Origin of the sequence: Pseudomonas sp. BF-R-30 (assembly GCF_019956175.1) — a bacterium.
Taxonomy (GTDB): Bacteria; Pseudomonadota; Gammaproteobacteria; order Pseudomonadales; family Pseudomonadaceae; genus Aquipseudomonas; species Aquipseudomonas jessenii.
This window is the reverse complement of the sequence record NZ_JAHBDE010000074.1, coordinates 170,345-226,975: the sequence shown is the minus strand read 5'-3', so window position 1 is coordinate 226,975 and position 56,631 is coordinate 170,345. Positions and strand designations below refer to the sequence as shown.

The following is a 56,631-nucleotide window of genomic DNA, read 5'->3' as shown; positions in this document are numbered from 1 at the left end:
CCATCGGCAATCTCTTTATTGGTCTTTCCTCGGGCCAACTGCTGCAGGACCATCATTTCCCGCCCCGACAATCGATCGACCATATCGGCCTCACTGGCATTCCCCAAACTGCAACGTACGGTATGCAAGGCTTGATTAGGAAAGTAACTGTAGCCTGACAAAACGGCCTTTATTGCACTGAGCAACTCCGTGAGGTCTTGTTGTTTGCAGACATAACCGGCTGCACCGGATTGCATGCAACGCATCGAAAAATGTCCCGGCGCCTGGGAAGTCAAAATCAGCACTTTCATCGGCATTGAAGTCGAAGACAAACGCGCGATGACTTCCAACCCGTCCAGCTTCGGAATCCCGATATCCAGAATGATAATGTCCGGCATAAGTTCACGGGCTAGTTGCAGTGCGTCCACACCATTATCGGTTTCTGCAATAACTTCGTAGCCATGACGCTCCATTAGCATACGTACCGCAAGACGAATGACGGGGTGATCATCCACGATCAGCACTTTATTCATGGGCAAGTCCAATTTTCGCTGTTCGAATTTTTAGAGCCCGCACAATAGCCTAGTCGTTTCACCCATGGCATGTCGCCCCTCCCGGACACCCACACCAAGAGACATCCCCTACAAACAACACGGATTCCTCCTACAAAAATCCCTCGAACAGAATGAATTTAAAACTGTATCAGCGTCAGTGTGTCGCACTTTCCAGCAGCCACCTGTGTCGATTTACGACCAAAATTTTTCGAGAGCCAGCTTGATCCGGTCGCGCCCTGAGAACTACTAGCCTCTACCTTTCCGCTAAAACGTAACTGATATTTACACACTCAATACTCATACCAGAAATATCACACACCTCGCATCCAATTACTCTTACAGCAAATAATATTTTTTGAGCAATCATTAAAATACGCCAAAAATTCAAGAAACCGACGAGCGATACAACAAACAAATAAAAACTTGTCAAAAATCAGCAGATAATCAAAAGCACTACAATAACCACCACAACAAGCCAACTTCATAAACCACTCGAGAACAGACAACCCGACATGAGTACAGAATATGATAAAAAAACGAATCACCAACCCAATGACAATTATCGCGATATTCGCAGCGCTCTCTGAAACTTCGGCAGCCGTCTCTCTACCCTTCCTTGATCAGGAGGAAAGAGAACTCTACGTCTGGTTCCTGATCAGTTTTCCGTTCTATTTACTTTTGCTTTTTTTCGCGACACTCAACTTCAACTATAAATCACTTTATGCACCCTCCGATTTTGAGAAGGGAAAGCACTTCATGAAGGTTATGGATGATGTTGGGCGCTCGGAAAAAAAAGCGTCCGCAAAACCGTCTGAAAACCCCACACTGGAAACGTCAGCGAATGACTGGCGGTCAGCCCGAACGCCCTGTGGCGCACAGGACCCGCCAACCGGGATTGGTCTGCAAACCGTTGTCTCTGTTCAGCATCACCTTCAGTTACCGGAGCCGGTAAAAGACCTGTACATCGTTGATGTACGCTGGATGAGCGAAGAGGTCGAGTTTGGAGCGCTGCTGGAAAAAATCCAGAGGCCACGGGAAAAGACGGCGTACGTGATTCTGTTTGTCACTTGTGCCGTTTCGGAGAAATTACTGAAAGCCAGTGCGCTTGGACATACAAAGCAGGCCAGCAAACGCGGTGCCGCCTTTTATGTGGCCTACAATCTGGACTCGCACAGGTTGTCGGTCATTGATCACGCCGGGCAACCGGCGAACAGCAACCTGTAGTACAGGTCAGGCCATCGAGAAGGGGAAAAACAGGAAATCATCAACGGAAACGAAAACACCCGACAACGCAGTAACTGGCATCACACCCCGTTTTCAGGTACCTGACCTCGTCGAGGACGAGGTCAGGCACCCATCACGATGTCAAAGGTCTCAGAACAGCTTCCGGCCTTTGTTCGCCGCAATGCGCATGCGCAGGGCGTTGAGCTTGATGAAGCCCGCGGCATCCGCCTGGTTGTACGCGCCGCCATCTTCTTCGAAGGTAGCGATGTTGGCGTCGAACAGCGAGTCGTCGGACTTGCGGCCAGTGACGATCACATTGCCCTTGTACAGTTTCAGGCGCACAACGCCGTTCACGTTGACCTGGGACGCATCGATCATCTGTTGCAGCATCAGACGCTCAGGGCTCCACCAGTAGCCGGTATAGATCAGGCTGGCGTACTTGGGCATCAGCTCGTCCTTGAGGTGAGCCACTTCGCGGTCCAGGGTGATCGATTCGATCGCACGGTGGGCGCGCAGCATGATGGTGCCGCCAGGGGTTTCGTAGCAGCCACGGGACTTCATGCCCACGTAGCGGTTCTCGACGATGTCGAGACGGCCGATACCGTGCTCACCACCGATACGGTTCAGGGTCGCCAGCACGGTGGCTGGAGTCATTTCGACGCCGTCCAGCGCGACGATATCGCCGTTGCGGTAGGTCAGTTCCAGGTACTGCGGCTTGTCTGGAGCGTTTTCCGGGGAAACGGTCCAGCGCCACATGTCTTCTTCGTGCTCGGTCCAGGTGTCTTCCAGCACGCCGCCTTCATAGGAGATGTGCAGCAGGTTGGCATCCATGGAGTACGGGGACTTCTTCTTGCCGTGGCGCTCGATCGGAATCGCGTGCTTCGCGGCGTAATCCATCAGCTTTTCACGGGACAGCAGGTCCCACTCGCGCCAAGGAGCGATCACTTTCACACCTGGCTTCAAGGCGTACGCACCGAGTTCGAAACGAACCTGGTCGTTACCCTTGCCGGTGGCACCATGGGAAATGGCGTCTGCACCGGTTTCGTTGGCAATTTCGATCAGGCGCTTGGCGATCAGCGGACGAGCGATGGAAGTACCCAGCAGGTACTCGCCTTCGTAAACGGTGTTGGCGCGGAACATCGGGAAAACGAAATCGCGCACGAACTCTTCGCGCAAGTCGTCGATGTAGATCTCTTTGACGCCCATGGCCTGAGCCTTGGCGCGTGCAGGTTCGACCTCTTCGCCCTGACCCAGGTCAGCGGTGAAGGTCACTACTTCACAGTTATAAGTATCCTGCAGCCACTTGAGGATCACCGAAGTGTCCAGGCCGCCGGAATACGCCAGAACGACCTTGTTTACGTCCGCCATGCCATCACTCCACGGGGTTCTACGGAAAGCCGGGAAGTCTACCGCTCATGCAGAATAATTTACAGTGGCGCGACAGCTTATGACGACGAAGCGACAGATTATGTCGAGGGCGCGACGATTACAGCCGGGTCAGGAAGTGGCCGAAGTGGCCGCCTTCGTCGCTTGCGGGGCGACTTGTTCCGCGGGTGCTCCGCGCTCCAGGCGCACTGCTACTCGACGGTTCTTCGCGCGGTTGGTGTTGTTGGTGTTAGGCGCCACCGGATAACGCTCGCCATGGAAACGCAGGGTGATTTGCGATTCCTGGATGCCGTTGGCCTTGAAGAACTCCATCACTGCCAGGGCTCGGCGCCGCGACAGGTCGCGGTTGGTCAGGCGGTTGCCGCTGTTGTCGGAGTGACCGTCGAGCTCGATGTGATTGACCGTCGGATCGGCCTTCATGTACTCCAGCATTACCTGCAGTTTGGCTTTTGCGGCGCTGTCGAGTTCGATTCCGCCGCCGGGGAAGCCGATTTCCGATTGCTTCACCTGTTCGAAATTCTGTGGCAACAGTTTCGCCACGCAACCCTGGTAGTCGGCAAACGCCTTGGTGAACCTGACCGGCAACAAGCGTACTTCCGACACCCGCCCATCCCCCGAGGAATGTCGAACGACCGGGCTGCGACCGTCCATCAGGCCACTGATCAGACGCCCGGCCTGAACCTGTGAGCTATTGAACAATACGTTGCCACTGCCGATTCTCACCGTGCCCAGGTTGATATCGTCACGGCCCGGTTGCCACGGCGCGGCAGCGGCCAGCAAGGTGGCCGAACCGCCGCCGATCATCGGGTTGTAGGCTTTCAGACGGAAAATCGCCTGCTCGCCGGCACGACGCACGAACTCGCCCGAACCGAAATCGGTAACCGGCTGAGTCAGGCGGCATTCGAACTTGTCGCCTTCGACCGTCCACTCAATGTTCTCCAGACGTGTCTGGAAAGTGAGCGCCATCGCCGGAAGGCTGGCAAACACACTGAGCAAGGCTAAATAACGCTGGCGCACGGGAGGCTCCACTGGCTTCTACAACAAAAAGACCGACACACACATGTTTACGGCATACCTGTTGGATATCGGAAGCTTCCTGCAAAACTTGATAGCGAGTGCCTGCAAGAGTCTTTTCCGGTAGCATTCCCTTGAGTTTGACCCGCCTGGAATCCCCTCATGTCCGACCGCCTGACCCTGCTGCGTCCCGACGACTGGCATATTCATCTTCGTGATGGTGCCGTGCTGACCAATACCGTCGCGGATGTCGCGCGCACCTTTGGCCGCGCCATCATCATGCCCAACCTGGTTCCACCGGTACGCAATGCGGCCGAAGCCGACGGCTATCGGCAGCGGATTCTCGCTGCCCGCCCGGCCGGCAGCCTGTTCGAACCACTGATGGTCCTGTACCTGACCGACCGCACCCAGCCTGAAGAAATTCGCGAGGCCAAGGCCAGCGGATTCATTCACGCCGCCAAGCTGTACCCGGCCGGCGCGACCACCAACTCGGATTCTGGCGTCACCAGCATCGACAAGATCTTCCCTGCACTAGAGGCCATGGCCGAAGTCGGGATGCCGTTGTTGGTCCACGGTGAAGTCACCCGGGGCGATGTCGACGTGTTCGACCGAGAAAAAATCTTCATCGACGAGCACATGCGTCGTGTGGTCGAGCGTTTCCCGACCCTCAAAGTGGTCTTCGAACACATCACCACCGCGGACGCCGTGCAGTTCGTCAACTCGGCTTCGGCCAACGTGGGCGCGACCATTACCGCGCATCACCTGTTGTACAACCGCAACCACATGCTGGTGGGCGGGATTCGGCCGCACTTCTATTGCCTGCCGATCCTCAAGCGCAATACCCACCAGGAAGCCCTGCTCGACGCGGCCACCAGCGGCAGCGACAAGTTCTTCCTCGGCACCGACTCGGCTCCCCACGCCCAGCATGCCAAGGAAGCGGCCTGCGGCTGCGCCGGTTGCTACACCGCCTATGCGGCCATCGAGATGTACGCCGAAGCTTTCGAACAGCGCAATGCGCTGGACAAGCTCGAGGCCTTCGCCAGCCTCAACGGCCCTCGGTTCTATGGTCTGCCGGCCAACACCGATCGCATCACCCTGGTCCGCGAAGAGTGGACCGCCCCGACCAGCCTGCCATTTGGCGAGCTGACCGTTATCCCGCTGCGCGCCGGTGAAAAACTGCGCTGGCGCCTGCTGGAGGAACACGCGTGAGTGAAGACCATTTCGACGACGAACTGGAAGGCAATGGCGGCGGAGGCGGCCCTCGTCATCCAATGGCGGCAAGGTTTCGTGGTTACCTGCCGGTTGTCGTCGACGTAGAGACCGGTGGCTTCAACTCGGCCACCGATGCCCTGCTGGAGATCGCCGCGACCACCATCGCCATGGATGAAAAGGGTTTTGTTTACCCGGATCACACCTACTTTTTCCGTGTCGAGCCGTTCGAAGGCGCGAACATCGAAGCGGCAGCCCTGGAATTCACCGGGATCAAGCTCGATCACCCGCTGCGCATGGCGGTGAGTGAAGAGTCTGCCCTGAACGATATCTTCCGCGGCGTGCGCAAGGCCCTCAAGGCCAACGGTTGCAAACGGGCGATCCTGGTCGGGCATAACAGCAGTTTCGACCTGGGCTTCCTGAATGCGGCGGTTGCGCGGCTGGACATGAAGCGCAATCCGTTCCATCCGTTCTCCAGCTTCGATACCGCAACGCTGGCCGGTCTCGCTTACGGCCAGACCGTGTTGGCCAAGGCGTGCCAGGCAGCGGACATCGACTTCGACGGTCGCGAGGCTCACTCGGCTCGCTACGACACCGAGAAGACGGCAGAGCTGTTCTGCGGCATCGTCAATCGCTGGAAACAGATGGGTGGTTGGGAAGACTTCGGCGACTGAGTGCACTCACGAATCAATGTGGGAGCGAGCTTGCTCGCGATGGTCGTGAACGATAACGCGGGAAGCCTGACACCCAGCGGCGCTCTCAAGTCCATCGCGAGCAGGCTCGCTCCTACAGACGACTGAGTGAATTCCGTCCATAAAAAAACCGGCCTCGAAGGCCGGTTTTTTTATACCTGGAACGCCTTACAGAGCGGCAGCGTGCTCGGTCAGGTAAGCAGCAACGCCTTCTGGCGAAGCGTTCATGCCTTTGTCGCCTTTTTTCCAGTTGGCAGGGCAGACTTCGCCGTGCTCTTCGTGGAATTGCAGAGCGTCGACCAGACGGATCAGCTCTTCCATGTTACGGCCCAGCGGCAGGTCGTTGACGATCTGCGAGCGGACAACGCCTTTGTCGTCGATCAGGAACGCGCCACGGAAAGCCACGCCATCAGCGGACTGAACGTCGTAGGCCTTCATGATGTCCTGCTTGATGTCGGCAGCCATGGTGTAGCGAACCTGGCCGATACCGCCATTGTTCACTGGAGTGTTGCGCCATGCGTTGTGGGTGAAGTGCGAGTCGATCGAAACAGCGATCACTTCAACGTTGCGAGCCTTGAAGTCAGACATGCGGTTGTCCAGAGCGATCAGCTCGGACGGGCAAACGAAGGTGAAGTCCAGTGGATAGAAGAACACCAGGCCGTATTTGCCTTTGATCGCCGAGGACAGGGTGAAGCTGTCAACGATCTCGCCATTGCCGAGTACGGCCGGTACGGTGAAGTCAGGGGCTTGTTTGCCTACGAGTACGCTCATTGGATATCTCCTGGTGTAATAGCGTGAGAAACAGGGCTCGCATCAGCCTGCCACCCTGAGGCGACAGCCCTGTGACACGATCCCCGGTCGCAAAAGACCGGCCATCATACACCGCGTGTTTGAGCTGGCTTAGCTGTTTTTTCCCCGTACGATGAAATCCCCACCGGTTTTGGATCACCGGTTTGCCAGGCAGACCGTTCGTCAGCCATACCCGTTTATGACGAAAAGTGCTCTGAAACCACTTTGACAATCATTCTCGTTAACATTAAGATCCATCGCAATTGAGTCACAATCAGCGACGGTCCTTCCCTATGTATGTTTGCCTCTGCACTGGCGTCACCGACGGTCAAATCCGCGATGCGATCTATGAAGGATGCTGCAGCTACAAGGAAGTCCGTGTAGCCACCGGCGTTGCGAGCCAGTGCGGCAAATGTGCCTGCCTCGCCAAGGAAGTGGTCCGCGAGACCCTGACCAAACTGCAAACGGCCCAGGCTGCAATTCCTTATCCAGCAGAATTTACCGCGGCTTAAACATCGAATTTCAAAGAACCGGACATATGTCCGGTTTTTTTATGCCTCAAAATCAACTAGTTATGCTCTAGACGCGGAACACAAACATTCTTATTCCGATTAATTTTCATTTAAGTTTCAATAACTTAGGTTTGACACTATTAAGTACGAGGCTCAAACTCTGCTCTATTGACAGCTAATACAGGGCAGGACCCCATCATGAAAGGCGACGTTACAGTCATCCAGCATCTCAACAAGATCCTCGCCAATGAGCTGGTCGCGATCAATCAATACTTCCTGCATGCGCGCATGTATGAAGATTGGGGCCTGAACAAGCTCGGCAAGCACGAGTACCACGAATCCATCGACGAGATGAAGCACGCGGACAAGCTGATCAAGCGCATCCTGTTCCTTGAAGGCCTGCCGAATGTCCAGGACCTGGGCAAGCTGCACATTGGCGAGCACACCAAGGAAATGCTTGAGTGTGACCTGCGTATCGAGAAAACCGGCCATGCCGATCTCAAAGTGGCTATCGCGCATTGCGAAAAAGTTGGCGACTTCGGTAGCCGTGAACTGCTTGAAGATATCCTCGAGTCCGAAGAAGAACATATCGACTGGCTGGAAACCCAACTGGGCCTGATCGATAAAGTAGGCCTTGAGAACTATCTGCAATCACAGATGGGCGAAGACGAGTAACTTCTACGCCATTAATCTCGATGCAATAAAAAGCCCCGCCCTCTTTCGAGTGGCGGGGCTTTTTATTGCCTGCTCTTGTAGGAGCGAGCTTGCTCCGGGCGGCGTTCCGACGATGGTCGTTAACGATAACGCTGGGAGCCTGACACCCAGCGGCGTTCTTTAGTCCATCGCGAGCGAGCTCGCCCCTACAGGAAGCGAATCAGGCTTCGGACTTTGGAGCAGCAGCCTTGGCGGCGGCGTCCTTGATCAGGCTCTGCAGCGAACCGTCAGCAGCCATTTCAGTCATGATGTCGCTACCGCCGACCAGTTCACCGGCAACCCACAGCTGTGGGAAGGTTGGCCAGTTGGCGTATTTTGGCAGGTTGGCGCGGATTTCCGGGTTCTGCAGGATGTCCACGTACGCAAACTTTTCGCCACACGCCATCACGGCCTGCGCGGCTTTCGCGGAGAAGCCGCACTGCGGGGCATTCGGCGAGCCTTTCATGTAAAGCAGAATGGTGTTGTTGGCAATCTGCTCTTTAATCGTTTCGATGATATCCATGGAGCACCTCGGCTGAACTTTCCGACTCATGGGTCGGCACGGTGGCGCATTGTAACGGAAAGCCGAGCGCCCTGCTCGGTCTCTCCGTCTGACTGATTCAAGCCGCCACCACGATCACCGGCACACCATTGAGCGCGGCATTTCCCGACAGTTCGTCAATCTGGCGTTCGTCGGTCAGGTCGTTGGCGCTGGAGCCCGGCTGGCTGCTGGCAATCGACATTTGCACGCCCGGCCGCGCATGCCCCCAGCCGTGAGGCAGGCTGACCACGCCTTTCATCATGTCCAGACTGCCAAGCACTTCGACTTCGATCACACCCACCCGTGAACTGACCCGAACGCGCTGTCCGTCGCTGAGCCCGCGACCGGCCAGGTCGTCCGGATGCATCAGCAACTGGTGACGTGGCTTGCCCTTTACCAACCGATGATAGTTATGCATCCATGAATTGTTGCTGCGTACATGCCGGCGGCCAATCATCAACAACTCGTCGGCGGCCGGCGCCTTCAAGGCTGCAAAGCGCGCCAGGTCAGCGAGAATCGCCGCAGGCGCGGCCTGGATGCGTTGATTGGCAGTCTTCAGGCGTGGGGTCAGGTTAGGCTTGAGCGCGCCCAGATCGACGCCATGGGGATGATCGAACAAAGTCGCCAGCGACAGCTTGTGCTCTGAATTGTCGCCGTACATTCCCATGCGCAAGCCGCGATCGATCATTTGCGCAGGGGCGATGGTGGGCTTCAGCTCTTTGCCGGTCCTGACGGCAAATGCCTTGGCCAGGCCGACGAAAATCTCCCAGTCGTGCAATGCACCTTGGGGTTTGGCGAGGATGGCGCGGTTGAAACGGCTGACGTTGCGCACCGCGAACAGGTTGAACGTGGTGTCGTAATGGTCGTTTTCCAGCGCCGATGTGGACGGCAGGATCAGGTCGGCGTAACGCGTGGTTTCATTGATGTACAGGTCGATACTGACCATGAACTCCAGACCGTCCAGCGCCTGTTCGAGTTGTCGGCCATTGGGTGTGGACAACACCGGATTGCCCGCCACGGTGATCAGCGCGCGGACTTGCCCTTCCCCTTCAGTGAGCATCTCTTCGGCCAGCGCCGAGACAGGTAGTTCTCCGGCGTACTCCGGGCGCCCGGAAACCCGGCTCTGCCACAGATTGAAATGCCCGCCCGAGGTCGACGCCACCAGGTCCACTGCTGGCTCGGTGCACAAGGCACCACCCACGCGATCGAGATTGCCGGTGACCAGATTGATCAACTGCACCACCCAATGGCACAGAGTACCGAAGGCCTGGGTCGAGACGCCCATGCGGCCATAGCAGACTGCACTCGGTGCCGCGGCGAAGTCCCGCGCCAACTGGCGGATCTGTTCGGCCGGTACGGCGCACAACGGACTCATGGCCTCGGCAGTGAACGGTGCGACAGCCTCCCGTACGTCCTCCAGGCCGTCCACCGGCAGATGGCTGTCGCGGGTCAGACCTTCAGCGAACAAGGTATTGAGCAGGCCGAACAACAGCGCTGCATCACCGCCCGGGCGTACGAACAGATGCTGGTCGGCAATCGCCGCCGTTTCACTACGGCGCGGATCGACCACCACCACCTTGCCACCCCGGGCCTGTATCGCCTTCAAGCGTTTCTCCACATCCGGCACGGTCATGATGCTGCCGTTCGAAGCCAGTGGATTGCCGCCCAGGATCAGCATGAAATCGGTGTGGTCGATGTCCGGGATCGGCAGCAGCAGACCGTGGCCGTACATCAAATGACTGGTCAGGTGATGGGGCAATTGATCGACCGACGTTGCGGAAAACCGGTTGCGGGTTTTCAACAGGCCGAGGAAGTAATTGCTGTGGGTCATCAACCCGTAATTGTGCACGCTCGGGTTGCCCTGATAGACCGCCACGGCGTTTTGCCCGTGACGTTCCTGAATGGCGGCGAGGCGTTCGGCGACCAGATTGAATGCCGCTTGCCACTCGATGGGCTGCCATTCATTGCCCACCCGCTGCATCGGCTGATGCAGGCGATCCGGATCGTTCTGAATGTCTTGCAACGCCACGGCCTTGGGGCAGATGTGCCCACGACTGAACGTATCCTGGGGGTCGCCCTTGATCGAAGTGATCTGGACGTTACCGCCTTCGCCCCTGGTGGTTTCGATGGTCAGGCCACAGATGGCTTCGCACAAATGGCACGCACGGTGATGGAGAGTCTTGGTCATGGCCAGTCTCTGTCTTGTTATGGGCGGGCAACGTAGGCCGCGGAAACAAAACTATGGCGCCAGAGCCGACGACACGCCAGCGACGTTCGTCTTGTGAATCGAGGGTTATCAGGCCAGCCGATGGCCGTCCGAGTTCAGTTCGAAGGCAGCCTGGGCGGCACCTGCAACTGAATTTCCTGAAGGGTTTCAATCGGTCCGTGGGGGCCATGCGCGCCGGTCTGCTCGCCGATCGGGCGCCAGTGCCCATCAAGCCCGGCGCTGATGAATGACAAGTCAAAAACCGACTGTCAGCGCACCATTGCCGCCGCGCCTGATTGCCAAGCCCCGAGGGGCCGGTGTACAAATGAACCGCCGCTATCAGGAAACAGGCTTCAAAAGCGCTACCTCGGTAAACCCGTAGCACCTCTGAAACTCCCTAAAAACTGTAGCCCTATTGGTAAGACGCGACATTTAATTATAAGATCGCGCCTTCCCCTATTTCGTCGCCCCGTGCGGCTTACGCCGCAGGTCTCGCCCGTTGTTCCGTTAAACAAGGCTTTGAGCATCTGCGGTTTGTAGCAAAAGGTAGTCAATGATGAGCGCAAGGCACTTTCTCTCCCTGATGGATTGCACGCCCGAAGAGCTGGTCAGCGTGATCCGTCGAGGCGTTGAGCTCAAGGACCTGCGTAACCGCGGCGTACTGTTCGAGCCTCTGAAAAACCGCGTCCTGGGAATGATTTTCGAGAAATCCTCGACCCGTACCCGGATCTCCTTCGAGGCCGGCATGATCCAGCTCGGCGGGCAGGCGATCTTCCTGTCGCCACGTGACACCCAACTGGGTCGTGGCGAGCCGATCGGCGACTGCGCCATCGTCATGTCGAGCATGCTCGATGCAGTGATGATCCGTACCTTTGCCCACAGCAACCTGACCGAATTCGCCGCCAACTCCCGCGTACCGGTGATCAATGGCCTGTCCGATGACCTGCACCCGTGCCAGTTGCTGGCCGACATGCAGACCTTCCTCGAACATCGCGGCTCCATCCAGGGCAAGACCGTGGCCTGGATTGGCGACGGCAACAACATGTGCAACAGCTATATAGAAGCGGCGATCCAGTTCGACTTCCAGTTGCGCGTAGCCTGCCCGGAAGGCTATGAACCCAACCCGGTGTTCCTGGCCAAGGCCGGCGATCGGGTCACCATCGTTCGCGATCCGAAGGAAGCCGTGCGTGGTGCACATCTGGTGAGCACCGACGTCTGGACCTCCATGGGCCAGGAAGAGGAAACCGCCAAGCGTCTGCAACTGTTCGCGCCGTATCAGGTCAACCGCGCCCTGCTCGACCTGGCCGCTGAAGACGTGCTGTTCATGCACTGCCTGCCAGCGCACCGCGGCGAGGAAATCAGCATCGACCTGCTCGATGACAAGCGCTCGGTGGCCTGGGATCAAGCCGAAAACCGTCTGCACGCGCAAAAAGCCCTGCTCGAGTTCCTCGTCGAACCGGCGTATCACCACGCATGAGCCAGCCATTACTGCTTAACCTGCGCAACCTCGCCTGCGGCTATCAAGACCAGCGCGTGGTGCAGAACCTCAACCTGCACCTGAACGCAGGCGACATCGGTTGCCTGCTGGGCTCGTCGGGCTGCGGCAAGACCACCACCCTGCGGGCGATCGCCGGTTTCGAACCGGTGCACGAAGGCGAAATCCAGCTGGCTGGCGAGACCATCTCCAGCGCCGGCTTCACCCTTGCGCCGGAGAAACGTCGCATCGGCATGGTGTTCCAGGACTACGCGCTGTTTCCGCATTTGAGCGTGGCCGACAACATCGCCTTCGGCATTCGCAAGCATCCGCAAAAGGATCGCGTGACCGAAGAGCTGCTGGAACTGGTCAACCTGAAGAATCTCGGCAAGCGTTTCCCCCACGAGCTTTCAGGAGGTCAGCAGCAACGTGTCGCACTGGCCCGTGCCCTGGCGCCGGAACCGCAACTGCTGTTGCTCGACGAACCCTTCTCCAACCTTGATGGCGAATTGCGCCGCAAGCTCAGCCATGAAGTACGCGACATCCTCAAGGCCCGTGGCACCAGCGCGATTCTGGTGACTCACGACCAGGAAGAAGCCTTCGCGGTGAGCGACCACGTTGGTGTGTTCAAGGAAGGTCGCCTGGAACAGTGGGATACGCCCTACAACCTGTATCACGAACCCCTGACACCTTTTGTCGCGAGTTTCATCGGCCAGGGCTATTTCATTCGCGGTCAGTTGAGCAGCCCAGAATCGGTGCAAACCGAACTGGGTGAGTTGCGCGGCAATCGGGCCTACACCTGGCCGGTAGGCGGCGCCGTGGACGTGTTGCTGCGCCCGGACGATATCGTCTATGCCCCGGACAGCGCACTGAGGGCGCGAATTGCCGGCAAGACATTCCTGGGTGCATCGACCCTGTATCGCTTGCAACTGCCGACAGGCGCACAGCTGGAGTCGATTTTCCCGAGCCATGTCGATCGTCAGGTTGGGGCGGATGTGGGTATTCGTGTCGCGGCTGAACACCTGGTGCTGTTCCAGGCGTCCGGCAGCACGGCGGCGCAGATTCCTGCGGCTGAATCAGGTGTCCGGCGCTACAGCACGGCCAACTGATAAACATGGACTAAATGTGGGAGCGGGCTTGCTCGCGAAGGCGGAGTGTCAGTCGATGATGATGTTAACTGACTGTCCGCCTTCGCGAGCAAGCCCGCTCCCACAATGGGTTTGCGTTATCCCAGCATCAGCGTGCCACTGGCAACCAGGGTCGCATTGCCGCCGATCCTCACCCGATCGCCTTCCAGTTGGCAGAACAATTCCCCGCCCCGCGCCGAACACTGAAAAGCCGTCAAGCTCGACTTGGCCAAACGCTTTGACCAGTACGGAATCAGCAGGCAATGGGTCGATCCGGTCACCGGGTCTTCATTGATGCCGATTGCCGGGGCGAAGTAGCGGGAAACGAAATCGTGCTGCTCGCCCCGCGCCGTCACGATGGCACCCAGCCATGGCAGTTTCGCCAGGGCCACCATGTCCGGTTTGCAGTCGAGCACGGCTTGCTCCGACTCCAGCACCACGAACAGCTCATTTGAAGCCAGTACCTCAACAGCCTTCACGCCCAGTGCACGCTCGATGTCCGAGATCACGTTCACCGGCGATGCAGTAATCGCCGGGAAATCCAGCCACAGCCGCCCACCTTCACGGGTCACGCCCAACGGGCCGGATTTGCAGGTGAAGTCCAGTCGCTCGACGGGCTCCTTATAAATCTCGAACAGCACATGAGCGCTAGCCAGCGTCGCGTGACCGCACAATGGCACCTCAGTGGTCGGCGTAAACCAACGGATGTGCCAGCCCTGCCCTTCACGCACGACAAACGCCGTTTCGGCGAGGTTGTGTTCGGCGGCAATCTTTTGCATCAACTCATCGGCGAGCCAGGTGTCGAGCCGATAGACCATCGCCGGATTGCCGCTAAATGGCTGATTGCTGAACGCGTCGACCTGATGAAACTCCAGTTGCATAACCTTCTCCCTTTGTCAGACCACAAAGCATGCCGCGCTGGCTCAGCCGGCACCAGTGACAGAGCAGGCTGATTTTCACCATACAGCGCTGCGCGGACTCCGATGATGTTCACGCACGGCCGATATCGGCAAATCTGGCCTGGGTGTGCTCGGCCAGCACCGCCGGTGCCAGTTCGACTTCCAGTCCACGCCGCCCCGCACTGACAAAAATGCTGGCGAAGGGCTGGGCCGAATTATCAATGAAGGTACGCAAGCGCTTTTTCTGCCCCAGCGGACTGATCCCGCCCAACAGATAGCCGGTAGAGCGCTGCGCTGCCGCCGGGTCGGCCATTTCGACCTTCTTCACGCCCGCGGCGTGGGCCAGCCCTTTCAAGTCCAGGCTGCCGACAACCGGCACCACGGCCACCAGCAACTCGCCCTTTTCACTGGCCGCCAGCAAGGTCTTGAACACCTGCGCCGGATCGAGCCCGAGTTTTTCCGCCGCTTCCAACCCGTAGGAGGCGGCCTTGGGGTCATGTTCGTAACTGTGTACGCGATGTTCGGCCCGAACCTTTTTCAACAAATCCAATGCGGGGGTCATGACAGCTCCAGACTGGGCGGCAGAAGAAAAATACTGCGCCCGATTCTAGGACATTGATCATTAAAAGGCTCTACAGCGGCGCATTCATGACGCCATTGCCTGGCAACCCCATTCCTCAACAACCCGGTCATTCATACAGCGAATAGTTTCTTTGTGACCAATGGTTCACTTTCGACCTTTGACAGCAGCGTTTCTTGTCTATATTTTTTCGTTTATGAAACTGTACGAAACGTCCTACCGCTGCACCCAGCAGTAAACCGCGACCAGGACGGGGATCCTGCCTCGGCGAAAACCGCGCTCCGACCATGATGGAAAAAGCGCCAGACAACAAAAAAAATGAGGTTTCAATGACAACTGCTTTACAACAACCGTCGCTCTCGAGCCAATGCATGGCCGAGTTTCTGGGTACGGCGCTGCTGATCTTTTTTGGTACAGGTTGCGTTGCCGCGCTCAAGGTCGCGGGTGCCAGTTTTGGCTTGTGGGAAATCAGCATTATCTGGGGCGTCGGCGTCAGCATGGCGATCTACCTTACCGCTGGGGTTTCCGGGGCTCATCTGAACCCTGCCGTCAGCATTGCCCTGAGCATTTTCGCGGACTTCGAAAAACGTAAATTGCCTTTCTACATACTCGCCCAGGTGGCGGGAGCCTTCTGTGGAGCGCTGTTGGTTTACACGCTCTACAGCAATCTATTCTTCGAATTCGAACAAACGCACCATATGGTTCGCGGCACTCAAGCCAGCCTCGAATTGGCCTCCGTGTTCTCCACCTTCCCGAACCCGGTGCTGACCACCGCCCAGGCATTTCTGGTCGAGGTGATCATCACGGCCATCCTGATGGGCGTGATCATGTCCCTGACCGATGACAACAATGGCCTGCCCAAAGGCCCGCTGGCACCGCTGCTGATCGGCCTGTTGATTGCGGTGATCGGTAGCTCGATGGGACCACTGACCGGTTTTGCCATGAACCCGGCGCGGGACTTCGGCCCTAAACTGATGACTTTCTTCGCTGGCTGGGGTGAAATTTCCTTCACTGGCGGACGCGATATCCCGTATTTCCTGATTCCTGTTTTTGCACCGATTGTCGGTGCCTGCCTCGGTGCTGCCGCCTATCGCGGGCTGATTGCCCGCCATCTGCCCAGCGCCGTACCTGCTACAAAGGATGCAACAGCTGCCATTGACGGCAAACCCAGAACTTCTTGATACCGTTGGCGCGTGCCCCTGCCCCTTGATCGCGCGCCAGACCTCACTCCCTTATTTCGTCCAAGGCAATCGACATGACCGACACACAGAATAAGAACTACATCATTGCCCTCGATCAGGGTACGACCAGCTCCCGCGCGATCATTTTCGACCGCGACGCGAACGTGGTCTGCACCGCCCAACGGGAGTTCGCACAGCATTACCCGCAAGCCGGCTGGGTCGAACACGATCCGATGGAAATCTTCGCTACCCAAAGCGCCGTGATGGTCGAGGCCCTGGCACAAGCCGGCCTGCACCACGACCAGGTGGCGGCCATCGGCATCACCAACCAGCGCGAAACCACCGTGGTCTGGGACAAGAACACCGGCCGCCCGATCTACAACGCCATCGTCTGGCAGTGCCGACGCAGCACCGAGATCTGCCAGCAGCTCAAGCGCGATGGCCACGAGCAATACATCAGCGACACCACCGGCCTGGTCACCGACCCGTACTTCTCCGGCACCAAGCTCAAGTGGATCCTCGACAACGTCGAAGGCAGCCGCGAGCGCGCGCGCAACGGTGAGCTGTTGTTCGGCACCGTCGACAGCTGGCTGATCTGGAAATTCACCGGTGGCAAGGTGCATGTCACCGACTACACCAACGCTTCGCGCACCATGCTCTTCAACATCCACACGCTGGAGTGGGACGCGAAGATGCTGGAGGTCCTCGACATCCCTTGTGAGATGCTCCCGGAAGTCAAATCGTCGTCCGAAATCTACGGTCACACCAAAAGCGGCATCGCCATCGGCGGCATCGCTGGCGACCAGCAAGCCGCCCTGTTCGGCCAGATGTGCGTCGAGCCAGGCCAGGCGAAAAACACCTACGGCACTGGCTGCTTCCTGTTGATGAACACCGGCGACAAAGCCGTCAAGTCCCAACACGGCATGCTCACCACCATCGCCTGCGGCCCACGTGGCGAAGTGGCCTACGCGCTGGAAGGCGCAGTGTTCAACGGCGGCTCCACCGTGCAATGGCTGCGTGACGAACTGAAGATCATCAACGACGCCCACGACACCGAATACTTCGCCAACAAGGTCAAAGACAGCAACGGTGTGTACCTGGTGCCGGCCTTCACCGGTCTTGGTGCTCCCTACTGGGACCCGTACGCCCGTGGCGCCTTGTTCGGCCTGACCCGCGGCGTACGCGTAGATCACATCATTCGCGCAGCGCTGGAATCGATTGCCTACCAGACTCGCGACGTGCTCGACGCCATGCAACAGGACTCCGGCGAACGCCTCAAGGCCCTGCGCGTGGACGGCGGCGCGGTGGCGAACAATTTCCTGATGCAGTTCCAGGCCGACATCCTCGGCACGCAGGTCGAGCGTCCGCAAATGCGCGAAACCACGGCTCTGGGTGCGGCTTACCTGGCAGGCCTGGCCTGCGGCTTCTGGGGCAGCCTGGAAGAGTTGCGTGGCAAGGCAGTGATCGAACGCAAGTTCGAGCCGACGCTAGATGAAACGGCGAAGGAAAAACTCTACGCGGGGTGGAAAAAAGCGGTCAGCCGTACCCGCGATTGGGCGGCTGAAGACGAGACTGAATAAGCCAAGACGCAGGCTCGTATCTGTATGTAACTGGTCGGGAGCAGATTCCTGCGGCATCATGGGCAAATTTTGCACGGCAGCCCAAAGGACGCCCCATGAATCTGCCTCCCCGCCAGCAGCAAATCCTCGAACTGGTCCGCGAACGCGGCTATGTCAGCATCGAGGAAATGGCCACGCTGTTCGTAGTTACCCCGCAGACCATTCGCCGCGACATCAATCAGCTCGCGGAAGCCAATTTGTTGCGTCGCTACCACGGCGGCGCGGCTTACGACTCCAGCGTTGAAAACACCGCCTACGCCATGCGCGCCGATCAGATGCGCGATGAAAAACAGCGTATCGGCGAAGCCATTGCCGCGCAGATTCCCGACCATGCCTCGTTGTTCATCAACATCGGCACGACCACCGAATCCATTGCCCGGGCACTGCTCAACCACAGTCACCTGAAGATCATCACCAACAACCTGCACGTCGCCTCCATGCTCAGCGCCAAGGACGATTTCGATGTCCTGCTCACTGGCGGCAACGTGCGGCGCGATGGTGGCGTGGTGGGTCAGGCCAGTGTCGACTTCATCAATCAGTTCAAGGTCGATTTCGCCCTGGTCGGCATCAGCGGCATCGATGAAGACGGCAGCCTGTTGGACTTCGACTATCAGGAAGTGCGGGTATCCCAGGCGATCATCGCCAATGCCCGGCAGGTGATCCTCGCGGCCGACTCCAGCAAGTTCGGGCGCAACGCCATGATTCGCCTGGGGCCGATCAGCCTGGTCGATTGCCTGGTCACCGATCAGCAACCCTCCCCGGCGCTGGCGCAGTTGTTGAACCAGCACAAGGTTCGCCTGGAAGTGGTTTAACCCCCCTCCTTCCCCTGTGGCGAGGGGGCTTGCCCCCGTTGGGCTGCGAAGCGGCCCTAAAACCATTCAGCCGAGTTCAGACAGGCACATTCATAGCCCCAACCTGCGACGGCTTCGCCGTCGAACGGGGGCAAGCCCCCTCGCCACAAAAGCAGCCTGCAACCTTTCAATGTTCGTAAATTTTCCTTTAATGGCCCTTCGATGAGTATTTTCAATCGAAGCTGACTGGCTGTGGGCGTCTTTATGGGCTAGTATTTTCGCAAATGAACATTAATGTTCGAATTCAAATACAAAACATCAAAGAATTCCGAGGCCGAGCCGATGCCCACTTCCACCTTGCCTACGCCCCCTCTCGCCGAGGTCTACGATATCGCCGTCATCGGTGGCGGGATCAATGGCGTGGGGATCGCAGCGGACGCCGCCGGACGCGGTCTCTCGGTGTTCCTTTGTGAAAAGGATGACCTGGCCAGCCATACCTCGTCGGCCAGCAGCAAGCTGATTCACGGTGGCCTGCGCTACCTCGAACATTACGAGTTCCGCCTGGTGCGTGAGGCCCTGGCTGAACGCGAAGTGTTGTTGGCCAAGGCGCCGCACATCGTCAAGCAAATGCGATTCGTGTTGCCGCACCGCCCACACCTGCGCCCGGCATGGATGATTCGCGCCGGTCTGTTCCTCTATGACAACCTGGGCAAGCGCGAGCAACTGCAAGGTTCGAAAAGCCTGAAGTTCGGCCCCGACAGCGCGCTCAAAAGCGAAATCACCAAGGGCTTCGAATACTCCGACTGCTGGGTCGACGACGCCCGCCTGGTGGTGTTGAACGCCATGGCCGCCCGGGAAAAAGGCGCCCACGTTCACACCCAGACCCGCTGCGTCAGCGCACGTCGCACCAAGGGCCTGTGGCACCTGCACCTGGAGCGCGCCGATGGCAGCCTGTTTTCGATCCGCGCCAAGGCATTGGTCAATGCGGCCGGGCCCTGGGTCGCCAGGTTCATTCGCGATGACCTGAAGATGGAATCGCCTTACGGCATCCGCCTGATCCAGGGCAGCCACCTGATCGTGCCGAAACTGTACGAAGGCGAACACGCGCACATCCTGCAAAACGAAGATCAGCGTATCGTGTTCACCATTCCGTACCTGAATCACTTCACCCTGATCGGCACCACCGACCGCGAGTACACCGGCGATCCGGCGAAGGTGGCAATTACCGACGGCGAAACCGATTACCTGTTGAACGTGGTCAACGCCCATTTCAAAAAGCAAATCAGCCGCGAGGACATCCTGCACAGCTATTCCGGTGTGCGCCCGCTGTGCAACGACGAATCCGACAACCCGTCGGCCGTGACCCGCGATTACACCCTGGCGCTGTCTGGCACTGGCGAAGAGGCTCCGTTGCTGTCGGTGTTCGGCGGCAAGCTCACCACCTATCGCAAACTGGCCGAGTCGGCGCTGGCGCAACTGGCACCCTACTTCAAGCACATCCAGCCAAGCTGGACCGCAAGCGCCACACTGCCGGGCGGTGAAGACATGACCACCCCGCAGGCCTTGAGCTCACGTATCCGCGACAAATTCGACTGGCTACCAAGCGAGATCGCTCGTCGCTGGGCCACCTCCTACGGCAGCCGTACCTGGCGCATGCTCGAAGGCGTACAGGACATCAGCGATATGGGCGAGCACATCGGCGGCGGTCTCTACACCCGCGAGGTCGATTACCTGTGCAGTGAAGAATGGGCCACTACCGCACACGATATTCTTTGGCGGCGCAGCAAGCTCGGCTTGTTCACCACAGCCGCGGAGCAGGAAAAACTCAAGGAATACCTGAACAAGGTCGAGCAAAACCGCAACAAGATCGAAGCGGCCTGACCACGATCCGGATAAACGAAAGCCCCTGAACCTCACGATTCAGGGGCTTTTTCGTATCGATGGATTTCAGTCGCGCAAATCCGATTCATGAATGGGCTGCTCACGGTGAGTCGCCCGCTGATATTGCGCCGGCCACACGGCCTTGTGCCCGCCCAGGTCGTCGTCCGCGTGCAGCGCCCAGTACGGATCGCGCAACAACTCACGGGCTAGGAAAATGATGTCCGCCTGACAGGTGCGCAGGATGTGCTCGGCCTGGGCCGGCTCGGTGATCATGCCGACTGTGCCGGTGGCCATGCCCGACTCCTTGCGCACCCGCTCGGCGAAGCGGGTCTGGTAACCGGGCCCTGTGGGAATTTCAGCATTGACTGCCGTCCCGCCCGACGAGACGTCGATCAGGTCGACCCCCAAGGCTTTGAGGCGGCGGGCCAGCTCCACGGTTTCATCGGGGTTCCAGCCGTCTTCCACCCAGTCGGTGGCCGAGACCCGGACAAACACCGGCAACTCTTCAGGCCACACCGCACGCACCGCTTCGGTGACCTGCAGCACCAGCCGAATACGATTTTCGAACGAACCGCCATATTGATCGCGACGCTGATTGCTCAACGGCGACAGAAATTGATGCAGCAGGTAACCATGGGCCGCGTGCACTTCGACCACTTTGAAACCGGCCGTCAGTGAGCGCTTTGCCGCATCGACAAAGGCCTGGATCACCTTGGCGATCTCGTCGTCATCCAGTTGTTTGGGTTGGGTGTGCTGCGGGTCGAACGCAATCGGCGAAGGTCCGACCGGCACCCAACCGCCCTCGTCGGGTTTGACGCTGCCATGCTTGCCGAGCCACGGCCGGTGGGTGCTGGCCTTGCGCCCGGCATGGGCCAGCTGAATACCGGCAACGGCGCCCTGGGCGTTGATGAAGCGGGTGATGCGTTGCAGGGGTTCGATCTGTTCATCATTCCACAGACCGAGATCCTCGGCCGTGATGCGCCCGTCGGCGGTGACCGCCGTGGCTTCGGTAAACACCAGCCCGGCCCCGCCGATAGCACGGCTGCCGAGGTGGACCAGATGCCAGTCATTGGCCAGGCCATCGGCACTGGAATACTGGCACATCGGCGATACCGCGATGCGGTTGGGCAGGGTTAATTGGCGAAGGGTAAAGGGTTCAAGCAGCAGACTCATGGGGCACCTCTCGAATCAGTGGGCAGGCTCCAGGTTCTGTTTGAATAGTCGACGAGTGACAGGAAAAAGGTACAACACCCGCCCCCGCGGGCAAAAAATTCGACAAGACGTCACAAGGCCAAAATCAAGCAGTGCTTAGAGCCTAGTCGACATCGAGGGATGTTGCCCCCTTGTAGGAGCGAGCTCGCTCGCGATGGGCGTGAACGATAGCGTTGGGGACCTGATACCCCGCGGTGTCCTGTCGTCCATCGCGAGCGAGCTCGCTCCTACAGGGGGTCAACGCGGTTCGATGTGGGCAATCATCAATTGAACCGTCTCGTTCCCGCGAAACTCGTTGAGGTCGAGCTTGTAGGCCAGCTCCACCCATTTGATGGTCGGATTCGGCCAGATATCGCGATCGATCCCAAAGGCAATGCCGTCGAGTTTCACCGAACCACATTCACTTTTGAGCACGACTTTAAGATGCCGCTCGCCAACGACGCGCTGCTCGACCAACTGGAACACCCCATGAAACAACGGTTCCGGGAAGTGTTGCCCCCAAGGACCGGCATGCCGCAAGGCACGAGCCAGCTCCAGGTGGAACTCTTCCACCGCCAGGGTGCCGTCCGACAACAGGCGGCCAGTCAGATCTTCTTCGCGCAGCTGCCGGCGCACTTCAGCGTCAAAGGCTTCGGCGAACAAGGGGAAATTTGCTTCCGGCAGCGTCAGGCCGGCCGCCATCGCGTGACCACCGTATTTGGTGATCAGATTCGGATGCTGCGCCGCCACCACACTCAAGGCGTCGCGGATGTGAAAGCCCTGGACCGAACGCCCCGAGCCCTTGAGCAAACCATCCCCGGCATCGGCAAAGGCGATGGTCGGGCGGAAATAGCGCTCTTTCATCCGTGACGCGAGGATACCGATAACGCCTTGGTGCCACTCGGGATCGAACAGGCACAAGCCGAACGGCATCGACTCCACCGGCAGATCCTTGAGCTGCGCCAGCGCTTCACGCTGCATCCCTTGCTCGATGGATTTGCGATCCTGGTTCATGCCGTCCAGTTGCGCCGCCATCTCACGGGCCAGACCTGCGTCTTCGGTCAGCAGGCATTCGATACCCAGGCTCATGTCGTCCAGGCGCCCCGCTGCGTTCAGGCGCGGGCCGACAATGAAGCCCAGATCGGTGGAGGTGATACGCGCATGATCGCGCTTGGCCACTTCGAGGATCGCCTTGATTCCCGGCCGGGCACGTCCAGCGCGAATCCGCTCCAGGCCCTGATGCACCAGAATCCGGTTGTTGGCATCCAGCGGCACCACGTCGGCCACGCTGCCAAGAGCCACCAGATCGAGCAGTTCGCCGATATTCGGCTGCGGCTTGCTTGTGTACCAGCCCAGCTCGCGCAACCGCGCACGCAGGGCCATCAATACATAGAAAATCACCCCGACGCCGGCCAGCGCCTTGCTCGGAAACTCGCAACCGGGCTGGTTCGGATTGACGATGGCATCGGCCAACGGCAGCTCGTCACCGGGCAAGTGGTGGTCGGTGACGAGCACCTTGAGCCCGGCCTTTTTCGCCGCTGCCACGCCTTCGACGCTGGAGATGCCGTTGTCGACGGTGATCAGCAAATGCGGCTGACGCTCAAGCGCCACCGCGACGATTTCCGGTGTCAGGCCATAGCCGTAGTCGAATCGGTTGGGCACCAGATAGTCGACATGTGCCGCCCCCAACAGACGCAAACCCAAGGTGCCCACGGTGCTCGCCGTCGCGCCGTCGGCATCAAAGTCGCCGACGATCAGAATGCGCTGACGCTGTTCGAGCGCAGTCACCAGCAGATCCACCGCGGCATCGATGCCCTTGAGTTGCTGGAACGGAATCAACCGCGCCAGGCTCTTGTCCAGTTCCGCCTCGGACAGCACACCCCGAGCCGCATACAGGCGGGTCAACAGCGGCGGAATATCACCGAGGAATGGCAGGGTGTCGGGCAGCAGGCGAGGTTCGATGCGCATGGGGTGAAAGATGCTTCTCTTCAATACGTAGGATAAAACCGGGTGACGCGGGGCAGTTGCGAAAAATCAGCCGCGCTCACCGGCCAGCCACTGCAACTGGACTTCGTGCTGACCACGGTCGTCGGTGACGAAGATCGTCCCTTCGCTGATCATCACGTCCCACTTGATGACGCGGGGCATGTCTTTGGCCAGGGTTTCCAGGACTTCCTGAGGCACGGCAGCGATGTTGACGTTCTTCAGGTTTTTCACCGCCGGCACCACTTTGCCCTCCCACACGCGCAGGCTGCCGTAGGCCAACAGGCTGGTACGTTCAGTGCGGCGCGAGCACCAGGTCAGGCGCTCGGCATCCGGCTGGCCGACTTCGATCCAGTGCAGGACGCGGTCATCCAGGCTTTTTTCCCACAAGGCCGGCTCATCCACTTCTGACAGACCACGGCCAAAAGACAGCTGCTCGTTGTACCAGAGGGCGTAGGCCAGCAGGCGCACGGTCATGCGCTCTTCGGTTTCCGAAGGGTGACGGGCGATGGTCTGCTTCACGCTCTCATAGACGCTGCGGTCGAGGTCGGTGAGGTTCAGTTCAAACTTGTAGGTCGTGGACGGCTGGGCCATGTACGGGCTTCTTGATACGAGGAAAGTCGGCAAGTCTAACCGATGCGACGGGCAATCCACGAATTGAACACAATCAAGCTGGAGCGTCTGACAGTCGGCTATGTTAAAACGCTCTATCCGCTCAACCTTTGCCCCACAGGATCCAGCATGCCGTTCACCGCCAAACCGCTTTCCGGTCTGAAAGTCATCGAATTGGGCACCTTGATTGCCGGCCCGTTTGCCTCGCGTATTTGCGCGGAATTCGGAGCCGACGTAATCAAGATCGAATCCCCGGACGGCGGTGATCCATTGCGCAAATGGCGCAAATTGTATGAAGGCACTTCGTTGTGGTGGTTCGTCCAGGCCCGCAACAAAAAGTCCCTGACCCTCAACCTCAAGCACCCCGACGGTCAGGCCATCCTGAAACAGCTGCTGGGTGAGGCAGACATACTGATCGAAAACTTTCGTCCCGGCGTCCTGGAAAAACTCGGCCTGGGCTGGGACGTCCTGCACGCCTTGAACCCGAAACTGGTCATGGTGCGGCTGTCGGGTTTCGGCCAGACCGGCCCGATGAAGGATCAGCCCGGCTTTGGCGCGGTCGGTGAGTCGATGGGGGGCCTGCGCTACATCACCGGCTTCGAAGACCGCCCACCGGTGCGCACCGGCATTTCCATCGGCGACTCGATTGCCGCGCTCTGGGGCGTGATTGGCGCGTTGATGGCCCTGCGTCATCGCGAAGTCAACGGCGGTCTGGGGCAAGTGGTGGACGTGGCGCTGTACGAAGCCATCTTCGCGATGATGGAAAGCATGGTTCCGGAGTTCGACGTGTTCGGTTTCATCCGCGAACGCACGGGCAATATCATGCCTGGCATCACCCCGTCCTCGATCCACACCAGTGCCGATGGCAAGCACGTGCAGATCGGCGCCAATGGCGACGCGATTTTCAAACGCTTCATGCTGATCATTGGCCGGGAAGACTTGGCCAACGACCCCCAGCTTGCCAGCAACGATGGCCGCGATGCCCGACGCGACGAGATTTATGGCGTCATCGATCGCTGGGTCAACTCGTTGCCGCTGGACAGGGTGCTGGCGCAGCTCAATCAGGCCGAGGTGCCGGCCAGCCGGATCTTCAGCGCCGAAGACATGTTCAATGACCCCCAGTACCTGGCGCGGGAAATGTTCCTGCAAGCCAAGCTGCCGGACGGCAAAGACTTCAAGATGCCGGGCATTGTGCCGAAACTCTCAGAGACACCCGGGGAATGTGAATGGGTCGGGCCACAACTGGGTGAGCACAACGCACAGGTACTCCAGGAACTTGGCTATGACGCGACGCAAATTGCACAGTTGCGCAAAGACGGAGCCATCTAGGCTGAGGCACCTGCCCGCATGGCCCATTCGACACTGCCCGCCACGCGGCGGGCGGCTGCTGTGCATGCTGGCGATCTTGTTCCTGCTCCCTGGACCGATCCCGTCAGCCCTGGCGCAAACCGGGGAACCCCTGATCTGGCTCAAGCGCGACCTGCCGCCGCTGACGATTTTCGACGGGCCGAAAAAGGGTCTGGGCGTTATCGATCAATTGCTTCCACTGTTGATTGCCGGCATGCCGCAATACCAGCACAGCGTGATGAGGGTCAATCGCGCGCGTGGACTGCAAATGCTCCACGAACCCGCCCTCGTCTGCGACGCGGCGCTGAACTGGAGCAAGGAACGGGAAAAGTGGATCGCCTTTTCCATTCCGGTCTTCCGCGCCATGAGCAATGGCCTGGCCGTACGGCGCGTCGACCAGAAAGTGCTGACACCCTTTATCAAGGACGACGAAGTGGACCTGGCAGCGCTGCTCGCCAGCGGTAGCGAAAAACTGGGAATTATTGCCGAGCGCAATTACGGCGAATACCTCGACGGACTGCTCAAGCAAGCGCCAGCCGACGCGCTGGCCCCTCATTACGGTAACGACGCCTTGGGCAGCCTGCTGCAGATGCAGCGCCTGGGACGCTTGCACCTGCTGTTGGGTTATCGCCCGGAAATACGCTACCAGGCCTCGCTGCAAGGCATTGCCGAGGATGAATTGCAGTTCTATCCGATCCGTGGCACGGGCAAATACCTGTCCGGTTACATCGGTTGCACCGACACGCCAAAAGGCCGACAGGCCATTGTCGAGATCAACCAGGTGTTGCGCACCCTTCCCCGTGAACGCCTAGATGAGGCCTACGCCGCCTGGCTGGATCCCCAAAGCCGCAGCGATTACCTGAAAGACACCAAGGCGTTTTTCGACAATCTGGCGCCCCCCTGACAAATCCCGGGCAAAAGAAACCCCGAGAAGTGGGGAGACGACTCGGGGTCAAACGTGGCCTGCTTGGAGACCAGTAGCAGCAAGCTACAAGCACCGGAGCACAATGCTTGATCCTGCTGTTACAAAGTCTGACTGACCAGGGTATGGGAAGGTTCCTACAAAAAACCGTTCAATTGCGGCTGGCCAGCAGCTTGTCCTGCGCCGCATTACGTAATGCCGCGATCACACAAGGCTCAAGGCGTCCTTCAGCGATCAGCACGTCGCGATGCAAACCGTCGACCACATCCGTCAGCAAGCGCTTGTCATTCAACTGGGCCTGATTGAACTCGCGCTCGACCACGGTCGCGCCGATAGCATTCGTCAGGGTCACCCGGCATTCGCCACGAATGCCTGACGGGGTCAACGTAACCTGATACGGGCTTAGCGCCTCACCGAGCAACAGACTGATACTTTCCATCCCGATCACCACTCAATAGTCCGAAAACAACGTGCCTGGGGCATGCCTACTACAAATGACCGCTGGCCCGAGAAGAAGGTTCTGGGTACTGACCGCAGTCGAACCTGCAGCCCAGTCAAGAGAGCATGCACGGCGAACATGACAGGGAAAAAACCCAACCATCACGTCTGTCGGGTGCGCCGGGCGATGTCGGCCCACCCCCCCAACAATCCCCGTAGCTGGCCATCCGCCGTGTAAAACGGCACTGTCCACTGGTAGATATCCCTGACACCGTCCTTGAACATCAATTGACGCTCGAAAAAGCGCGTCCTGCGCGTACTCAATTGCGCCATGAACTCGGCATGCAGCAATTCCGCGGTTTGTCTGGGCATGGCATCGACCTCGATCAACTGCCGCCCCTGCATCCGGTCAAAACGCGTCGACAAGGCGTCCTCATAACTTTTGTTGCACATGATCAAGCGCCCTTGCAGATCACGGACAAACATCGGGTCAGGCATGGCATCCATCAGGGCATGCTGGAAGGCGAGCTGATCGCGCAGAGTGCTTTGGGCCTCGATCCGTTGCCTGACCACCACCGCCAACCGCCGATTCCAGAGCAGGGACAACAGGCCGAACAGGCTGACCACCAACACGCCCCAGCAAACCCACTGGTCAATCCGCTGCCAGAGGCCAGACGCCTGTGGCGCGGTAGCGCCGCCGAACCACTTCAGGCGAAGGCCGCGCAACTCCTGTTCAGGAAACGCCTCAAGCGCCTTGTTGAGGATACTCAGCAACTGCGGCTGGCCTTCACGCACCGCCAGATAATCCGCATCCCATTTTCCCGGCACCACGGCGTCGATCTTAAGCCGGCCCGACGGAATGAGCTGGGCGCCGATTTCGCTTTCGATGGTGGCGTAGGCTTCGCCGCTTTCCACCCAGGCACGGGCTTCGGCGTAGGTTTTAACCGAACGCAACTCGATGGACGGATAATTACGACGGATCATCGCCTCCAGTGCATGCCGGGTCGGCAGCACCAGTACCCGCTTCGCCAGATCCTCCAGCGACTGCACCGGTGGTGCTCCGGCCTGCCCGAGAAAGACCCATCCTGCACCGCCGAACGCATGACTGAAATCGAGAAACGCCTTGCGTTCGTCATTCATCGCCAGGGTCGTACTCAAATCCGCAGCGCCGCTTTCCAGATGGGCCAGCATCTGATCGGTGGAAAAAGACTCTTGGTAAACGAACTGCAACCCCGTCATGTCACTGATGCGTTTGAGCAGGTCACTGTTCAAGCCCGTCCATTGGCCATGTTCATCCTTGAACAGGTACAACGGGTATTCCAGCGCCGAGACCACAACCCGAGGATGCTTGGCCATCCACTGCAACTCCTGGTCATCCAGCACGACCATTGACCGTGCGGCAGACTTCCCACGCTCCTGAATCGATGCAGGGCTTGCCCCTCCCCATTCGGCGATTCCCAGCATGCCGAATAAAAACAGCCAGCGCGCGACTGGCTTGAACACACTTGTAAACAGCATTCCCACGTCCTTGGTGATCCATTCGCCTGTCCCTTCGCGGCGATAACACGACAAGTGTGCATGCATAAATGAAAAAGCCCGTCAGGAGACGGGCTTCAAAATGTAACAGCGCTGACCGGTTACAGCGGCTTGCCGCGGTTGCCATGCTGGCTGACAAAGGCCTGCACGGCCTTCAGGTCATTTGGCAATACGGTGCAACGTTCGTCTCGCTCAAACAAATCAGAAAGATGTACCGGCAGTTCGAGCGCTTTTCCTACACCGGCTTTTTCCACGGCGTCCGGGAATTTGACCGGGTGGGCGGTGCCCAGGATCACCATTGGAATATCCAGACTGCGACGGCATTCCCGGGCAGCTTTCACGCCGATGGCTGTGTGTGGATCCAGCACTTCGCCAGTCTGCTCGTAGACTTCGGCAATGGTTTCGCAGGTTTGCGCGTCATCCACGGCCAGCGAGTCGAACAACTTGCGGGCTTCGGTCCAGCGCTCTTGCTCGACGCTGAAACCGCCACCCTGCTTGAACGAATCCATCAGCCCGGCGATGGCCGCACCGTTGCGACCGTGCAGGTCGAACAGCAGGCGTTCGAAGTTCGACGAGACCATGATGTCCATCGACGGCGACAGCGTGGCGTGCAGGGTGTCCTTGACGTACTGATTGCCGCTCATGAAGCGGTGCAGGATGTCGTTGCGGTTGGTGGCGACGATCAACTGATTGATCGGCAGGCCCATGTTGCGCGCCAGATAACCGGCGAAGATGTCGCCGAAGTTGCCGGTCGGCACCGAGAACGACACCGAACGCGCCGGGCCGCCCAGCTGCAGGGATGCGTGGAAGTAGTAAACGATCTGGGCCATGATCCGCGCCCAGTTGATCGAGTTCACCGCGACCAGGCGAGTGCCTTTGAGGAAGCCCTGGTCGGCGAAGCTCGCCTTGACCATTTCCTGGCAGTCATCGAAGTTGCCTTCGATGGCGATGTTGTGGATGTTCTCGCCGAAAATCGTGGTCATCTGCCGACGCTGCACCTCGGACACACGGTTGTGCGGGTGCAGGATGAAGATGTCGACGTTTTCGCAGTGCTTGCAGCCTTCGATGGCGGCCGAGCCGGTATCACCGGAGGTGGCGCCGACGATCACCACGCGCTCGCCGCGCTTTTCCAGCACGTAGTCGAGCAGACGACCGAGCAGTTGCAGGGCGAAATCCTTGAACGCCAGGGTCGGGCCGTGGAACAGCTCCAGCACCCATTCGTTGCCGTTCAGCTGACGCAGCGGCGCAACGGCACTGTGGGCGAACACGCCGTAGGTTTCTTCAAGAATCTTTTTGAAATCGGCGTCCGGAATGCTGCCGGTGACGAACGGGCGCATGACGCGGAAGGCCAGTTCGTGATACGGCAGGCCGGCCCAGGAAGCGATTTCTTCCTGGGTGAAACGTGGCAGGTTTTCCGGGACGTACAGACCGCCGTCGGTGGCAAGACCAGCCAGCAGGACGTCTTCGAAATTCAGGGCCGGTGCCTGGCCGCGGGTACTGATGTAACGCATGACTGACTCCAATGGACAGTGTTCGTAGTGCCGGGCCCGCAAGCGAGCCCGGTCAACGATATCGGCTTAGTTCAGGTGCTCGACACGGATCCGTACAACTGGACCGACCACACCCGCCAAGGCTTCCAAAGCAGCGATGGCGTCGTTGATGCGCTGTTCCACCACACGGTGGGTCAGCAGGATCATCGGCACCAGGCCGTCGTGCTCCTCGGCTTCCTTCTGCATGATCGACTCGATGTTGATGCCGCGCTCCGAAAGGATGCTCGCGACCTGAGCCAATACGCCCGGATGGTCCTTGGCCTGGATGCGCAGGTAGTAGGCGCTTTCGCAGGCTTCGATCGGCAGGATCGGGTGAGCCGACAGCGAATCCGGCTGGAACGCCAGGTGCGGTACTCGGTTTTCCGGGTCGGAAGTCATGGCGCGGACCACGTCCACCAGGTCGGCGATCACCGACGAAGCGGTCGGCTCCATGCCGGCGCCAGCGCCGTAGAACAGGGTCGAACCGGCAGCATCGCCGTTGACCATCACCGCGTTCATCACGCCGTTGACGTTGGCGATCAGGCGATCGGCCGGGATCAGCGTCGGGTGCACGCGCAATTCGATACCGGCCGCGGTGCTGCGCGCCACGCCCAGGTGCTTGATGCGGTAGCCCAGCGCTTCGGCGTAGTTCACGTCGGCGGTGGTCAGCTTGGTGATGCCTTCGGTGTAAGCCTTGTCGAACTGCAACGGAATACCGAACGCGATGGATGCCAGGATCGTCAGCTTGTGAGCGGCGTCGATACCCTCGACGTCGAAGGTCGGATCGGCTTCGGCGTAACCCAGGGCCTGGGCTTCGGCCAATACGTCTTCGAAGGTGCGACCCTTCTCGCGCATTTCCGTCAGGATGAAGTTGCCGGTGCCGTTGATGATGCCGGCTACCCAGTTGATGCGGTTGGCGGACAGGCCTTCGCGGATCGCCTTGATCACCGGGATGCCACCGGCCACCGCCGCTTCGAACGCAACGATCACGCCCTTCTCGCGGGCCTTGGCGAAAATTTCATTACCGTGAACGGCGATAAGCGCCTTGTTCGCGGTGACCACATGCTTGCCATTCTCGATGGCCTTGAGTACCAGCTCGCGGGCAACGGTGTAGCCGCCCATCAGCTCTATGACGATGTCGATCTCAGGGTTCGTGGCCACTTCGAAGACATCGTTGGTAATCGCAATACCGGTCGTTTGGAACTGAGGCTTTGGCGTGCGCATGGCAATTTGTGCCACTTCGATTCCACGCCCGGCACGACGAGCAATTTCCTCGGCGTTGCGCTGAAGTACGTTGAAGGTACCGCCACCGACGGTTCCTAACCCACAGATGCCTACTTTGACCGGTTTCACTGTGAACTCCCCATAAAACGGCCGACTCGAGGCCGGCCGTGAAAACAACCGCAGACTCGCGGCTCTCTATTGATGGCCCGGCGAATGTCGCTACCGGACCATGATCGTCAAGGCTTGCCGTGACGATGCGAATTTACTTCGCGCCCAGCGCCAGTTTGGCGACTTGTGGCGCAGGCTGGTAGCCCGGAATGACCTGACCGTCGGCCAAAACGATGGCCGGTGTGCCATTCACGCCGATCGACTGGCCGAGGGCGAACTGTTTGGAGACCGGGTTATCGCACTTGGCGGCCTTGATTTCCTTGCCGTCGACCATTTTGTCCATGGCCGCTTTCTTGTCTTTCGAGCACCACACCGCTTGCAGTTGCTCGTCACCCGGCGAGCCCAGGCCCTGACGCGGGAACGCAACGTAACGCACTTCGATGCCGCGCTTGTTCAGCTCAGGCACTTCGGCGTGCAGCTTGTGGCAGTACGGGCAGGTGGTGTCGGTGAATACGGTGATGTGCGACTTGGTTTCGCCAATGGCCGGGTAGACAACGGTTTCGGCAACCGGAATGGCGTTGATCAGTTTGGAGATGCCCTGGCGCTCGGTCTTCTCGGTCAGGTTGACCGGCTTGCCGTCCTTGAGATCGAACAGGTAGCCCTGAACCACGTACTGGCCGTCGGCGCTGGCATACAGCACACGGCTGCCCTTGAGCTTGACTTCGTACAGGCCTGGCAACGGGCTGGCGGTGATGGTCTCTACCGGCACTTCGAGCTGGAGGTTTTCCAGGCTTTTACGAATGGCTTTGTCGGCCGCGTCATCGGCGACGGCAAAGGTGCTGACCAACGCAATGGCTGCGGCGGCGAAAATCTGGGTCAGACGCATGAGAACTCCTGAAGACGGACAAATGGGACGATCAGAACGCCCGTGCCGAAACACCGAGTCATAAACGCCCATCGTGCAAACCGGCCCAGCCTATCACATAAGGCCCACATGGCCGAATGCACCTGATGCAAGACATTTGTGGCGACACAATCTCCTGTGGGAGCGGGCTTGCTCGCGAAAGCGTCGTATCAGGCGACATCAATGTTGTATGTGCCGGCCTCTTCGCGGGCAAGCCCGCTCCCACAGAAAAGCGGATCTCGGGAAGTTCACCCGCGTGGATGATGCCTGGCGTGCAAATCCTGCAAGCGCGCCCGGGCAACATGGGTGTAGATCTGCGTCGTAGACAAATCGCTGTGCCCCAGCAGCATCTGCACCACCCGCAGGTCTGCACCGTGATTGAGCAGATGCGTGGCGAAGGCATGGCGCAAGGTGTGCGGCGACAGCGACTTGCCGATCCCGGCCACCTTGGCCTGGTGCTTGATCCGGTGCCAGAAGGTTTGACGCGTCATCTGCTCGCCACGCTGACTCGGGAACAACACATCGCTGGGACGCCCGCCGAGCAGTTCGCCACGGCCATCGCGCATGTAGCGCTCGACCCAGACAATTGCCTCTTCACCCATCGGCACCAGACGCTCCTTGCTACCCTTGCCCATCACGCGCAGCACGCCCTGACGTAGATTGACCTGCTCCAGCGTCAGGCTGATCAGCTCCGTCACTCGCAGGCCGCAGGCGTACAGGACTTCAAGCATGGCCCGGTCACGCTGGCCAATGGCTTCACTCAGGTCCGGCGCTTTCAACAGCGCCTCCACGTCGGCTTCCGACAAGGATTTCGGCAGCGGCCTACCCAGCTGCGGCATGTCGATGCGAAGGGTCGGATCGACGGCGATGAGTTTTTCCCGCAGCAAGTAGCGATAGAACCCACGCACACCGGAGAGAAATCGCGCAGTGGAACGAGGCTTGTAGTTTTGTTCCAGACGCCAAGCCAGGTGATCAAGGATCAGTTCGCGGCCAGCGTTGATCAGCTCCAGCCCTTTTTCCTGCAACCAGCCGTTGAACAGCGCCAGGTCACTGCGATAGGCATCGCGGGTGTTGTCGGAAAGACCTTTCTCCAACCACAGGGCATCGAGGAATTGGTCTATCAGCGGGTGATCGATGGCAGGCATGGGTACTCGAATCATGCAGCCTTGAGGCTGCACGCAAAATTAAGATTGGACATGAAAACGGCCGCTAGTCTTTCATAGGCCGCCATTTCAAGGAACAGGGAGCAGCAATGAGCGAGCAGCAGATTTTATTGGCATTTGGCGGGATAGGCGCGGCGGCGCTGCTTTGCCAATGGCTGGCCTGGCGCTTGAAATTGCCGGCGATTCTTTTTCTGCTGCTGACCGGCATCCTGGCTGGCCCCGTGCTGCACTTGCTCGACCCGCAAGAAATGTTCGGGCCATTGCTGATGCCGCTGGTGTCCTTGGCGGTGGCGCTGATCCTGTTCGAAGGCAGCCTGACCCTGCATCTGTCCGAGTGGCGCGAAATCGGCAGCGTCGTCCATCGCCTGGTCACGATTGGTGCCCTCTCCACCTGGGTGGTCATTGCTGTCGCCACTCACTGGCTGCTGGGGTTCGACTGGTTGCTGGCCATCCTGTTCGGCAGCCTGACCCTGGTGACAGGGCCGACCGTGATCGTACCGATGCTACGCGTCGTGCGCCCGAAAGCGTCGATTGCCAATATCCTGCGCTGGGAAGGCATTGTCATCGACCCCATCGGCGCCCTGCTGGCGGTAGTCGTCTATAGCTTCATCATTGCCAGTGCCGAAGGTAACGGCCTCAAGGAAAGCCTGCTGACCTTCGGCGGCGTGATTTTGTGCGGGAGCCTGTTCGGTATTTTTGGTGGCTGGTTGCTCGGCACCCTGATTCGCCGCCAGTGGCTGCCGGAATACCTGCACAACCTGGCGGCGCTCGCGGCAGTCCTGGGTATTTTCATTGCCTCCAACGAGGTCACCCATGAATCCGGGTTGCTGGCCGTGACACTGATGGGCATGTGGCTGGCCAACATGAAAGGCGTGGATGTACGGCACATCCTGCATTTCAAGGAAAACCTCAGCGTGTTGCTGATCTCCGGCCTGTTCATTCTGCTGGCGGCACGGCTGGACCTGAACGCCATGATCGGCCTCGGGCCTCTGGTGCTGATTTTGCTGCTGGTCATTCAGTTCATCGCCCGCCCTTTGAATGTGCTGCTGAGCACGGCGGGCTCCAGCCTGGGTTGGCGCGAACGGGCGCTGCTGGCGTGGATTGCCCCACGGGGCATCGTGGCAGCGGCGGTGTCGGCAATCTTCGCCATTCGCCTGCATGAGGCCGGTCACCAGGGAGCGTTGCTGCTGGTGCCGCTCACCTTTGCGGTGATCATCGGCACGGTGGTGTTGCAAAGCGCGACGGCACGACCGCTGGCGCGCCTGCTGAAGGTGGCGGAACCGGCACCGAGCGGCTTTCTGATCATCGGCGCCAACGGACCTGCGCGCACGCTGGGCAAGGCCCTGCAGCAACTGGGCAGTCGCGTACTGTTGACGGATTCGAGCTGGGAAAACATTCGCGCAGCCCGGATGGAAGGCTTGCCGACCTATTTTGGCAACCCGGCCTCGCAACATGCCGATGCGCATCTGGATCTGGTCGGCCTCGGGCATTTGCTGGCGTTGTCACCGTCCGGGGAGTTGAACACCCTCGCCGCAATGCGTTTTCGCCATGATTTCGGCCATCAACGGCTGTTCGGACTGGCCAGCGGCCAGGAGAGCCGACGCACCGACAAACATCGCGCCAGCCATGAACATCGCGGGCGTTTGCTAGGCAATGAGGAGTTAACCTACATCAAGCTGGCCAATCAGCTGCATCAGGGGGCTGAGTTGTACAGCACGAACCTGACCGAGGGCTTTGGCTGGGAGGACTATCAGGCGTTGCATGGCGAGCGTGCGACTCTGCTGTTTGCTCGTGATGACAGTGGCTGGGTGCATGTGGTGACGCCGGACAGTGCGGTCAAGCCTTCAGCAGGGTGGACGTTGTTGGCGTTGATTCAGCCTGAAACCAGCGACGCTACGTAAATCGCATCGCGAGCAAGCTCGCTCCCACAGGGGATCTATGGCGTTCACAGGCATTGCGGTCGCAGAAGATCTACTGCGGGAGCGAGCTTGCTCGCGATGGCCGCAACCCGGTCTCGCGTCAGGCCGCGATCCGGAGAATTCGTTAAACCGCAGGCAACAAAAAAGCAGCCCGCAGGCTGCTTTTTTGCATCGGAAGCTGGACTTAAGCCAGTTTTTCCTTGATGCGAGCTGCTTTGCCCGACAGGTCGCGCAGGTAGTACAGCTTGGCTTTACGTACGTCACCGCGACGCTTGACAGCCATGCTGTCGATTTGCGGGGAGTAGGTCTGGAAAGTACGCTCTACGCCAACACCGTTGGAGATTTTACGAACGGTGAATGCACTGTTTACGCCGCGGTTACGCTTGGCGATAACAACACCTTCGAACGCTTGCAGACGCGAACGGTCGCCTTCCTTCACTTTCACCTGAACGACAATGGTGTCGCCCGGGGCAAAGGTAGGGATCTCTTTGGTCATCTGCTCTGCTTCGAGTGCAAGGATGATTTTGTTAGTCATGCTGTGCTCCTAAGGTAAATCGTCGGATCTACCATCGATACGTTGTTAACTATCGTCCCGCTCGCGGATGTATTCCTCGAGCAGCTTCTTCTCTTCTCCAGAAAGCGAGCGGCTTTCCAGAAGATCGGCGCGTCGTTCAAAGGTCCGACCAAGGGACTGCTGTAAACGCCAACGCCGGATGTGCGCGTGATTGCCACTTAGCAATACGTCGGGAACACGCTGATCCGCATACACCTCCGGTCGGGTGTAGTGCGGGCAATCCAGCAAACCATCCGTAAAGGAATCTTCCTCTGCGGAGTCCGCATGCCCTAAAGCTCCAGGCAGCAGTCGTGTAACCGCATCGATCAGGACCATCGCCGGCAGCTCGCCGCCAGACAGTACATAGTCGCCAATCGACCACTCTTCATCGACATGAGCATCAATAAAACGCTCGTCAATGCCTTCATAGCGGCCGGCAATCAGGATCAATGCATCCAGATTCGCCAACTCGCGTACCGCCGACTGAGTCAGTTGACGGCCTTGGGGGGACAGGTAAATCACCTTCGCCGCCTCCCCGGCTGCTGCCTTGGCCTGAACCAGAGCATCTTCCAGGGGCTTGATCTTCATCACCATGCCCGGACCACCGCCAAACGGGCGATCGTCCACAGTGTGATGTCGATCCGTCGTGTAGTCTCGCGGATTCCAACAGGTGAGCTGCAAGAGCCCCTGTTTCACCGCCCGACTGGTGATGCCGTACTCGCTGATGGCGGAAAACATCTCGGGAAACAGACTGATCACTTCTACGCGCAAGTTAGCCACGCTTAGAAATCCGCGTCCCAATCCACCTTCATCTCGCCCGCGGCCAGGTCGACGGCCAACACGCATTGCTCCGTATAGGGCAACAGGCGTTCGCGATCATCCAGGCTGCCAGCGCAAGGCTTGACCACCATGACATCGTTCGAGCCGGTCTCCAGCAGGTGATCGATTTTTCCGAACAGTTGTCCGTGCGTATCGATGACCTTGAGACCTTCCAGCTGGTACCAGTAGTACTCGCCGTCGGTCAGTTCAGGGAACAGGTTGCGCGGCACGCAGATCTCATAACCGGCCAGAAGACGAGCTTCTTCGCGATCATCGAGACCCTTGAGCTTTGCGACCAGGAACTTGTCATTCCCGCGTCCGCTGACCAGCTCTACCTGCTTTACATTACCGTCACGCTTGAGCGTCCAGGTTTTGTAGTCCAGCAGGTTTTTAATCGGATCAGTAAAGGAGTACACCTTCACTTCGCCGCGAACGCCGTGAACAGAATAAATCTTGCCGATAACGATCAAATCATCAGCAATGGCTGGCGTCGCGTTCATATTGCTCAGGCCGCAGCCTTAGCAGATTCCTTCAACAACTGAGCAACGCGCTCAGAAGGTTGTGCACCAACGCTCAGCCAGTAGGCTACGCGCTCTTGGTTCACGGACAGACGAACTTCCTGACCACGGGCAACAGGGTTGAAGTAGCCAACCTGTTCCTTGTGCGAACCGTCGCGCGGGTTGCGGCTGTCGGTTACGGTCAAGTGGTAAAACGGGCGCTTTTTGGAGCCGCCAAGGGCAAGACGGATTGTTAGCATGTGAACATCGTTCCTGTAGTCGGTGCTGCAAATCTAAAGGCACAGCGGGCATGGGTGCCCGAAAGGCCGCATATTCTAAGGAATATCCGGACTTTTGCAAATGACTTTTTCCGGCGGTCTATCGGCCGCCATGCAGATTTGCTATAGAGCCGTCGTTGAAAACGGCCGGTCAGCTCCCGCCAAGTGCGGGTTTGCTGGAGATCCCGCTTCCTTGCGGGTCTGCGCCGGTGCGATGACCGGCGCGGATTCTTCTGTCCAGTCTCGCCAATAATGCTCATATTTTGGCGAGTGACTGTGGACCTCAGGCAATGCGCCGCGACGAGTCATAGCTGGCTATGGCGAGGAGCGGCAACGCAGCATGAGGTCCACAGGCGCCGCCAAAATTGAGCAGTATTGGCGTGACTGGACACTAAATCTTTGGCATGCCGCCGCCGGGCAACATTCCGCCCATGCCGCGCATCATCTTGGCCATTCCGCCTTTTGCAGAGAACTTCTTCATCATCTTCTGCATCTGCTTGTGCTGCTTGATCAAGCGGCCGATGTCCTGCACCTGGGTGCCGGAACCCATGGCGATCCGGCGCTTGCGCGAACCACTGATCATCTCAGGGTCGCGGCGCTCGGCCGGGGTCATGGAGTTGATGATGGCTTCCATCTGCTTGAATTGCTTCTCTGCCGCACCCTGGGCGTTGCCCATTTGCGCCAGGTTCACGCCACCCATGTTCGGCAGCTTGTCCATGAGCCCGCCGAGGCCGCCCATGTTCTTCATCTGTTGCAGCTGATCGCGGAAGTCTTCGAGGTCGAAGCCCTTGCCCTTCTTCAGTTTCTTGGCCAGCTTGTCGGCCTTGTCCTTGTCGAGGGTCGCTTCCGCCTGCTCGATCAGGCTGAGCACGTCGCCCATGCCGAGGATGCGCGAGGCGATACGCTCAGGATGGAACGGATCGAGCGCTTCGCTCTTCTCGCCCATACCGATGAACTTGATCGGCTTGCCGGTGATGGCGCGCACCGACAGTGCGGCACCGCCACGGGCGTCGCCGTCGACCTTGGTCAGGATCACACCGGTCAGCGGCAATGCATCGCCGAAGGCCTTGGCCGTGTTGGCGGCGTCCTGGCCGGTCATGGCGTCGACCACGAACAGGGTTTCGACCGGGTTGATCGCGGCGTGCAGGGCCTTGATCTCGCCCATCATCTCTTCATCGATGTGCAGGCGACCGGCGGTATCGACGATGACCACGTCGATGAATTTGAGTTTGGCTTCCTTAATAGCCGCTTGCGCGATCTCGACCGGCTTCTGGCTCAGGTCGGACGGGAAGAAGGTAACGCCGACTTCACCGGCGAGCATTTCCAGCTGCTTGATCGCCGCTGGACGATAAACGTCGGCGGACACGACCATGACCGACTTCTTCTTGCGCTCTTTAAGGAAGCGCGCGAGCTTGCCGGCGGTGGTGGTTTTACCAGCGCCCTGCAAACCTGCCATGAGGATGACCGCTGGCGGCACTGCGCTCAGGTTCAAATCTTCGTTGGCCGCGCCCATCAGGCTTTCGAGTTCGGCCTGGACGATCTTCACGAAGGCCTGGCCCGGCGTCAGGCTGCGTGACACCTCGGTGCCGACGGCGCGCTCCTTGACCGAATTGACGAAGTCCTTGACCACCGGCAGGGCGACGTCGGCTTCGAGCAACGCCATGCGCACTTCGCGCAGGGTGTCTTTGATGTTGTCTTCAGTCAGCTTGGCCTTGCCGGTGACATGGCGCAGCGTCTGCGAGAGACGGTCGGTTAAGTTTTCAAACATTGCGCGATCCTTTCAGGCCCTGTGTAGACCGGGATAATGGCGGCCCGGACCGGACTAAACGTGTGCTCGGCGAGCCTGCGGCGTGGGCAGGTCGCGGATTATAGCGAAGACTGCGGCCGGCGGACACCTCGCCGTCGGGTTGCGCGGTCTTTCGTGTGGCGGGGGTTCTATGCCAAACTCAGCGACTTTCGGGCTTGCCTAACAGGATTTATGCTCCCCTTGTCACCCAGCTTGCTAACTACTCTCGCCGCCGCCTGCTTGTACGCCGCTGCGACCATTTACCAGGGCACTCGCCTGGCGTCCGGCGCCAAGGTCAACAAACGCCTGCTGGTCATGCTCGGCGTGCTCGCCGTATTGGCCCACAGCGCCAGCCTGCTCACCCACCTGCTGACCCCGACCGGTCTGGCCCTGGACTTCTTCAGTGCCGCCAGCCTGATAGCCGTGGCGGTCATCGCACTGACCCTGCTGGCCTGCTCGCGGATTCCGGTGGAGAACCTGCTGGTCCTGCTGCTCCCGCTTGGGGCCTTGACCGTGTTGCTGGCGCATTTTGCTCCCGCCGGCACGGTACAGGTCATCGTTGAGGAGCCGGGCATCCTCGCCCACATCCTGCTTTCGATCCTGGCCTACGGCATGTTCACCATCGCGGTGTTCCAGTCTTTGTTGCTGCTGATTCAAGACCATCAGCTCAAGCACAAGCACCCATCCGGGCTGATCAAGAACTTCCCGCCACTGCAAACCATGGAAAGCCTGCTGTTCGGTTTCCTCTGGGCCGGCTGGACGCTGTTGTCGCTATCGCTGATTTCCGGCTGGCTGTTCGTAGAGAACCTGTTCGCCCAGCATCTGGTGCACAAAACACTGCTGGCCTGCCTGGCCTGGGTCGTTTTCAGCGTGCTGCTGTGGGGACGCAATCGCCTTGGCTGGCGCGGGCACAAAGCCATTCGCTGGACCCTGGCCGGTTTTTGCCTGTTGATGCTGGCGTATTTCGGCAGCAAGCTGGTTCGTGAATACATCCTGCATATCTGACGGGCGGCATTAATGGACGACTTGCCCATAGGGCCGATGCTCGCGGTAGTGACCCTGCTGGTTTTATGGTCAGGGCTGTTTACCGCCATCGAAGCGGCGCACCAGCATTTGCTGGCCCAGCGCACCGCAACGCGTTCCAGCGACAAACCGGTAGCGAAACTCAGCTTCCCACTGGCCAGCCTGATTTTTTGCAACACTCTGTGCCGTGCACTCGTGGTGGTCATCAGCACCTTGCTGGCCATGTTCACCTGGGCCGAGAACGGCCCGTGGGTCGCCTGCCTCGGAGCGGGCGCCATGTTGCTGGTGTTTTCCGACTATTTGCCACGCGCCCTCGCCACCCGCTATCCGGATGCGATCCTGGCCCAGGGCAACAACCTGCTGCGGTTACCGCTGAAAATCATCTATCCCGCGGCATGGCTGCTCAACAGCATCAGTCAGTTGCTGACGCGCCCATTCGCCCGTAAAGCCAAAGTGGTGCAACAAAGCGAGGACGAAGCGCTGACGGAGCGGCATGCGCCCTCCGAAACCGCAAGCCGCCCTCACCCGCTGCCAGGCATCCACGCGCTGGACAACATTACCGTCAATGACATCCTGGTACCGCGCAGCGACGTGGACGGCATCAATCTCGATGACTCCATCGAAGAAATCATCGAACAATTGCGCCACAACAAACGCACGCGCCTGCCGGTGTTCCACAGCGATATCAACCAGGTCGAAGCCGTCCTCAACACCCGACACATCCTTCATTTGCTGCCCGATGCGAGCCTGACCAGGGAAGCGTTGCTGGCGGCCAGCCACGAGCCGTACTTCGTGCCGGAAAGTACCCCGTTGCAACTGCAACTGCTCAACTTTCACAAGCAGCAGCGACGCCTGGGCATGGTGGTCGACGAATACGGCGAAGTGCTGGGCATCGTCACCCTGGAAGACATTCTCGAAGAAATCGTCGGCGAGTTCGAAAGCCAGCAGAGCCTGGACAATCCGCACATTCATCCGCAAGCCGACGGACGCTTGGTGGTCGACGGTGCCGCGTCCATTCGCGAGCTGAACAAGAGCCTCGGCTGGCACCTGCCCAGCGATGGCCCGAAAACCCTGAACGGCCTGGTGACCGAGGCCCTGGAGACTATTCCCGATAGCGCGGTGTGCCTGAAGATCGGCCGGTATCGCCTGGAAATTCTCGAGACCGAGGACAACCGTGTCACGCGGGTGCTGATCTGGCAGACCAGCTCGATGCCTGTGGTTATCTAAAACCCGACACAAATCCTTGTGGCGAGGGGGCTTGCCCCCGTTGCGCTGCGAAGCAGTGCTAAACCATGCAACTACTTTTCATCTGGTACACCGTGGCTGCCGACTTTACGACTGCTTCGCAGCCGAACGGGGCGGTGCGGCGTTCCGACAAGCCCCCTCGCCACAATGTCCTCGCAAGCCCTCTTGTTCGATCGTTAGCCACCTTCCTATAATCGAAACGCTTACCCAAGCCTCGCCGGCCCCGTGCTTACCCCGCACGTCGCAGCATCCGGCCTGTCCACCAGCAAAGTCCGCAACAAACCGACGACTGTTCCGACCTTGAACAGCGACCGTGCCTCCGCCCACATCCCTGGGTTCTCGACCATAATAATTCGCTCCACTGGAGCACATGACTGTCAGGGATAACCGCATGACGACCAGCACGACTTACAGCGACTCCACACCTGCGCAACCGACGAACTCCGCCACCCGCGTGGCCACCGCAAGCTTCATCGGTACCGCCATCGAGTTCTACGACTTCTACGTCTATGCCACCGCCGCCGCGCTGGTGATCGGCCCGGTGTTCTTTCCGCAGACATCCGGCACCGCCCAGATGCTTTCGGCTTTTCTCACGTTCGGCATCGCCTTCCTTGCACGCCCCTTGGGTTCGGCCCTTTTCGGTCACTTCGGCGACCGTATCGGCCGCAAATCGACCCTGGTCGCCTCGCTGCTGCTGATGGGCGTGTGTACCACGCTGATCGGCGTGCTGCCGGGATACGACAGCATTGGCGCCTGGGCACCGATCCTGCTTTGCGTCCTGCGCTTCGGCCAAGGCCTTGGATTGGGCGGCGAATGGGGTGGCGCGGCATTGCTGGCCACGGAGAACGCGCCGAAAGGCAAGCGCGCGTGGTTCGGCATGTTCCCGCAGCTGGGTCCATCCATCGGCTTTCTGGCGGCCAACGGCCTGTTCCTGACCCTGGCCGTGGTGCTGGATGACGAACAGTTCCGCTCATGGGGCTGGCGTATTCCGTTCCTGCTCAGCGCCGCACTGGTGATGGTCGGCCTGTACGTTCGTCTCAAGCTGCATGAGACCCCGGTATTCGCCAACGCCATGGCGCGCCAGGAACGAGTGAAGATCCCGCTGTTCGAGCTGTTCGGCCAATACTGGGCGCCCGTATTGCTGGGAGCCGGCGCAATGGTCGTGTGCTACGCGCTGTTTTACATCTCCACCGTGTTTTCCCTGAGTTACGGCGTGGCAACGCTCGGCTACAGCCGCGAAACCTTCCTCGGCCTGTTGTGCTTCGCGGTGCTGTTCATGGCTGCCGCCACCCCGCTGTCGGCCTGGGCCAGCGACCGTTATGGGCGCAAACCGGTGCTGATCATCGGCGGTGTGCTGGCGATCCTGTCCGGCTTCCTCATGGAGCCCCTGCTGACCCAAGGCTCGACCTGGGGCGTGGCGTTGTTCCTGTGCATCGAACTGTTTCTGATGGGTGTGACATTTGCGCCTATGGGGGCGTTGCTGCCGGAGCTGTTCCCCACCCACGTGCGCTACACCGGCGCCTCGGCGGCCTACAACCTGGGCGGTATCGTCGGCGCTTCCGCGGCGCCGTTCTTCGCCCAGAAACTGGTGGCGATGGGCGGATTGAGTTATGTCGGCGGTTATGTGTCCGCGGCGGCGGTGCTGAGTTTGATCGCGGTGCTGTGCCTGAAGGAAACGCGGCATAACGATTTGAATCAGATCGCCTGACAGATTGCTTTCGCGGGCAAGTCGGATCGCCGCACCGCCGCTCCCACAGTTTTTTTGTCGAACCACTATTTTGTGATCGACACTGATCCTGTGGGAGCGTGGCTTGCCCGCGATGGCGTCATTGCAGACAAAACACTCCCCGAAAAACCACAACTTTTCCCCCACCCATTGTCACCTCGCTCTACGCGCATGGGCTCATCCCCGCTATACTTCCCGGCTTTTCCTGAATAAATGCCAATAGGGTCCCGCCGCGCATGGATAAGACCTACCAGCCGCACGCCATTGAAACTTCCTGGTACAACACCTGGGAGTCAGAGAATTACTTCGCCCCGCAAGGCGCGGGCGAGTCCTACACCATCATGATCCCGCCGCCGAACGTCACCGGCAGCCTGCACATGGGTCACGGCTTCAACAACGCGATCATGGACGCCCTGATCCGTTTCCGCCGCATGCAGGGTCGCAACACCCTGTGGCAGCCGGGCACCGACCACGCCGGTATCGCCACGCAGATGTTGGTGGAGCGTCAGCTCGAAGCCAAGGGCCAGAGCCGCCATGACCTGGGCCGCGAGAAATTCCTCGAGAAAGTCTGGGAGTGGAAAGATGAGTCCGGTGGCAACATCAGCCGTCAGATCCGTCGTCTCGGTTCGTCCGTAGATTGGAGCCGCGAGCGCTTCACCATGGACGACGGCCTCTCGGAGGCCGTTAAAGAGGCTTTCGTCCGCCTGCACGAAGACGGCCTGATCTACCGCGGCAAGCGCCTGGTCAACTGGGACACCAAGCTGCACACGGCGATTTCCGACCTCGAAGTGGAAAACCACGACGAGAAAGGTTTCCTGTGGAACCTGAAATACCCGCTGGCCGACGGCGCCAAGACCGCTGAAGGCAACGACTTCCTGATCGTCGCGACCACTCGCCCGGAAACCATGCTCGGCGACTCCGCCGTGGCCGTTAACCCGAACGATGAACGCTACAAAGCCCTGATCGGCAAATTTGTCGAGCTGCCACTGGTTGGCCGCCGCATCCCGATCATCGCCGACGATTATTGCGACCCTGAATTCGGCACCGGCTGCGTGAAAATCACCCCGGCCCACGACTTCAACGACTATGAAGTCGGCAAGCGTCACAACCTGCCGCTGCTGAACATCTTCGACAAGAACGCATCGGTCCTGCCGGCTTGCCAGGTGTTCAACCTCGACGGCACGCTGAACGAAACCATCGACGGCAAGATCCCGGCCGAATACGCCGGTCTCGACCGCTTCGAAGCGCGCAAGCAGATCGTGGCCGCGTTCGACGCCGCCGGCCTGTTGGTCAGCGTTGACGATCACGCCCTGAAGGTGCCGAAAGGCGACCGCTCCGGCACCGTCATCGAGCCTTGGCTGACCGACCAGTGGTACGTGTCCACCAAGCCGTTGGCCGAGCCTGCGATTGCCGCCGTTGAAGACGGCCGTATCCAGTTCGTGCCGAAACAGTACGAAAACATGTATTTCTCGTGGATGCGCGACATCCAGGACTGGTGCATCAGCCGTCAGCTGTGGTGGGGCCACCGGATTCCGGCCTGGTACGACGAGTCGGGCAAGGTCTACGTCGGTCGCGACGAAGCCGAAGTGCGGGCCAAGCACAGCATCGGCCCGGACGTTGCGCTGCAACAGGACAATGACGTTCTCGACACCTGGTTCAGCTCGGGCCTGTGGACGTTCTCCACCCTCGGCTGGCCGGAAAAAACCGAGTTCCTGAAGAAATTCCACTCCACCGACGTCTTGGTAACCGGCTTCGACATCATTTTCTTCTGGGTAGCCCGGATGATCATGCTCACCATGCATTTGGTGAAAAACGAAGACGGCACCCCGCAGGTTCCGTTCAAGACCGTCTACGTCCACGGCCTGGTGCGCGATGGCCAGGGCCAGAAGATGTCCAAGTCCAAGGGCAACGTCCTGGACCCACTGGACATCATCGACGGCATCGAGCTCGAAGCCCTGGTGCAGAAACGCACCTCCGGCATGATGCAGCCGAAACTGGCGAAGAAGATCGAGAAGCAGACCCGTGACGAGTTCGCCGAAGGCATCGCCAGCTACGGCACCGACGCCCTGCGCTTCACCTTCTGCTCGCTGGCGTCCACCGGTCGTGACATCAAGTTCGACATGGGCCGCGTCGAAGGCTATCGCAACTTCTGCAACAAGATCTGGAACGCGGCGCGCTACGTACTGGACAAGGGCGAAGACTGCGGCCAGAACGGCGAAGCCTTTGAGCTGTCCCTGGCTGACCGCTGGATCATTTCGCAGCTGCAGCGCACCGAAGCCGAAGTGACCCGCCAGCTTGACCAGTTCCGTTTCGACCTGGCAGCACAGGCCTTGTACGAGTTCATCTGGAACCAGTATTGCGACTGGTACCTGGAACTGTCCAAGCCTGTGCTGTGGGACGAAAACGCACCGGTCGAACGCCAGCGCGGCACCCGTCGCACCCTGGTTCGCGTACTGGAAGTCGCCCTGCGCCTGGCGCACCCGTTCATGCCGTTCATCACCGAAGAAATCTGGCAGCGTATCGCGCCGCTGGCCGGTATCGAAGGCAAGACGATCATGCTGCAACCTTGGCCAGTGGCCAACGAAACACGCATCGATCAGGCGGCCGAAGATGACATCGAATGGCTCAAGGGCCTGATGCTTGGCACTCGTAACATCCGTGGCGAAATGAACATCGGCCCGGGCAAACCCCTGCCGCTGTTCCTGAAGAACGTCAGCGCCGAGGATCAGCGTCGCCTGACCGAGAACGAAGCCCTGCTGAAGAAGCTGGCGCGCCTGGAATCGATCACCGTACTGGCTGCTGGCGAAGAAGCACCGCTGTCCGCCACCGCGCTGGTCGGCGAGATGGAAGTGCTGGTGCCAATGGCCGGCTTGATCGACAAAGGTGCGGAACTGGCGCGTCTGGACAAGGAAATCCAGCGTCTGCAAGGTGAAGTGCAACGAGTCGGCGGCAAGCTGTCCAACGCCGGTTTCGTTGACAAGGCACCGGCTGAAGTCATCGAGAAAGAACGCGCCAAACTGGCCGAGGCCGAACAGGCCCTGGGCAAGCTGGCCGAGCAGCATGCGCGGATTGCCAGTTTGTAACGGCAGATCGCAATGAAAGAGGGAGGCCCATGCGGCCTCCCTTTTTTATGCCTGTCACTTTCTTACATCCAATGAAGATCTCCTGTGGGAGCGGGCTTGCTCGCGAAGAGGCCATAACACTCGATATAAATATCGACTGAAAGTCCGCTTTCGCGAGCAAGCCCGCTCCCACATTTGATCGGTGTTGCCCCACAGATGTGGGACAATGCCCGCCACTTTTAGCCATACCCGAATCGACCACCGCCATGACCGCCCCCCGCTCCCCCAAGCCTGCGCGCAAAAAGCCTGCCCCGAAGACTCCGGCCACGGCCGTCGCCCCGAAGGAAAAGGCCAGCCTGCACCCGCGCAATCGCCATCAGGGTCGCTACGACTTTCCGACGCTGATCAAAAGCGCTCCGGAATTGAAGAAATTCGTGATCATCAATCCGTACGGCAAGGAAAGCATCGACTTCGCCAGCCCTGAAGCCGTGCGGGTGTTCAACCGGGCGCTGCTCAAATCGTTCTATGGCATCGCTCACTGGGACATTCCGGCCGACTACCTGTGCCCACCGGTGCCCGGCCGCGCCGATTACGTGCACTTCCTCGCCGACCTGCTGGCCAGTGGCAATGACGGTGTGATCCCCCGTGGCGCCGCCGTGAAGGTGCTGGACATCGGCATGGGCGCCAACTGCGTGTATCCGCTGATCGGTTACAGCGACTATCGCTGGCAGTTCCTCGGTTCCGATATCGATGCGACCGCCATCGCCGCGGCGAAGGCCATCATTCAATCCAATGGCCTGAACAAAGCGATCCAGGTACGTCAGCAGAACAACCCCAAGCAGATCCTCACTGGCCTGCTGGAGAGCGCAGAGCGCTTTGACCTGACGATGTGCAATCCGCCGTTCCATGCCTCGCTGGACGAGGCCACACGGGGCAGCACACGCAAATGGCGCGCCCTGGGCAAAGCCGATCCGAAGCGCAAGCTGCCGGTGTTAAACTTCGGCGGGCAAGCAGCGGAATTATGGTGTGAAGGTGGGGAGGTGCGCTTCGTCACGCAACTGGTCAGCGAGAGCGTACAAGTGGCGCAACAAGTGCTGTGGTTCAGCACACTGGTGTCGAAGGCGTCGAACCTGCCGGCGATCCAGACCGCCTTGAAAAAGGTCGGTGCTTTGGACAGCCAAGTGGTCGAAATGGGCCAAGGCCAAAAGCAGAGCCGCTTCGTCGCCTGGACCTTCCAGACCAAAGCGCAGCAACAGGCCTGGCGTCAGGCACGATGGTCGAAAGCTACAGCCGAGTAAAAAGCCAGACGCACAAAAAAGCCGTGCCCGGATGACTCCTGTACACGGCTTTTAACAGACCTAGCGATTAACAGTGACGCTCAGATCTGTAACCACCAACTGCCTGACAACTTTCCTGCAACTTCGATAACAGGAAAGTTTGGATATCTTCGCTTTAACGTTTTGTACGAACATTCTCTGTGAACGCACAAGCTCGCGCCTCTTTGCTTTCGCAGTAATACTGACCATACCATTGCTCCCATGGTCCACTGGTATCAATACTTACAATAGTTCCCTCTCGCTTGTACCTCATATCCAGATCGCCTCCATTTTGCAGTTTGTAACCACAACGCAGAATCTCACCGGCAACAGTGCCTCTCTCGGCTGCTACGCGAGGCGCGAATATCGCCAACTCGAACTCGCCTATTGGCCCACGCCCGGTTTGCGAAACGCCGTACCATTCTCCGTCGCCACTTGCTGTCGGGGCTTTATAGATACCGGCTGCCAACTCCTTGATGTCAGAAGGACTCGGGCAGTACTCGGTAACATTTGCCAAAGCCTGGCCGGACACCAGAAACGATACGCACATCAACAACTGTTTAACTTTCATAAAAACGTCCCTGTAACCAACAACTGAAATTTGGTTTAGCTTATTACGCGAAGCCAAGCGCTACGCCTTATTGATACTACCGACCCAAGGCGCACACTCAACTATCAGTTCTGTAGGAACGTTCGTTTTATACAGAGAGAAATGTGCTATTCAGCGGAAACGGCTATCCCTATCAGGTGCGCGGGTAACAACTGCTTTCAAACAAAGGGATTATTCCAACAATTTACTTTGCGTAAACCGTTACAGCGCCCACAAAAAAACCGTGCCCGGATCGCTCCGGTGCACGGTTTTTTTTAACAAGTCTTACTTGTTAACAGCGTCGGTCAGGCCTTTGGCCACAACCAGCTTGATCACTTTCTTGGCAGCGATTTCGATGGCAGCGCCAGTCGAAGGGTTACGGCCAGTACGGGCAGGGCGCTCAGTCACTTTCAGCTTGCCGATACCCGGCAGAGTGATTTCGCCGCCGTTTTCCAGCTGATCGGCAACGATTTGGCCCAGTTGGTCCAGAGCGTTACGCGCGGTGGTTTTCGGCGCGTCGATAGCTTCAGCGATGTCGGCGATCAGTTGGTCTTTAGTAAGAGCCATGTAGTGTTCCTTCCCTATCAAATTCATATGGATTGCAGAGTGCAATGTCAGCCATCGAGCCCGATCTTCTGGATCTGGCACCCTCGGCGAAATAACCTCGGGATCGGGGTTATAGATACCGAAATCAGGGTTTGGTTCGACCTGACAAAAGCTGACTGCAGGCTTAACGCAGTGACTTCGCGCAAGACCGGGCAAAACTAGCACAGAGACGGGGAAATATCCGCCTCCAGCTACCCATTTGGTCAGCTTTATTGCTCTAAATCGGGAAAAAATCGCATAAGCGCCGCCGGTCGCCCGGGAATTGGCCTTCGCACCGCGCCAAAACCAGTGGTTGCGGTACACTGGGCGCTTTTTCGGGGGAGCGCGCCCTCCTCTCTTCATTCAGCCGAGAAGCCCATGCCGATCCGTCATTGCATCGTCCACCTGATCGACAAAAAACCCGACGGCACACCTGCAGTTCTCCACGCCCGCGACTCTGAACTGGCTGAGTCTGCGGCCATCGAGAACATGCTCGCCGACCTCAACGAAAGCTATAACGCCAAACAGGGTAAAGCCTGGGGCCTGTTCCATCCGGAATCCGGCGCGTTCCCGTTCAGCGGCTGGCTGAAGGAGTACCTCGAGGGCGGTCAGGATTTCACTGCGTTCAGCCGCGTGGCGGTCGAGCATCTGCAGAAACTGATGGAGGAATCGAACCTGTCGGTCGGCGGCCACGTGCTGTTCGCACACTATCAGCAAGGCATGACCGACTACCTGGCCATTGCCCTGCTGCACCACAGTGAAGGTGTGGCCGTAACCGACGAACTGGACGTGACCCCATCCCGCCACCTCGACCTTGGCCAGTTGCACCTGGCGGCGCGGATCAACGTTTCCGAGTGGCAGAACAACAAACAGTCCAAGCAGTACATTTCGTTCATCAAAGGCAAGAACGGCAAAAAGGTTTCGGAGTACTTCCGCGACTTCATTGGCTGCCAGGAAGGCGTCGACGGTCCGGGTGAAACCCGCACCCTGCTCAAGGCCTTCAGTGATTTCGTTGAAAGCGAAGACCTGCCGGAAGACGACGCCCGCGAGAAGACCAAGACCCTGGTGGATTACGCCAGTAGCCAGGCCAAGCTCGGTGAGCCGATGGGCCTGGAAGAGTTGTCGGGGCTGATCGACGAAGAACGCCCGAAGGCTTTCTACGATCACATCCGCAACAAGGATTACGGCCTCTCGCCGGAAATCCCGGCCGATAAACGCACCCTGAACCAGTTCCGCCGATTCACTGGTCGCGCCGAAGGCCTGTCGATCAGTTTCGAAGCACACCTGCTGGGCTCGAAGATCGAGTACGACGAGGAAGCCGGCACGTTGATCATCAAGGGCCTGCCCACTTCACTCACCGATCAGCTGAAGCGTCGCAACTGATGCTCGGCGGCGTGCTGAAGAAATTCCTGCTGATCCTGCTGGTGGTCGTGGCCTATCAGAACTGGGGCAAGATCGAGCGGGTGTTCAATCCATCGCAAGTGGTGTCGGCGCAGACGCAGGCCAAGGCCAACGTTGTGCTCTACGCCACCGAATGGTGTGGTTACTGCAAGCTGACCCGGCGCTTCCTCGATCAGAAAGGCATTGCGTACAAGGAGTTCGACATCGAGAAGGATGCTGCCGCGCGCGAGGACTATCAGGCGCTGGGCGGTGGGGGCATTCCGATCATCGATGTGAACGGGACGCTGATTCGCGGGTATGACCCGGATGCGATTCTGGCAGCGTTGAAGTAACTGTGGGAGCGAGCTTGCTCGCGATGAGGCCAACACAGCCAACAATTTTGTCGAATGTCAGTCCGCCATCGCGAGCAAGCTCGCTCCCACAAAGTTTTTTCAGCAGGCTTCTATCCGGAAACCGAACCGCGGGAAGTGCACATGCACCACACCGCCGCGCTCGTCCTCGCGCCGTACAATCAGTTCTTCGCGGCCGGCAAACAGCAGCTCTCCCGCGACCGGATCAACACCATAGTCTGTGGCCGCGATGACCACCTGCTGACCCACCGTGAACCCGTTGGGATCGACGAATTGCTCATCCGGCAAAGCCGCTGGCGTGGACGTGCGCGCCACTGCCAAAGCCTCCTCGGAACTCATCTCGCTGGATGCGCCATGACCGAAGCCCAACACCCGCGTATGCCATGCATTGACTGCCGGATAAGCTTCGACCAGCGGAGCCGTCACCGGCGTGGCCTTGAGGAACCAGAGGCAATGAGCCAGGGCGAAGTCGGCAATCGACGGCTCGCCAAACAGGTAGTCACCCTCCTCGCGCTGCAACTGCAGCTCCAGACGCGACATGATCGTCGGCCACTGGTGCTTCGCCTGTTCGGTAGACAGTTTTGTCGCGCTACCACCACTGAACAAACCGGCGCGGTCGGCCAGGAACGCCTTGATCGCTTCCTGCGGTAAATTACCGAAACGCACGGCAATCGATTCCGGCTGGAACACCAGGCTCACCGCATGCTGGAACACCACCGAATCAGCCCAGGCGGCAAAGGACGCGACGATCATTTCCTGACCTTCCGGGAAGAACGCCGGCAAGGCCTTTTCCTGCTCCAGTCGCCGGGCAATCAATGCCGTGTCGCAATAGATATCGGCACCGACCTGCAACACCGGTGTCTTGCGGTAGCCACCGGTCAACGCCGTGAGATCCGGTTTTGGCATCACTGGCGAGATCTTCACCGAGCGCCAGGACAAGCCCTTGAAGCCCAGCAACAGGCGGGCCTTCTCGGCAAAGGGGGACGTCGGGTAATGATGCAGAATCAACTCGGACATGCTCGGCTCCGCCGCAAGGATCAGGAGTCCGCAGCTTAGCGCGCAATCACCTGGCAGCCTACAGATCTGCCTGATGGGAACCGATCAGTCAGAGTGATAAGCCAGGGGCGGCGCTCGCTGCGCTCGCCACCAGGCATTCCTTGGCGCTCTTCTTGAGTTTCTTGATCAGCCGCTCCTGACGCAATGCATCGCTTTTGTCGCGACAGCGTTCGGTGTAGACCAGGGCCATGGCCGGGCTGGAAAGAAAGAATCGCGCGCCCTTGCCGCTTTGATGCTTGGCGAAGCGACGTACGGGATCATCGCTGATCCCACAATAGAGCGAACCGTTGGCCGCGCGAACGAGGTAGACGAACCAGGTTTTGCTCGCGGGGGTGTCGGCGTCGACAGGGCTTTCGCTGAGGGTGGTCACGTAACGATCAGGGCTTGAAGGAAAACAAGCCGCGATCTTATCAGCGACTGGCCTGGAATGCCTTCAGCCCCTTCAGGGCCTGTGAGCGAACGGCGTTGCGAACAAGTGGCGTCCAGCCCAGCAGCAGGCCTTTGAAACCCAGGGCCTGACGTGACCATGTCCACAGGTCGAAACTGTCGTGATGCTCGCAGATCTTGCCATCGCGAAAGACAAAGCGTGCCTGGATGTCATTGACCACGGTATTGCCAGTCTGGCTGAACAGATAGGTCGCGACCCAATGGGCGCTACCGATACGATCATCGGCACGGACATGATCGAAGGTCAGGGAGAAATCCTTGGCGCGGGTGGTGAGCATGCACCACATATCGCCAGCATCACGACCACGAAGCTCGCCGAACGCCGGGTCACTGAACACCACGTCATCGGTGTAGCAGGCAGCCATCGCCTCACCGTCGAGACGCTGGAAGGCCTGGTAGAAACGGGTGATCAAGGCGCTGTGGACTTCACTCATGGGCAGACTCCCTGTTGTGCAATGGGTATCGAAAGATTGCCTGCACGATAGTCTGCAAACGGGTCGAACACTATCGGCATTCGCAAGACGAATACCGACAGTGTGCGGGAATCAGACCTTTTCGCTTTCGACCTGCACGTACAACGCACGTCCGGCCCCCAGGCCGGCGAGGATCGCACCAAGGCCGATGACACCGAAGATCCAGCCCACGGCCGTCCAGCCGCCGGTCCAGTCATGCACGATGCCGACCGCGAACGGTCCCATGGACGCCAGGGTGTAACCGAAGCCCTGGGCCATGCTCGACAGGTTCGCCGCAACGTGGGAGTCCCGCGAGCGCAGCACGATCAGGGTCAATGCCAGGCTGAACGTGGCGCCCTGCCCCAACCCCAGCACGATCGCCCAGCCCCACAGACCTTCAATCGGGGCGTAAAGGCAACCGAACAGACCGCCGAGGGTCAGGGCCATCACGATCACAATCGCCAGGCGCTGATCCTTGCCGCGCGTCGCCAGCCATGGCGCGGCGAGGGAGCTGACCAGTTGAACGATCACCGAACCCGACAGCACCAGACCGGCCTGGGTCGGAGTCAGGCCGCGCCCGATCAGGATCGACGGCAACCAGCCGAACACGATGTAGGCCAGGGACGATTGCAGGCCCATGTACAAGGTCACTTGCCAGGCCAGCGGATCGCGCAGCAATCCGCGAACCCGGTAGGCGACGTTGTGCGCGCCGTGTTTCTGGCCGACTTGCGGCAACCAGAACAGCGCGGCCGCTAATGCCGGAATGACCCAGAAGCCGAGGCCTATCGCCCAATTTTTGTCGAAGTGTTCACTCAGCGGCACGGTCGCACCCGCCGCCATCGCCGCGCCCAGGCACAGGGCCATGGTGTAGACACCGGTCATGGTCCCGGCCTGTTTCGGGAAGTCGCGCTTGACGATGCCCGGCAGCAACACGCCAATCACGCCGATGCTGGCACCGGCCAGCACACTGCCGGCAAACAGACCGATTTCACCGAACGAACTGCGCAGGATGATCCCGCCCGCCAAGGTCAGAAGAATGCCCAGCACCACCCGCTCCGCACCAAATCGCCGCGCCAGCACGGGTGCCAACGGCGCAAACAGGCCAAGGCAAAGCACCGGCAACGTGGTCAGCAACCCCGCCGCGGACGCCGACAAGCCAAGGGACTTCGAGACCTCGCTGAGCATCGGCGCCATGCTCGACAGCGCCGGACGCAGGTTCAGCGCCACCAGAATCAGGCCCAGTAGCAACAGCCAGGGCCGGTGCAGAACCGGGTGAGCTTGCTGGACCTGTTCGTCATCGGCCTCGGCATCGATCAGCAACTCTTCCAGCTCGGCCGAACGTTTGGGGGCTGTGGATAACTCACTGCGGTGCATGGACTTCTCGGTTTCAAGGTTCATTGATCAACTGCCTCGACAGGGCTTTGGCTCGTTCCGGGTCGCGTTGCTCGACGGCATCGAGCAACGCGATGTGCAGGTCGAACACTTCCTGACGGCGCGGGACGATGTTCAGGATCTGGCGCAATTGGGCGCCGACGACGCTGGAGAAATAGCGATACAACTCGCTGAGGGTCGGGTTGTGTGCGGCGTCTACCAACCGGCGGTGAAACACCAGGTCGCAGGCGATGTAGGTGTCGAGATCGCCGTGATAGTGGCTGCCGCTGACACTCAGGGCCTCGTGCAATGCCACCAGGTCTTCATCGGTTCGGCGCACTGCCGCCAGGCCAATGGCCTCGACTTCGAGGATGTGCCGGGTTTCCCGGGCCTGCTCAAGAGAACAACGGGACAGCGCCTTCAAAGTATCGAGCGGATCGACCACCGCCCGCAGGTAACTGCCGTCGCCCTGACGGATTTCGATCAACCCGGAAAACGCCAACACGCGCATGGCTTCGCGCACGGTGTTGCGACTGATGCCCAGCTCGGCGGACAACTCAGGCTCGGTGGGCAAGCGCTGGCCCACGACCCAAGTGCCCTGGTTGATGCGCAGGCGCAACTGATCCAGGGCCTGATCGACCAGGGATCGTTTCACTAACGGAGAAATTTCTGACATGGAATTCGCCCTTTCATCCAATCATAGGATGAATTTTCTGACATGTTAGTCAACATATCCCAGAACGGCAACAGCCCCCCTTGTAGGAGCGAGCTTGCTCGCGATGGTCGTCAACGATAACGCTGGTTGGCAGGTACCCCGCGGCGCTCTCCAGTCCATCGCGAGCAAGCTCGCTCCTACAGGGGTATGAGTTTTCCGCAGGCAAAAATAAACCCGGAACTCAGTCCGGGTTTATTTCAGTGCCTGGGGTTGATCAATGCAGGATCTGGCTCAGGAACAGCTTGGTGCGCTCGTTCTGCGGCTTGTCGAAGAAGTCGTTCGGCGCAGCCTGTTCGACGATTTCGCCCTTGTCCATGAAGATCACGCGGTTGGCCACGGTACGCGCGAAGCCCATTTCATGGGTCACGCAGAGCATGGTCATGCCGTCTTCGGCCAGGCCGATCATGGTGTCCAGCACCTCTTTCACCATCTCCGGATCGAGTGCCGAGGTCGGTTCGTCGAACAGCATGATCTTCGGCTTCATGCACAGCGCGCGAGCGATCGCCACACGCTGTTGCTGACCGCCGGACAGTTGCCCCGGGTACTTGTGCGCCTGCTCCGGAATGCGTACGCGTTCCAGGTAGTGCATGGCAATTTCCTCGGCCTTGCGCTTGGGCATCTTGCGCACCCACATCGGCGCCAGGGTGCAGTTCTGCAAGATGGTCAGGTGCGGGAACAGGTTGAAGTGCTGGAACACCATGCCGACTTCACGGCGGATCGCTTCGATCTGCTTGAGGTCGTTGGTCAGCTCCACGCCATCGACCACGATGCGGCCCTGCTGGTGCTCTTCCAGGCGGTTGAGGCAGCGGATGGTGGTGGATTTTCCGGAACCCGACGGGCCGCACAGCACGATACGCTCGCCCTGCTTGACGTTGAGGTTGATGTCCTTGAGTACGTGAAACTGACCGTACCACTTGTTCACGCCCTGCATCTGAATAATGCCTTCAGGGCTCACAGGCTGTTTGATTGCTTCGCTCATCACAAAACTTCCTAAATTAGGTAGCGACTTAGCGCTTGTGGCCAGTGTCGAGCTTGCGTTCCAGATGCATGGAATAGCGCGACATACCAAAACAGAAAATCCAGAACACCAGGGCGGCGAACACATAGCCTTCGGTGGCCATGCCCAGCCATTTCGGGTCGGCGGCGGCTTGCTTGACGCTGTTGAGCAGGTCGAACAGGCCGATGATGATCACCAGGCTCGTATCCTTGAACAGCGCAATGAAGGTGTTGACGATGCCGGGGATCACCAGTTTCAGGGCCTGCGGCAGAATCACCAGACCCATGCTGCGCCAGTAACCCAGGCCCATCGCCGCCGCCGCTTCGTACTGTCCCTTGGGAATTGCTTGCAGACCACCGCGCACCACTTCGGCCACGTAGGCCGACTGGAACAGGATCACGCCGATCAGCGCCCGCAGCAGCTTGTCGAAGTTCATGCCTTCCGGCAGGAACAACGGCAGCATCACCGAGGACATGAACAGCACCGTGATCAACGGCACGCCGCGCCAGAACTCGATGAAGGTCACGCAGACCACGCGAATCGCCGGCATGTTCGAACGACGGCCCAGCGCCAGGACGATCCCCAGCGGCAACGCACCGGCGATGCCGACGGTGGCAATCACCAGGGTCAGCATCAGGCCACCCCACTGGCTGGTCGCCACGGCGTCCAGACCCAATACGCCGCCATGCAGCAGACACCAGGCAATGATCGGGTACAGCACCAGGAAGCTCAGCCCGTACACCGCCTTATGGTGAAAGCGCGAGATGAACAACGGCGCCACGCCGACAATCGCCAGCCACACCGTCAGGTCCACGCGCCAGCGCAGTACCGGCGGGTAGTAGCCGTACATGAACTGGCCGAAGCGCTGTTGGATGAACACCCAGCAGGCGCCCTCCTTCGTGCAGTCGGCCTGGCTGGTGCCGACCCAGTTGGCGTCAAGGATCGCCCACTGCAGGATCGGCGGTACCACCAGGTAGATGAGGTAGAACGCAAACAGGGTCAGCAGGGTGTTGAGCCAGCTGGAGAACATGTTCGCGCGCATCCACGCCATCGGGCCGAAGACCTTGGCCGGCGGTGGCATGTCGGGTTTGAAAGTATGAGTACTCATGCGCTTTTCCTTACCGCTCGATCAGCGC

53 protein-coding genes (2 of these 53 only partly in view) are annotated in these 56,631 nt (G+C 59.4%); 21 read left to right on the top strand and 32 right to left on the bottom strand.

The window, feature by feature from the left end; genetic code table 11:
• Window positions 1-512 carry the 5' portion of a response regulator transcription factor gene (locus KGB20_RS26770; protein WP_154860462.1) on the bottom strand. Its footprint begins 115 nt before the window's first position, so only the first 512 of its 627 coding nucleotides appear in the window; it begins with the start codon at window positions 510-512; its stop codon lies off the left edge, out of view.
• Between the two features lie 546 nt (window positions 513-1,058).
• Here KGB20_RS26770 and KGB20_RS26765 point away from each other — a divergent pair.
• A complete protein-coding gene (locus tag KGB20_RS26765) occupies window positions 1,059-1,757 on the top strand; it encodes a hypothetical protein (protein ID WP_154860463.1) in 699 nt (232 codons plus the stop codon).
• 150 nt (window positions 1,758-1,907) lie between these two features.
• Here KGB20_RS26765 and KGB20_RS26760 read toward each other — a convergent pair whose 3' ends face one another.
• Together KGB20_RS26760 and KGB20_RS26755 are read right to left on the bottom strand one after the other, a co-directional pair.
• A complete protein-coding gene (locus KGB20_RS26760) occupies window positions 1,908-3,125 on the bottom strand; it encodes an argininosuccinate synthase (protein ID WP_007972320.1) in 1,218 nt (405 codons plus the stop codon).
• 129 nt (window positions 3,126-3,254) lie between these two features.
• The gene (locus KGB20_RS26755; RefSeq protein WP_150814673.1) at window positions 3,255-4,160 is read right to left on the bottom strand and encodes a flagellar protein MotY; all 906 of its coding nucleotides are present in this window, start codon (window positions 4,158-4,160) and stop codon (window positions 3,255-3,257) included.
• A gap of 159 nt (window positions 4,161-4,319) precedes the next feature.
• Between KGB20_RS26755 and pyrC the strand changes: the two genes are divergently transcribed.
• The gene (gene pyrC, locus KGB20_RS26750) at window positions 4,320-5,366 is read left to right on the top strand and encodes a dihydroorotase (RefSeq protein WP_090457540.1); all 1,047 of its coding nucleotides are present in this window, start codon (window positions 4,320-4,322) and stop codon (window positions 5,364-5,366) included.
• Window positions 5,363-6,040 carry a ribonuclease T gene (gene rnt, locus KGB20_RS26745; RefSeq protein ID WP_057713434.1) on the top strand — a complete coding sequence of 226 codons (678 nt, stop codon included), beginning with the start codon at window positions 5,363-5,365 and terminating at the stop codon, window positions 6,038-6,040. The genes pyrC and rnt overlap by 4 nt, the downstream gene beginning before the upstream one ends.
• 186 nt (window positions 6,041-6,226) lie before the next feature.
• Here rnt and KGB20_RS26740 read toward each other — a convergent pair whose 3' ends face one another.
• Window positions 6,227-6,829, bottom strand: a complete 603-nt coding sequence (locus KGB20_RS26740) for a peroxiredoxin (RefSeq protein WP_057713433.1) — start codon at window positions 6,827-6,829, stop codon at window positions 6,227-6,229.
• Window positions 6,830-7,140: 311 nt separating this feature from the next.
• Between KGB20_RS26740 and KGB20_RS26735 the strand changes: the two genes are divergently transcribed.
• Together KGB20_RS26735 and bfr are read left to right on the top strand one after the other, a co-directional pair.
• Complete coding sequence (locus tag KGB20_RS26735; RefSeq protein WP_007985869.1) at window positions 7,141-7,359, top strand: bacterioferritin-associated ferredoxin; 219 nt, start codon at window positions 7,141-7,143, stop codon at window positions 7,357-7,359.
• 198 nt (window positions 7,360-7,557) lie between these two features.
• Window positions 7,558-8,034: a bacterioferritin gene (gene bfr, locus KGB20_RS26730; RefSeq protein ID WP_057713432.1), complete on the top strand. Its 477-nt coding sequence runs from the start codon at window positions 7,558-7,560 to the stop codon at window positions 8,032-8,034.
• A gap of 199 nt (window positions 8,035-8,233) precedes the next feature.
• On the opposite strand, the gene grxD is transcribed toward bfr, so the two are convergent.
• Both grxD and KGB20_RS26720 read right to left on the bottom strand, forming a co-directional pair.
• Window positions 8,234-8,575: a Grx4 family monothiol glutaredoxin gene (gene grxD, locus KGB20_RS26725; protein ID WP_150814674.1), complete on the bottom strand. Its 342-nt coding sequence runs from the start codon at window positions 8,573-8,575 to the stop codon at window positions 8,234-8,236.
• Between the two features lie 97 nt (window positions 8,576-8,672).
• Window positions 8,673-10,781, bottom strand: coding sequence for a molybdopterin oxidoreductase family protein (locus tag KGB20_RS26720; RefSeq protein WP_154860465.1), 2,109 nt, complete (start codon window positions 10,779-10,781; stop codon window positions 8,673-8,675).
• Window positions 10,782-11,355: 574 nt separating this feature from the next.
• Here KGB20_RS26720 and argF point away from each other — a divergent pair.
• Both argF and KGB20_RS26710 read left to right on the top strand, forming a co-directional pair.
• Entirely contained in the window at window positions 11,356-12,276 is a 921-nt protein-coding gene (gene argF / locus KGB20_RS26715; protein WP_057713430.1) for an ornithine carbamoyltransferase, read from the top strand.
• Window positions 12,273-13,382, top strand: coding sequence for an ABC transporter ATP-binding protein (locus tag KGB20_RS26710; RefSeq protein WP_154860466.1), 1,110 nt, complete (start codon window positions 12,273-12,275; stop codon window positions 13,380-13,382). Before argF ends, KGB20_RS26710 begins: the two co-directional genes overlap by 4 nt.
• 116 nt (window positions 13,383-13,498) lie before the next feature.
• On the opposite strand, the gene KGB20_RS26705 is transcribed toward KGB20_RS26710, so the two are convergent.
• Both KGB20_RS26705 and ybaK read right to left on the bottom strand, forming a co-directional pair.
• Window positions 13,499-14,281 (bottom strand): PhzF family phenazine biosynthesis protein, encoded by a 783-nt coding sequence (locus tag KGB20_RS26705; protein ID WP_154860467.1) that lies wholly within the window; start codon window positions 14,279-14,281, stop codon window positions 13,499-13,501.
• Window positions 14,282-14,390: 109 nt separating this feature from the next.
• Window positions 14,391-14,861, bottom strand: a complete 471-nt coding sequence (gene ybaK, locus KGB20_RS26700; protein ID WP_057713427.1) for a Cys-tRNA(Pro) deacylase — start codon at window positions 14,859-14,861, stop codon at window positions 14,391-14,393.
• A 347-nt stretch (window positions 14,862-15,208) separates the two neighbouring features.
• On the opposite strand from ybaK, the gene KGB20_RS26695 reads away from it, so the two are divergent.
• From KGB20_RS26695 to glpD, 4 genes are all read left to right on the top strand, one after another.
• A complete protein-coding gene (locus KGB20_RS26695) occupies window positions 15,209-16,060 on the top strand; it encodes an MIP/aquaporin family protein (RefSeq protein WP_090457548.1) in 852 nt (283 codons plus the stop codon).
• Between the two features lie 74 nt (window positions 16,061-16,134).
• Window positions 16,135-17,640 carry a glycerol kinase GlpK gene (gene glpK, locus KGB20_RS26690; protein WP_154860468.1) on the top strand — a complete coding sequence of 502 codons (1,506 nt, stop codon included), beginning with the start codon at window positions 16,135-16,137 and terminating at the stop codon, window positions 17,638-17,640.
• A 95-nt stretch (window positions 17,641-17,735) separates the two neighbouring features.
• Window positions 17,736-18,491 (top strand): DeoR/GlpR family transcriptional regulator, encoded by a 756-nt coding sequence (locus KGB20_RS26685; RefSeq protein ID WP_007971301.1) that lies wholly within the window; start codon window positions 17,736-17,738, stop codon window positions 18,489-18,491.
• A 321-nt stretch (window positions 18,492-18,812) separates the two neighbouring features.
• Complete coding sequence (gene glpD / locus KGB20_RS26680; RefSeq protein ID WP_154860469.1) at window positions 18,813-20,351, top strand: glycerol-3-phosphate dehydrogenase; 1,539 nt, start codon at window positions 18,813-18,815, stop codon at window positions 20,349-20,351.
• A 66-nt stretch (window positions 20,352-20,417) separates the two neighbouring features.
• Here the strand turns inward: glpD and KGB20_RS26675 are convergent, their stop codons facing one another.
• The 3 genes from KGB20_RS26675 to KGB20_RS26665 all read right to left on the bottom strand — a co-directional run bounded on the left by KGB20_RS26675 (window position 20,418) and on the right by KGB20_RS26665 (window position 24,119).
• Window positions 20,418-21,524, bottom strand: coding sequence for an NADH:flavin oxidoreductase/NADH oxidase (locus tag KGB20_RS26675; RefSeq protein WP_150814679.1), 1,107 nt, complete (start codon window positions 21,522-21,524; stop codon window positions 20,418-20,420).
• Between the two features lie 276 nt (window positions 21,525-21,800).
• Window positions 21,801-23,510, bottom strand: a complete 1,710-nt coding sequence (recJ, locus tag KGB20_RS26670; protein WP_046042001.1) for a single-stranded-DNA-specific exonuclease RecJ — start codon at window positions 23,508-23,510, stop codon at window positions 21,801-21,803.
• A gap of 66 nt (window positions 23,511-23,576) precedes the next feature.
• A complete protein-coding gene (locus KGB20_RS26665) occupies window positions 23,577-24,119 on the bottom strand; it encodes a YaeQ family protein (RefSeq protein WP_007971297.1) in 543 nt (180 codons plus the stop codon).
• Window positions 24,120-24,266: 147 nt separating this feature from the next.
• Between KGB20_RS26665 and KGB20_RS26660 the strand changes: the two genes are divergently transcribed.
• Together KGB20_RS26660 and KGB20_RS26655 are read left to right on the top strand one after the other, a co-directional pair.
• Window positions 24,267-25,466: a CaiB/BaiF CoA transferase family protein gene (locus KGB20_RS26660; RefSeq protein ID WP_057713422.1), complete on the top strand. Its 1,200-nt coding sequence runs from the start codon at window positions 24,267-24,269 to the stop codon at window positions 25,464-25,466.
• The gene (locus KGB20_RS26655) at window positions 25,420-26,388 is read left to right on the top strand and encodes a TIGR02285 family protein (RefSeq protein WP_154860470.1); all 969 of its coding nucleotides are present in this window, start codon (window positions 25,420-25,422) and stop codon (window positions 26,386-26,388) included. The genes KGB20_RS26660 and KGB20_RS26655 overlap by 47 nt, the downstream gene beginning before the upstream one ends.
• A 169-nt stretch (window positions 26,389-26,557) precedes the next feature.
• On the opposite strand, the gene KGB20_RS26650 is transcribed toward KGB20_RS26655, so the two are convergent.
• The 6 genes from KGB20_RS26650 to xerD all read right to left on the bottom strand — a co-directional run bounded on the left by KGB20_RS26650 (window position 26,558) and on the right by xerD (window position 33,290).
• Complete coding sequence (locus tag KGB20_RS26650; RefSeq protein ID WP_150814682.1) at window positions 26,558-26,845, bottom strand: DUF3509 domain-containing protein; 288 nt, start codon at window positions 26,843-26,845, stop codon at window positions 26,558-26,560.
• 161 nt (window positions 26,846-27,006) lie between these two features.
• Window positions 27,007-28,362 (bottom strand): transporter substrate-binding domain-containing protein, encoded by a 1,356-nt coding sequence (locus KGB20_RS26645; RefSeq protein WP_154860471.1) that lies wholly within the window; start codon window positions 28,360-28,362, stop codon window positions 27,007-27,009.
• A gap of 119 nt (window positions 28,363-28,481) precedes the next feature.
• Window positions 28,482-29,891, bottom strand: a complete 1,410-nt coding sequence (gene thrC / locus KGB20_RS26640) for a threonine synthase (RefSeq protein WP_150814684.1) — start codon at window positions 29,889-29,891, stop codon at window positions 28,482-28,484.
• A 66-nt stretch (window positions 29,892-29,957) separates the two neighbouring features.
• Complete coding sequence (locus KGB20_RS26635; RefSeq protein ID WP_057713417.1) at window positions 29,958-31,262, bottom strand: homoserine dehydrogenase; 1,305 nt, start codon at window positions 31,260-31,262, stop codon at window positions 29,958-29,960.
• 133 nt (window positions 31,263-31,395) lie between these two features.
• Window positions 31,396-32,127: a bifunctional protein-disulfide isomerase/oxidoreductase DsbC gene (dsbC, locus tag KGB20_RS26630; protein ID WP_057713416.1), complete on the bottom strand. Its 732-nt coding sequence runs from the start codon at window positions 32,125-32,127 to the stop codon at window positions 31,396-31,398.
• Between the two features lie 266 nt (window positions 32,128-32,393).
• Window positions 32,394-33,290 carry a site-specific tyrosine recombinase XerD gene (gene xerD / locus KGB20_RS26625; RefSeq protein ID WP_154860472.1) on the bottom strand — a complete coding sequence of 299 codons (897 nt, stop codon included), beginning with the start codon at window positions 33,288-33,290 and terminating at the stop codon, window positions 32,394-32,396.
• 107 nt (window positions 33,291-33,397) lie between these two features.
• Here xerD and KGB20_RS26620 point away from each other — a divergent pair, with 107 nt between their 5' ends.
• A complete protein-coding gene (locus KGB20_RS26620) occupies window positions 33,398-35,209 on the top strand; it encodes a cation:proton antiporter (RefSeq protein WP_154860473.1) in 1,812 nt (603 codons plus the stop codon).
• Between the two features lie 202 nt (window positions 35,210-35,411).
• Here the strand turns inward: KGB20_RS26620 and rplS are convergent, their stop codons facing one another.
• The 5 genes from rplS to ffh form a co-directional block, all read right to left on the bottom strand.
• The gene (rplS, locus tag KGB20_RS26615) at window positions 35,412-35,762 is read right to left on the bottom strand and encodes a 50S ribosomal protein L19 (protein ID WP_003175895.1); all 351 of its coding nucleotides are present in this window, start codon (window positions 35,760-35,762) and stop codon (window positions 35,412-35,414) included.
• 45 nt (window positions 35,763-35,807) lie between these two features.
• Window positions 35,808-36,560, bottom strand: a complete 753-nt coding sequence (gene trmD, locus KGB20_RS26610) for a tRNA (guanosine(37)-N1)-methyltransferase TrmD (protein ID WP_007897583.1) — start codon at window positions 36,558-36,560, stop codon at window positions 35,808-35,810.
• A 2-nt stretch (window positions 36,561-36,562) separates the two neighbouring features.
• Window positions 36,563-37,099, bottom strand: coding sequence for a ribosome maturation factor RimM (gene rimM, locus KGB20_RS26605; protein WP_057713414.1), 537 nt, complete (start codon window positions 37,097-37,099; stop codon window positions 36,563-36,565).
• A 5-nt stretch (window positions 37,100-37,104) separates the two neighbouring features.
• Window positions 37,105-37,356: a 30S ribosomal protein S16 gene (rpsP, locus tag KGB20_RS26600; RefSeq protein WP_007972721.1), complete on the bottom strand. Its 252-nt coding sequence runs from the start codon at window positions 37,354-37,356 to the stop codon at window positions 37,105-37,107.
• Between the two features lie 409 nt (window positions 37,357-37,765).
• Window positions 37,766-39,142 (bottom strand): signal recognition particle protein, encoded by a 1,377-nt coding sequence (gene ffh, locus KGB20_RS26595; RefSeq protein ID WP_046041990.1) that lies wholly within the window; start codon window positions 39,140-39,142, stop codon window positions 37,766-37,768.
• A 210-nt stretch (window positions 39,143-39,352) separates the two neighbouring features.
• Here ffh and KGB20_RS26590 point away from each other — a divergent pair, with 210 nt between their 5' ends.
• The 5 genes from KGB20_RS26590 to rlmF all read left to right on the top strand — a co-directional run bounded on the left by KGB20_RS26590 (window position 39,353) and on the right by rlmF (window position 47,514).
• A complete protein-coding gene (locus KGB20_RS26590; RefSeq protein WP_154860474.1) occupies window positions 39,353-40,165 on the top strand; it encodes an inner membrane protein YpjD in 813 nt (270 codons plus the stop codon).
• Window positions 40,166-40,177: 12 nt separating this feature from the next.
• A complete protein-coding gene (locus KGB20_RS26585) occupies window positions 40,178-41,410 on the top strand; it encodes a transporter associated domain-containing protein (protein WP_150814686.1) in 1,233 nt (410 codons plus the stop codon).
• A gap of 409 nt (window positions 41,411-41,819) precedes the next feature.
• Window positions 41,820-43,136: an MFS transporter gene (locus KGB20_RS26580; protein ID WP_090457564.1), complete on the top strand. Its 1,317-nt coding sequence runs from the start codon at window positions 41,820-41,822 to the stop codon at window positions 43,134-43,136.
• 254 nt (window positions 43,137-43,390) lie between these two features.
• Window positions 43,391-46,237 carry a valine--tRNA ligase gene (locus KGB20_RS26575; RefSeq protein WP_102672256.1) on the top strand — a complete coding sequence of 949 codons (2,847 nt, stop codon included), beginning with the start codon at window positions 43,391-43,393 and terminating at the stop codon, window positions 46,235-46,237.
• Between the two features lie 245 nt (window positions 46,238-46,482).
• Window positions 46,483-47,514: a 23S rRNA (adenine(1618)-N(6))-methyltransferase RlmF gene (gene rlmF / locus KGB20_RS26570; RefSeq protein WP_154860475.1), complete on the top strand. Its 1,032-nt coding sequence runs from the start codon at window positions 46,483-46,485 to the stop codon at window positions 47,512-47,514.
• A gap of 154 nt (window positions 47,515-47,668) precedes the next feature.
• Here the strand turns inward: rlmF and KGB20_RS26565 are convergent, their stop codons facing one another.
• On the bottom strand, window positions 47,669-48,103 hold the full coding sequence (locus KGB20_RS26565; protein ID WP_150814313.1) for a DUF3757 domain-containing protein: 435 nt from the start codon (window positions 48,101-48,103) through the stop codon (window positions 47,669-47,671).
• Between the two features lie 303 nt (window positions 48,104-48,406).
• The gene (locus tag KGB20_RS26560; RefSeq protein ID WP_007905514.1) at window positions 48,407-48,688 is read right to left on the bottom strand and encodes an HU family DNA-binding protein; all 282 of its coding nucleotides are present in this window, start codon (window positions 48,686-48,688) and stop codon (window positions 48,407-48,409) included.
• Between the two features lie 396 nt (window positions 48,689-49,084).
• On the opposite strand from KGB20_RS26560, the gene yejK reads away from it, so the two are divergent.
• Both yejK and KGB20_RS26550 read left to right on the top strand, forming a co-directional pair.
• Window positions 49,085-50,089, top strand: coding sequence for a nucleoid-associated protein YejK (gene yejK, locus KGB20_RS26555; RefSeq protein ID WP_008018580.1), 1,005 nt, complete (start codon window positions 49,085-49,087; stop codon window positions 50,087-50,089).
• Window positions 50,089-50,439, top strand: a complete 351-nt coding sequence (locus KGB20_RS26550) for a glutaredoxin family protein (protein ID WP_057713407.1) — start codon at window positions 50,089-50,091, stop codon at window positions 50,437-50,439. The genes yejK and KGB20_RS26550 overlap by 1 nt, the downstream gene beginning before the upstream one ends.
• A 99-nt stretch (window positions 50,440-50,538) precedes the next feature.
• On the opposite strand, the gene KGB20_RS26545 is transcribed toward KGB20_RS26550, so the two are convergent.
• The 8 genes from KGB20_RS26545 to KGB20_RS26510 all read right to left on the bottom strand — a co-directional run.
• On the bottom strand, window positions 50,539-51,474 hold the full coding sequence (locus KGB20_RS26545; protein WP_150814310.1) for a glutathione S-transferase family protein: 936 nt from the start codon (window positions 51,472-51,474) through the stop codon (window positions 50,539-50,541).
• Window positions 51,475-51,562: 88 nt separating this feature from the next.
• A complete protein-coding gene (locus KGB20_RS26540; RefSeq protein WP_102671038.1) occupies window positions 51,563-51,883 on the bottom strand; it encodes a GIY-YIG nuclease family protein in 321 nt (106 codons plus the stop codon).
• A gap of 40 nt (window positions 51,884-51,923) precedes the next feature.
• Window positions 51,924-52,394 carry a nuclear transport factor 2 family protein gene (locus tag KGB20_RS26535; RefSeq protein WP_057713404.1) on the bottom strand — a complete coding sequence of 157 codons (471 nt, stop codon included), beginning with the start codon at window positions 52,392-52,394 and terminating at the stop codon, window positions 51,924-51,926.
• A 111-nt stretch (window positions 52,395-52,505) separates the two neighbouring features.
• Window positions 52,506-53,810, bottom strand: a complete 1,305-nt coding sequence (locus KGB20_RS26530) for a CynX/NimT family MFS transporter (RefSeq protein WP_154860476.1) — start codon at window positions 53,808-53,810, stop codon at window positions 52,506-52,508.
• Entirely contained in the window at window positions 53,800-54,459 is a 660-nt protein-coding gene (locus tag KGB20_RS26525; RefSeq protein ID WP_154860477.1) for a FadR/GntR family transcriptional regulator, read from the bottom strand. The genes KGB20_RS26530 and KGB20_RS26525 overlap by 11 nt, the downstream gene beginning before the upstream one ends.
• 253 nt (window positions 54,460-54,712) lie before the next feature.
• A complete protein-coding gene (locus KGB20_RS26520; protein ID WP_007989979.1) occupies window positions 54,713-55,477 on the bottom strand; it encodes an amino acid ABC transporter ATP-binding protein in 765 nt (254 codons plus the stop codon).
• A 28-nt stretch (window positions 55,478-55,505) separates the two neighbouring features.
• Window positions 55,506-56,603 (bottom strand): amino acid ABC transporter permease, encoded by a 1,098-nt coding sequence (locus KGB20_RS26515; RefSeq protein ID WP_057713401.1) that lies wholly within the window; start codon window positions 56,601-56,603, stop codon window positions 55,506-55,508.
• Between the two features lie 10 nt (window positions 56,604-56,613).
• Window positions 56,614-56,631, bottom strand: partial view of an amino acid ABC transporter permease gene (locus tag KGB20_RS26510; RefSeq protein ID WP_057713400.1) — the 3' end only. The gene runs 1,164 nt beyond the window's last position; the window shows 18 of its 1,182 coding nt (coding positions 1,165-1,182); its start codon lies beyond the right edge, outside the window; its stop codon occupies window positions 56,614-56,616.

What these genes read in the sequence shown, in the direction of transcription:
- KGB20_RS26765 (WP_154860463.1), top strand. Translation starts at nt 1,059, where the DNA reads ATGATAAAAAAACGAATCACCAACCCAATGACAATTATCGCGATATTC.
- KGB20_RS26760 (WP_007972320.1), bottom strand. Translation starts at nt 3,125, where the DNA reads ATGGCGGACGTAAACAAGGTCGTTCTGGCGTATTCCGGCGGCCTGGAC.
- pyrC (WP_090457540.1), top strand. Translation starts at nt 4,320, where the DNA reads ATGTCCGACCGCCTGACCCTGCTGCGTCCCGACGACTGGCATATTCAT.
- KGB20_RS26740 (WP_057713433.1), bottom strand. Translation starts at nt 6,829, where the DNA reads ATGAGCGTACTCGTAGGCAAACAAGCCCCTGACTTCACCGTACCGGCC.
- KGB20_RS26735 (WP_007985869.1), top strand. Translation starts at nt 7,141, where the DNA reads ATGTATGTTTGCCTCTGCACTGGCGTCACCGACGGTCAAATCCGCGAT.
- bfr (WP_057713432.1), top strand. Translation starts at nt 7,558, where the DNA reads ATGAAAGGCGACGTTACAGTCATCCAGCATCTCAACAAGATCCTCGCC.
- grxD (WP_150814674.1), bottom strand. Translation starts at nt 8,575, where the DNA reads ATGGATATCATCGAAACGATTAAAGAGCAGATTGCCAACAACACCATT.
- KGB20_RS26720 (WP_154860465.1), bottom strand. Translation starts at nt 10,781, where the DNA reads ATGACCAAGACTCTCCATCACCGTGCGTGCCATTTGTGCGAAGCCATC.
- argF (WP_057713430.1), top strand. Translation starts at nt 11,356, where the DNA reads ATGAGCGCAAGGCACTTTCTCTCCCTGATGGATTGCACGCCCGAAGAG.
- KGB20_RS26710 (WP_154860466.1), top strand. Translation starts at nt 12,273, where the DNA reads ATGAGCCAGCCATTACTGCTTAACCTGCGCAACCTCGCCTGCGGCTAT.
- KGB20_RS26705 (WP_154860467.1), bottom strand. Translation starts at nt 14,281, where the DNA reads ATGCAACTGGAGTTTCATCAGGTCGACGCGTTCAGCAATCAGCCATTT.
- ybaK (WP_057713427.1), bottom strand. Translation starts at nt 14,861, where the DNA reads ATGACCCCCGCATTGGATTTGTTGAAAAAGGTTCGGGCCGAACATCGC.
- KGB20_RS26695 (WP_090457548.1), top strand. Translation starts at nt 15,209, where the DNA reads ATGACAACTGCTTTACAACAACCGTCGCTCTCGAGCCAATGCATGGCC.
- glpK (WP_154860468.1), top strand. Translation starts at nt 16,135, where the DNA reads ATGACCGACACACAGAATAAGAACTACATCATTGCCCTCGATCAGGGT.
- KGB20_RS26685 (WP_007971301.1), top strand. Translation starts at nt 17,736, where the DNA reads ATGAATCTGCCTCCCCGCCAGCAGCAAATCCTCGAACTGGTCCGCGAA.
- glpD (WP_154860469.1), top strand. Translation starts at nt 18,813, where the DNA reads ATGCCCACTTCCACCTTGCCTACGCCCCCTCTCGCCGAGGTCTACGAT.
- KGB20_RS26675 (WP_150814679.1), bottom strand. Translation starts at nt 21,524, where the DNA reads ATGAGTCTGCTGCTTGAACCCTTTACCCTTCGCCAATTAACCCTGCCC.
- recJ (WP_046042001.1), bottom strand. Translation starts at nt 23,510, where the DNA reads ATGCGCATCGAACCTCGCCTGCTGCCCGACACCCTGCCATTCCTCGGT.
- KGB20_RS26665 (WP_007971297.1), bottom strand. Translation starts at nt 24,119, where the DNA reads ATGGCCCAGCCGTCCACGACCTACAAGTTTGAACTGAACCTCACCGAC.
- KGB20_RS26660 (WP_057713422.1), top strand. Translation starts at nt 24,267, where the DNA reads ATGCCGTTCACCGCCAAACCGCTTTCCGGTCTGAAAGTCATCGAATTG.
- KGB20_RS26655 (WP_154860470.1), top strand. Translation starts at nt 25,420, where the DNA reads ATGACGCGACGCAAATTGCACAGTTGCGCAAAGACGGAGCCATCTAGG.
- KGB20_RS26650 (WP_150814682.1), bottom strand. Translation starts at nt 26,845, where the DNA reads ATGGAAAGTATCAGTCTGTTGCTCGGTGAGGCGCTAAGCCCGTATCAG.
- KGB20_RS26645 (WP_154860471.1), bottom strand. Translation starts at nt 28,362, where the DNA reads ATGCTGTTTACAAGTGTGTTCAAGCCAGTCGCGCGCTGGCTGTTTTTA.
- thrC (WP_150814684.1), bottom strand. Translation starts at nt 29,891, where the DNA reads ATGCGTTACATCAGTACCCGCGGCCAGGCACCGGCCCTGAATTTCGAA.
- dsbC (WP_057713416.1), bottom strand. Translation starts at nt 32,127, where the DNA reads ATGCGTCTGACCCAGATTTTCGCCGCCGCAGCCATTGCGTTGGTCAGC.
- xerD (WP_154860472.1), bottom strand. Translation starts at nt 33,290, where the DNA reads ATGCCTGCCATCGATCACCCGCTGATAGACCAATTCCTCGATGCCCTG.
- KGB20_RS26620 (WP_154860473.1), top strand. Translation starts at nt 33,398, where the DNA reads ATGAGCGAGCAGCAGATTTTATTGGCATTTGGCGGGATAGGCGCGGCG.
- rplS (WP_003175895.1), bottom strand. Translation starts at nt 35,762, where the DNA reads ATGACTAACAAAATCATCCTTGCACTCGAAGCAGAGCAGATGACCAAA.
- rimM (WP_057713414.1), bottom strand. Translation starts at nt 37,099, where the DNA reads ATGAACGCGACGCCAGCCATTGCTGATGATTTGATCGTTATCGGCAAG.
- rpsP (WP_007972721.1), bottom strand. Translation starts at nt 37,356, where the DNA reads ATGCTAACAATCCGTCTTGCCCTTGGCGGCTCCAAAAAGCGCCCGTTT.
- ffh (WP_046041990.1), bottom strand. Translation starts at nt 39,142, where the DNA reads ATGTTTGAAAACTTAACCGACCGTCTCTCGCAGACGCTGCGCCATGTC.
- KGB20_RS26590 (WP_154860474.1), top strand. Translation starts at nt 39,353, where the DNA reads ATGCTCCCCTTGTCACCCAGCTTGCTAACTACTCTCGCCGCCGCCTGC.
- KGB20_RS26585 (WP_150814686.1), top strand. Translation starts at nt 40,178, where the DNA reads ATGGACGACTTGCCCATAGGGCCGATGCTCGCGGTAGTGACCCTGCTG.
- KGB20_RS26580 (WP_090457564.1), top strand. Translation starts at nt 41,820, where the DNA reads ATGACGACCAGCACGACTTACAGCGACTCCACACCTGCGCAACCGACG.
- KGB20_RS26575 (WP_102672256.1), top strand. Translation starts at nt 43,391, where the DNA reads ATGGATAAGACCTACCAGCCGCACGCCATTGAAACTTCCTGGTACAAC.
- rlmF (WP_154860475.1), top strand. Translation starts at nt 46,483, where the DNA reads ATGACCGCCCCCCGCTCCCCCAAGCCTGCGCGCAAAAAGCCTGCCCCG.
- KGB20_RS26565 (WP_150814313.1), bottom strand. Translation starts at nt 48,103, where the DNA reads ATGAAAGTTAAACAGTTGTTGATGTGCGTATCGTTTCTGGTGTCCGGC.
- KGB20_RS26560 (WP_007905514.1), bottom strand. Translation starts at nt 48,688, where the DNA reads ATGGCTCTTACTAAAGACCAACTGATCGCCGACATCGCTGAAGCTATC.
- yejK (WP_008018580.1), top strand. Translation starts at nt 49,085, where the DNA reads ATGCCGATCCGTCATTGCATCGTCCACCTGATCGACAAAAAACCCGAC.
- KGB20_RS26550 (WP_057713407.1), top strand. Translation starts at nt 50,089, where the DNA reads ATGCTCGGCGGCGTGCTGAAGAAATTCCTGCTGATCCTGCTGGTGGTC.
- KGB20_RS26545 (WP_150814310.1), bottom strand. Translation starts at nt 51,474, where the DNA reads ATGTCCGAGTTGATTCTGCATCATTACCCGACGTCCCCCTTTGCCGAG.
- KGB20_RS26535 (WP_057713404.1), bottom strand. Translation starts at nt 52,394, where the DNA reads ATGAGTGAAGTCCACAGCGCCTTGATCACCCGTTTCTACCAGGCCTTC.
- KGB20_RS26530 (WP_154860476.1), bottom strand. Translation starts at nt 53,810, where the DNA reads ATGAACCTTGAAACCGAGAAGTCCATGCACCGCAGTGAGTTATCCACA.
- KGB20_RS26525 (WP_154860477.1), bottom strand. Translation starts at nt 54,459, where the DNA reads ATGTCAGAAATTTCTCCGTTAGTGAAACGATCCCTGGTCGATCAGGCC.
- KGB20_RS26520 (WP_007989979.1), bottom strand. Translation starts at nt 55,477, where the DNA reads ATGAGCGAAGCAATCAAACAGCCTGTGAGCCCTGAAGGCATTATTCAG.
- KGB20_RS26515 (WP_057713401.1), bottom strand. Translation starts at nt 56,603, where the DNA reads ATGAGTACTCATACTTTCAAACCCGACATGCCACCGCCGGCCAAGGTC.